This is a genomic window from Acrocarpospora pleiomorpha, from assembly GCF_009687885.1.
Lineage (GTDB): Bacteria > Actinomycetota > Actinomycetes > Streptosporangiales > Streptosporangiaceae > Acrocarpospora > Acrocarpospora pleiomorpha.
The window spans coordinates 80,213-137,883 of sequence record NZ_BLAF01000018.1 but is presented as its reverse complement, the minus strand read 5'-3'; the positions used below and the strand labels follow the sequence as shown (position 1 = coordinate 137,883).

50 protein-coding genes (2 of these 50 running past the window's edge) are annotated in these 57,671 nt (G+C 69.1%); 26 read left to right on the top strand and 24 right to left on the bottom strand.

Annotated features, from left to right (window positions below; all coding sequences use genetic code 11):
• The 5 genes in view from Aple_RS17995 to Aple_RS17975 are tightly spaced (at most 39 nt apart) and all read left to right on the top strand, a layout consistent with a single transcriptional unit that may run on beyond the window.
• Positions 1–775 carry the 3' portion of a carbohydrate ABC transporter permease gene (locus Aple_RS17995; protein WP_155345768.1) on the top strand. 65 nt of this gene lie to the left of the window's left edge, so 775 of the gene's 840 nt are visible here — the last part of the coding sequence; the start codon falls outside the window, past its left edge; its stop codon occupies positions 773–775.
• Between the two features lie 39 nt (positions 776–814).
• Positions 815–2,191 (top strand): glycoside hydrolase family 172 protein, encoded by a 1,377-nt coding sequence (locus Aple_RS17990; RefSeq protein WP_155345767.1) that lies wholly within the window; start codon positions 815–817, stop codon positions 2,189–2,191.
• A gap of 26 nt (positions 2,192–2,217) precedes the next feature.
• Positions 2,218–3,534, top strand: a complete 1,317-nt coding sequence (locus Aple_RS17985; protein WP_155345766.1) for a glycoside hydrolase family 32 protein — start codon at positions 2,218–2,220, stop codon at positions 3,532–3,534.
• A 35-nt stretch (positions 3,535–3,569) separates the two neighbouring features.
• Positions 3,570–6,071, top strand: a complete 2,502-nt coding sequence (locus Aple_RS17980) for a GH116 family glycosyl-hydrolase (protein ID WP_155345765.1) — start codon at positions 3,570–3,572, stop codon at positions 6,069–6,071.
• Entirely contained in the window at positions 6,064–6,996 is a 933-nt protein-coding gene (locus Aple_RS17975; protein WP_155345764.1) for a carbohydrate kinase family protein, read from the top strand. The genes Aple_RS17980 and Aple_RS17975 overlap by 8 nt, the downstream gene beginning before the upstream one ends.
• Positions 6,997–7,032: 36 nt before the next feature.
• On the opposite strand, the gene Aple_RS17970 is transcribed toward Aple_RS17975, so the two are convergent.
• The 16 genes from Aple_RS17970 to Aple_RS17895 all read right to left on the bottom strand — a co-directional run bounded on the left by Aple_RS17970 (position 7,033) and on the right by Aple_RS17895 (position 24,781).
• Positions 7,033–8,058 (bottom strand): LacI family DNA-binding transcriptional regulator, encoded by a 1,026-nt coding sequence (locus tag Aple_RS17970; RefSeq protein WP_155345763.1) that lies wholly within the window; start codon positions 8,056–8,058, stop codon positions 7,033–7,035.
• Between the two features lie 93 nt (positions 8,059–8,151).
• Positions 8,152–9,276, bottom strand: a complete 1,125-nt coding sequence (locus Aple_RS17965; protein ID WP_218038381.1) for a glycoside hydrolase family 172 protein — start codon at positions 9,274–9,276, stop codon at positions 8,152–8,154.
• A gap of 14 nt (positions 9,277–9,290) precedes the next feature.
• Positions 9,291–10,169, bottom strand: a complete 879-nt coding sequence (locus tag Aple_RS17960; protein ID WP_155345761.1) for a carbohydrate ABC transporter permease — start codon at positions 10,167–10,169, stop codon at positions 9,291–9,293.
• Positions 10,166–11,053: a carbohydrate ABC transporter permease gene (locus Aple_RS17955; protein ID WP_155345760.1), complete on the bottom strand. Its 888-nt coding sequence runs from the start codon at positions 11,051–11,053 to the stop codon at positions 10,166–10,168. The genes Aple_RS17960 and Aple_RS17955 overlap by 4 nt, the downstream gene beginning before the upstream one ends.
• Positions 11,054–11,099: 46 nt before the next feature.
• Positions 11,100–12,428: an ABC transporter substrate-binding protein gene (locus Aple_RS17950; protein ID WP_218038380.1), complete on the bottom strand. Its 1,329-nt coding sequence runs from the start codon at positions 12,426–12,428 to the stop codon at positions 11,100–11,102.
• On the bottom strand, positions 12,425–13,894 hold the full coding sequence (locus tag Aple_RS17945; RefSeq protein ID WP_155345759.1) for a glycoside hydrolase family 32 protein: 1,470 nt from the start codon (positions 13,892–13,894) through the stop codon (positions 12,425–12,427). The genes Aple_RS17950 and Aple_RS17945 overlap by 4 nt, the downstream gene beginning before the upstream one ends.
• A 119-nt stretch (positions 13,895–14,013) precedes the next feature.
• A complete protein-coding gene (locus Aple_RS17940; protein WP_155345758.1) occupies positions 14,014–14,901 on the bottom strand; it encodes a GAF domain-containing protein in 888 nt (295 codons plus the stop codon).
• A gap of 133 nt (positions 14,902–15,034) precedes the next feature.
• On the bottom strand, positions 15,035–16,021 hold the full coding sequence (locus tag Aple_RS17935) for an ABC transporter ATP-binding protein (protein WP_155345757.1): 987 nt from the start codon (positions 16,019–16,021) through the stop codon (positions 15,035–15,037).
• A complete protein-coding gene (locus Aple_RS17930; RefSeq protein ID WP_155345756.1) occupies positions 16,021–17,028 on the bottom strand; it encodes an ABC transporter ATP-binding protein in 1,008 nt (335 codons plus the stop codon). Before Aple_RS17930 ends, Aple_RS17935 begins: the two co-directional genes overlap by 1 nt.
• Complete coding sequence (locus Aple_RS17925; RefSeq protein ID WP_155345755.1) at positions 17,025–17,900, bottom strand: ABC transporter permease; 876 nt, start codon at positions 17,898–17,900, stop codon at positions 17,025–17,027. The genes Aple_RS17930 and Aple_RS17925 overlap by 4 nt, the downstream gene beginning before the upstream one ends.
• Entirely contained in the window at positions 17,897–18,976 is a 1,080-nt protein-coding gene (locus tag Aple_RS17920) for an ABC transporter permease (protein ID WP_246264554.1), read from the bottom strand. Before Aple_RS17920 ends, Aple_RS17925 begins: the two co-directional genes overlap by 4 nt.
• A complete protein-coding gene (locus tag Aple_RS54465) occupies positions 18,973–20,577 on the bottom strand; it encodes an ABC transporter substrate-binding protein (protein ID WP_155345753.1) in 1,605 nt (534 codons plus the stop codon). Before Aple_RS54465 ends, Aple_RS17920 begins: the two co-directional genes overlap by 4 nt.
• Before the next feature lie 62 nt (positions 20,578–20,639).
• Complete coding sequence (locus Aple_RS17910) at positions 20,640–21,611, bottom strand: membrane dipeptidase (protein ID WP_155345752.1); 972 nt, start codon at positions 21,609–21,611, stop codon at positions 20,640–20,642.
• Entirely contained in the window at positions 21,611–22,315 is a 705-nt protein-coding gene (locus Aple_RS17905) for a hypothetical protein (protein ID WP_155345751.1), read from the bottom strand. The genes Aple_RS17910 and Aple_RS17905 overlap by 1 nt, the downstream gene beginning before the upstream one ends.
• A complete protein-coding gene (locus tag Aple_RS17900) occupies positions 22,312–23,985 on the bottom strand; it encodes a hypothetical protein (protein ID WP_155345750.1) in 1,674 nt (557 codons plus the stop codon). Before Aple_RS17900 ends, Aple_RS17905 begins: the two co-directional genes overlap by 4 nt.
• Positions 23,986–24,034: 49 nt before the next feature.
• Positions 24,035–24,781, bottom strand: a complete 747-nt coding sequence (locus tag Aple_RS17895) for an IclR family transcriptional regulator (protein ID WP_155345749.1) — start codon at positions 24,779–24,781, stop codon at positions 24,035–24,037.
• Positions 24,782–25,113: 332 nt separating this feature from the next.
• Between Aple_RS17895 and Aple_RS17890 the strand changes: the two genes are divergently transcribed.
• The 5 genes from Aple_RS17890 to Aple_RS17870 all read left to right on the top strand — a co-directional run bounded on the left by Aple_RS17890 (position 25,114) and on the right by Aple_RS17870 (position 30,800).
• The gene (locus Aple_RS17890; RefSeq protein ID WP_155345748.1) at positions 25,114–27,312 is read left to right on the top strand and encodes a RiPP maturation radical SAM C-methyltransferase; all 2,199 of its coding nucleotides are present in this window, start codon (positions 25,114–25,116) and stop codon (positions 27,310–27,312) included.
• Between the two features lie 10 nt (positions 27,313–27,322).
• Entirely contained in the window at positions 27,323–27,646 is a 324-nt protein-coding gene (locus Aple_RS17885; RefSeq protein WP_155345747.1) for a hypothetical protein, read from the top strand.
• Between the two features lie 291 nt (positions 27,647–27,937).
• Positions 27,938–28,777 (top strand): phosphotransferase family protein, encoded by an 840-nt coding sequence (locus Aple_RS17880; RefSeq protein ID WP_170321534.1) that lies wholly within the window; start codon positions 27,938–27,940, stop codon positions 28,775–28,777.
• On the top strand, positions 28,771–29,649 hold the full coding sequence (locus Aple_RS17875) for a T3SS effector HopA1 family protein (protein WP_155345745.1): 879 nt from the start codon (positions 28,771–28,773) through the stop codon (positions 29,647–29,649). The genes Aple_RS17880 and Aple_RS17875 overlap by 7 nt, the downstream gene beginning before the upstream one ends.
• A 92-nt stretch (positions 29,650–29,741) precedes the next feature.
• Positions 29,742–30,800 carry a CapA family protein gene (locus Aple_RS17870; RefSeq protein WP_155345744.1) on the top strand — a complete coding sequence of 353 codons (1,059 nt, stop codon included), beginning with the start codon at positions 29,742–29,744 and terminating at the stop codon, positions 30,798–30,800.
• Here the strand turns inward: Aple_RS17870 and Aple_RS17865 are convergent.
• The 4 genes from Aple_RS17865 to Aple_RS17850 all read right to left on the bottom strand — a co-directional run bounded on the left by Aple_RS17865 (position 30,778) and on the right by Aple_RS17850 (position 35,272).
• The gene (locus Aple_RS17865) at positions 30,778–31,494 is read right to left on the bottom strand and encodes a GntR family transcriptional regulator (protein ID WP_155345743.1); all 717 of its coding nucleotides are present in this window, start codon (positions 31,492–31,494) and stop codon (positions 30,778–30,780) included. The two genes, Aple_RS17870 and Aple_RS17865, sit on opposite strands and share 23 nt — an antisense overlap.
• A 74-nt stretch (positions 31,495–31,568) precedes the next feature.
• Positions 31,569–32,594 carry an AbrB family transcriptional regulator gene (locus tag Aple_RS17860; RefSeq protein WP_155345742.1) on the bottom strand — a complete coding sequence of 342 codons (1,026 nt, stop codon included), beginning with the start codon at positions 32,592–32,594 and terminating at the stop codon, positions 31,569–31,571.
• A 129-nt stretch (positions 32,595–32,723) separates the two neighbouring features.
• Positions 32,724–34,115, bottom strand: a complete 1,392-nt coding sequence (locus Aple_RS17855; RefSeq protein ID WP_155345741.1) for an MmgE/PrpD family protein — start codon at positions 34,113–34,115, stop codon at positions 32,724–32,726.
• A gap of 41 nt (positions 34,116–34,156) precedes the next feature.
• Entirely contained in the window at positions 34,157–35,272 is a 1,116-nt protein-coding gene (locus tag Aple_RS17850; RefSeq protein WP_170321533.1) for a type 2 periplasmic-binding domain-containing protein, read from the bottom strand.
• Positions 35,273–35,619: 347 nt separating this feature from the next.
• Between Aple_RS17850 and Aple_RS17845 the strand changes: the two genes are divergently transcribed.
• The 3 genes from Aple_RS17845 to Aple_RS17835 are packed head-to-tail and all read left to right on the top strand — an operon-like array spanning position 35,620 to position 39,077.
• The gene (locus Aple_RS17845) at positions 35,620–37,200 is read left to right on the top strand and encodes a tripartite tricarboxylate transporter permease (protein ID WP_155345739.1); all 1,581 of its coding nucleotides are present in this window, start codon (positions 35,620–35,622) and stop codon (positions 37,198–37,200) included.
• Positions 37,193–37,702 (top strand): tripartite tricarboxylate transporter TctB family protein, encoded by a 510-nt coding sequence (locus Aple_RS17840; protein WP_155345738.1) that lies wholly within the window; start codon positions 37,193–37,195, stop codon positions 37,700–37,702. The genes Aple_RS17845 and Aple_RS17840 overlap by 8 nt, the downstream gene beginning before the upstream one ends.
• Positions 37,689–39,077: an MmgE/PrpD family protein gene (locus Aple_RS17835; protein ID WP_155345737.1), complete on the top strand. Its 1,389-nt coding sequence runs from the start codon at positions 37,689–37,691 to the stop codon at positions 39,075–39,077. Before Aple_RS17840 ends, Aple_RS17835 begins: the two co-directional genes overlap by 14 nt.
• A gap of 42 nt (positions 39,078–39,119) precedes the next feature.
• Here Aple_RS17835 and Aple_RS17830 read toward each other — a convergent pair whose 3' ends face one another.
• Together Aple_RS17830 and Aple_RS17825 are read right to left on the bottom strand one after the other, a co-directional pair.
• Positions 39,120–40,592: an aldehyde dehydrogenase gene (locus Aple_RS17830; protein WP_155345736.1), complete on the bottom strand. Its 1,473-nt coding sequence runs from the start codon at positions 40,590–40,592 to the stop codon at positions 39,120–39,122.
• A 116-nt stretch (positions 40,593–40,708) separates the two neighbouring features.
• Positions 40,709–41,659, bottom strand: a complete 951-nt coding sequence (locus Aple_RS17825; protein WP_155345735.1) for a LysR family transcriptional regulator — start codon at positions 41,657–41,659, stop codon at positions 40,709–40,711.
• A 119-nt stretch (positions 41,660–41,778) separates the two neighbouring features.
• Between Aple_RS17825 and Aple_RS17820 the strand changes: the two genes are divergently transcribed.
• The 8 genes from Aple_RS17820 to Aple_RS17785 all read left to right on the top strand — a co-directional run bounded on the left by Aple_RS17820 (position 41,779) and on the right by Aple_RS17785 (position 50,517).
• A complete protein-coding gene (locus tag Aple_RS17820) occupies positions 41,779–42,936 on the top strand; it encodes an acyl-CoA dehydrogenase family protein (RefSeq protein WP_155345734.1) in 1,158 nt (385 codons plus the stop codon).
• Positions 42,933–43,769: an HpcH/HpaI aldolase/citrate lyase family protein gene (locus Aple_RS17815; protein ID WP_155345733.1), complete on the top strand. Its 837-nt coding sequence runs from the start codon at positions 42,933–42,935 to the stop codon at positions 43,767–43,769. Before Aple_RS17820 ends, Aple_RS17815 begins: the two co-directional genes overlap by 4 nt.
• Entirely contained in the window at positions 43,753–44,916 is a 1,164-nt protein-coding gene (locus tag Aple_RS17810) for a CaiB/BaiF CoA transferase family protein (RefSeq protein ID WP_155345732.1), read from the top strand. The genes Aple_RS17815 and Aple_RS17810 overlap by 17 nt, the downstream gene beginning before the upstream one ends.
• A complete protein-coding gene (locus Aple_RS17805; RefSeq protein ID WP_155345731.1) occupies positions 44,913–45,761 on the top strand; it encodes an HTD2 family dehydratase in 849 nt (282 codons plus the stop codon). The genes Aple_RS17810 and Aple_RS17805 overlap by 4 nt, the downstream gene beginning before the upstream one ends.
• Positions 45,758–46,540, top strand: coding sequence for an electron transfer flavoprotein subunit beta/FixA family protein (locus Aple_RS17800; RefSeq protein ID WP_155345730.1), 783 nt, complete (start codon positions 45,758–45,760; stop codon positions 46,538–46,540). Before Aple_RS17805 ends, Aple_RS17800 begins: the two co-directional genes overlap by 4 nt.
• A gap of 17 nt (positions 46,541–46,557) precedes the next feature.
• Positions 46,558–47,517 carry an electron transfer flavoprotein subunit alpha/FixB family protein gene (locus Aple_RS17795; protein WP_155345729.1) on the top strand — a complete coding sequence of 320 codons (960 nt, stop codon included), beginning with the start codon at positions 46,558–46,560 and terminating at the stop codon, positions 47,515–47,517.
• Positions 47,518–47,617: 100 nt separating this feature from the next.
• Positions 47,618–49,084, top strand: a complete 1,467-nt coding sequence (tcuA, locus tag Aple_RS17790) for an FAD-dependent tricarballylate dehydrogenase TcuA (protein ID WP_155345728.1) — start codon at positions 47,618–47,620, stop codon at positions 49,082–49,084.
• On the top strand, positions 49,081–50,517 hold the full coding sequence (locus Aple_RS17785) for an MmgE/PrpD family protein (RefSeq protein WP_155345727.1): 1,437 nt from the start codon (positions 49,081–49,083) through the stop codon (positions 50,515–50,517). Before tcuA ends, Aple_RS17785 begins: the two co-directional genes overlap by 4 nt.
• Before the next feature lie 25 nt (positions 50,518–50,542).
• Here the strand turns inward: Aple_RS17785 and Aple_RS17780 are convergent, their stop codons facing one another.
• Positions 50,543–51,226: a GntR family transcriptional regulator gene (locus tag Aple_RS17780; RefSeq protein WP_170321532.1), complete on the bottom strand. Its 684-nt coding sequence runs from the start codon at positions 51,224–51,226 to the stop codon at positions 50,543–50,545.
• 131 nt (positions 51,227–51,357) lie between these two features.
• On the opposite strand from Aple_RS17780, the gene Aple_RS17775 reads away from it, so the two are divergent.
• Genes Aple_RS17775 through Aple_RS17755 form a run of 5 tightly spaced genes read left to right on the top strand, consistent with a single transcriptional unit; the run spans position 51,358 to position 56,146 of the window.
• Complete coding sequence (locus Aple_RS17775) at positions 51,358–52,131, top strand: enoyl-CoA hydratase/isomerase family protein (protein WP_155345725.1); 774 nt, start codon at positions 51,358–51,360, stop codon at positions 52,129–52,131.
• 54 nt (positions 52,132–52,185) lie between these two features.
• A complete protein-coding gene (locus tag Aple_RS17770) occupies positions 52,186–53,346 on the top strand; it encodes a thiolase C-terminal domain-containing protein (protein WP_155345724.1) in 1,161 nt (386 codons plus the stop codon).
• The gene (locus tag Aple_RS17765) at positions 53,343–53,765 is read left to right on the top strand and encodes a Zn-ribbon domain-containing OB-fold protein (RefSeq protein WP_155345723.1); all 423 of its coding nucleotides are present in this window, start codon (positions 53,343–53,345) and stop codon (positions 53,763–53,765) included. The genes Aple_RS17770 and Aple_RS17765 overlap by 4 nt, the downstream gene beginning before the upstream one ends.
• A gap of 3 nt (positions 53,766–53,768) precedes the next feature.
• Positions 53,769–54,944 carry a CaiB/BaiF CoA transferase family protein gene (locus Aple_RS17760; protein ID WP_155345722.1) on the top strand — a complete coding sequence of 392 codons (1,176 nt, stop codon included), beginning with the start codon at positions 53,769–53,771 and terminating at the stop codon, positions 54,942–54,944.
• Complete coding sequence (locus Aple_RS17755) at positions 54,941–56,146, top strand: CaiB/BaiF CoA transferase family protein (protein WP_155345721.1); 1,206 nt, start codon at positions 54,941–54,943, stop codon at positions 56,144–56,146. Before Aple_RS17760 ends, Aple_RS17755 begins: the two co-directional genes overlap by 4 nt.
• 3 nt (positions 56,147–56,149) lie before the next feature.
• On the opposite strand, the gene Aple_RS17750 is transcribed toward Aple_RS17755, so the two are convergent.
• Positions 56,150–57,671: the 3' portion of an alkaline phosphatase D family protein gene (locus tag Aple_RS17750; protein WP_155345720.1), read on the bottom strand. The gene runs 65 nt beyond the window's last position; only the last 1,522 of its 1,587 coding nucleotides appear in the window; its start codon lies beyond the right edge, outside the window — the gene reads right to left on this strand; its stop codon occupies positions 56,150–56,152.

The window sequence follows — 57,671 nt, the reverse complement described above, 5'->3', positions numbered from 1 at the left end:
GTTCGGCATGCTGGCGCCGTTCCTGTTCATGATCGTGACAGCGCTCAAGAGCGCTCAGCACGCCTACGACCTGCCGCCGAACTGGATTCCCCGGGAGTTTCGGTGGGAGAACTTCGCCGCGGCGGTCAACGGGCCGTTGCCGCTGCTCCGCAACATGTTCAACAGCTTCTTCATCGCCACGCTGACCACGCTCGGGATGCTCATCACCGCACCGATGGCTGGCTACGCGTTCGCCCATCTGAGATTCCCGGGTCGCAACAGCCTGTTCGTGCTGCTGCTGGCCTCGCTCATGGTGCCGGTGCAGGTGACGGTGATCCCGCTGTTTCTCATCATGCGTAACCTGCACCTGATCGACACGCCGTGGAGTCTCATCCTGCCCGGCATCACGGGCGCGCTCGGCGTGTTCATGATGCGCCAGTTCTTCCTCGTCATCCCCAAAGAGCTGTTCGAGGCGGCGACCGTCGACGGCGCCAACGCCTGGACCACCTACCGGCTGGTGGCGCTGCCGCTGGTCCGTAACGGCCTGAGCGCCCTGGGCATCGTCACGTTCCTGGCCAGCTGGAACGCGTACTTCGCCCCGTCGGTGTTCCTCAACAGCCAAGATTCGGCGACGCTGCCGCTGGCCCTGGTGCTCATGCGCGGACCGTTCAGCACTGGACAGCTCAATGTCATGATGGCCGCCACCACGCTGGCCGTCATCCCCGCGCTCATCGCTTACCTGTTCGCCCAGCGCTGGATCATCGCCGGTCTGACGTCCTCTGCCGTCAAGGGCTGACCGCAAACCCGACAACTGTGCCCGCACGCTCGACTTGGCATGCCCATCTTCACCTTCACGGAGGTCTACTCGACCATGAACGGTCCACTGTCATCGCTGACCAGCCTGCGCGACGCCCGCAGCGCCCGCGTCTCCAGCTGGGATCAACGCGGTCGCAACCAGGACAACTGGACGATCGGTCCTGGCGAAACCCGCGTGCTGGCCGACCTCGAAGGGCCGGGGCAGATCACCCACATCTGGACCACCCAGTTCTGCCGCCGTCAGTTCGGGCCCGGCCTGCTCGACCCGTACGACACCGACACCACCGCCCCCGTGCTGGAGATCCACAACGCGCTCGGGCTCAATTGGGAACAGCCGGACCCCGACTACTACCGCAAGGTCCTGCTGAAGATCACCTGGGACGACCAGCCCGGCCCGGCGGTGCTGGTGCCGCTTGGCGACTTCTTCGGCGTCGGTCACAGCATGCCCAACAGCTATGCCTCGGCCCTGTTCACCGTTTCGGCGAAACCCGAGGAATCGCTGATCTTCGGCGGCAGCGCGGCCCTGAACAGCTGGGCGCCGATGCCGTTCAACTCCCGCGCCCGCATTGAGATCGTCAACGAGAACGACCTGCCGCTGGTCATGTACTTCTACATCGACTACGAGCTGTTCCGGCAGCCGCTGCCTGAGGACACCGTCCACTTCCACGCGCGATGGACGCGCAGCAGCCCGAGCTCCGGCTGGGGACCGGACCTGCAGACCAACAGCCCGCAGACGAACGTGGCGCACCTGAGCGACGACGGCAACTTCGTGATCCTGGAGACCACCGGCACCGGCCACTACGTCGGCTGCAACCTGTCGGTACACCACCGCCAGGGCACCTGGTGGGGCGAAGGCGACGACATGATCCTCATCGACGACGACACCTGGCCGCCCAGCCTGCACGGCACCGGTACGGAGGACTATTTCAACCACGCCTGGGGGATGCAGAAGAACGCCTTCCCGTACCACGGGACGATCGTGCACGAGTCCGACGTCCCCGGATACTCGGTCACCTACCGCCAGCACGTCGTCGATCCGGTGCGATTCGCCTCCCGCATCAAGGTGTCCATCGAGCACGGCCACGCCAACCACCTGTCCGACGACTGGGCGGCCACCGCCTACTGGTACCAGACGCTGCCCTCACCGCCGGCCACCATCCTGCCGGTGGAACGCCGGCTGCCGGCTCGGCCTCCCGCCGCAGAACAACCATCGGCAGCCCCGCCACCACCAGATCTGGCCGCTGAGGTGACGCGGATGCGTGCGGAGTACGCGGCACGGCTTCAGGCGTACACCGACAAGCTCGACCAGCGCTCCCGCCGCCGCGCCGAGCGCTCCCGCGCCGAATCGGCGGCCAACACGGCGCACGCCGCGGACATCCGGCGGCGGTTCAGGTGACCGCGGAGGCGACATCGTCGCGGCCGGTGGCGGGGACCAGGCCGCGCCCGGCCATCCATTTCACCGCCGACGACGGCTGGATCAACGATCCGTACGGCGTCACCTGGGTCGACGGCGAGTACCACCTCTACTACCAGGCCATCCCCGGGCGTGTTACGTGGGGACCCAACTGCCACTGGGGCCACGCGACCTCCCCCGACCTGGTGCGCTGGACTCATCAGCCCTTGGCCCTGATCCCGCAGCAATTTGAGGTGGGCTGCTGGTCCGGCAGCGTCGTGCACGACGCCGAACCGCCGCTGCTGTTCTACACCCGGGTCGCCGGCGAGAACTGGGAGATCGGCCAGGTCGCCACCGCGGTCTTCGACCGGCACACGGGTACCTGGGGCACCAACCCCGCCGCCGTCATCGAGACACCCCCGGCCGAACTTGGTGTACGCGGTTTCCGCGACCCCAACGTGTTCCGCCACGGCGACGGCTGGAGCATGCTCATGGCCGCCGCGCTGCCGGACGGGTCAGCCGCCGTGCTCCAGTACCGGTCGCCGGACCTGCACCAGTGGGCCTTCGACGGGGTGCTGTGCTCCCGGCCCAACGACCCTGCCGACGAGGTGCCCACCGGGGCGTTGTGGGAATGCCCGCAACTGTTCCCGCTCGGCGACCGGTGGGTCCTGCTGGTCTCCGTCTGGGATCACGGCGACCTGCTGTACGTCGCGGCCGCGACCGGCGACTACGACGGCCACCGGTTCACCCCCGCCACTTGGCAACAGCTCACCCATGGTGCGTCGGCCTACGCGACGACGGCGTTCCTGGACCGCGACGGTCGCCGCTGCGTGCTGTCGTGGCTGCGGGAGGAACCCCGCGACAACGCGGCGCTGACCGTACGCGCCGGCGCGCACTCGGTGGTCAGCACCCTGCGTCTGCGCGCCGACGGCACCCTGGTCCTGGAGCCGCACCCTAACGTGGACGCCCTGCGCGGGCCGTTCCTGACCGGCAGCGAAGGGCAGTACCGGGTGGGCGCCCACGCCGCTGAGGTGACGGGCACACCGACCGTCGGCGAGTGGTGCCGGATCGCCGAGGAGGACAGCACTCGGGCGCGGCTGTCCTTCGAGCCCGACGGCGACGGGGACGCCGGCCTGCTGCGCATCGAGCGGCCCGGATTCCCCACCGACGTGCTGCCGATCGGCGACGCGCGGGCCGGGCTCCGGGTGCTGCTCGACGCCGACATCGTCGAAATCTTCGCTGCCGACAGCTACGGCGCCTACCGCATCGCCGCGGCCGGCGACCCGCCGGCCACCACCGTGTCGATCAGCGGCGACGCAGCCGCCGCCGTACGTCCACTGCGCTGAGCCCATAACCACAGGTAATTAAGGAGAAGTACCGCATGACCACGCCTCACGGCATCGACACCGCTCGGCAGATACAGGCCGCAACCGTGCGATCGTACCCGCGCGAGGCCGCGCAGGCGGCGTTCCTGCTCGGCGGCATCGGCACCGGCAACGTGTCGGTCGGCTCCCGCGGTGAACTGCGCGACTGGGAGATCTTCAACTGGCCCGGCAAGGGTAACCGGCTGCCGTTCTCGTTCTTCGCCCTGCGCGCTGAGACCACCGACGGGACCCGGATCGTGCGGGTGCTGGAGTCCCAGCTCAACGGCCCGCACGCCCTGTCGCATGGCTACTTCAACGGCGACCTGGCCGGGCTGCCCCGGTTCACCCACTCCACCCTGCGGGCGGAATACCCGTTCGTGCACGTCGACCTCACCGAGCCCGGTGTCCCGCTGCACGTGCGGCTGGAGGCGTTCACCCCGTTCGTGCCCGGCGACGCCGAGGCGTCCGGCATCCCCGCCGCCGTGCTGCGCTACCACGTCACCAACCTCGCCGCCACCGACATGAGCGTCTCGGTCGTCGGCTCGCTCGCCAACGCCGCCGGTTTCGTCGGCCACGACGTGTTCGGCAACCTCAAACTGGCCGGAGAGGTGACCAACACCCAACGCGACGGCGACCACGCCCGCGGCCTCTACTACACCACGGACCTGCCCGCCGGCCACGAACGCTTCGGTACCATGGGACTGGCCACCACCGAGGCCGACGTCACCTTCCGCCCGGCCTGGGTCAAGGGGGAGTGGACCGACAGCGCCCAGGACTTCTGGAACGACCTGAGCAGCGGCAAACGCATCGGCCCCATCGAGGAGGTCGAAGTCGCCGCGACCGGCTCGGCGCTCAACGACTACCTCGACTTCAGCTACCTGGAACTGCGCGAGAAGGTCGGCTCCATCGACGCGGCCAAGACCATCCCGGCCGGCACCACCGCCACCTTCGAATTCGTGCTCACCTGGCACTTCCCCAACCGGGCCAAGGGCTGGGTCGAGGTGGACGAGGACCTCGACCGGCACGCCGCCGGCGGGTACCCGCTGGTGCGCAACCACTATGCCACCCGCTACGACGACGCCTGGGCCGTCCTGGAAGACCTGCTCGCCAACCTGCCTGAGCTCGAACGCGACAGCCGCGCGTTCACCCGCGCCCTGTACGGCTCGTCGCTGCCCGCGCCCTTCCTGGAAGCGGCCGCGGCCAACATCACCGTACTGCGCAGCCTGACCTGCTTCTGGCTGGAAGACGGGAACTTCTACGGCTGGGAAGGCATCCGCGATGACGTCGGCTGCGGGCTGGGCAACGTCAACCACGTCTGGAACTACGCCCAGACCGTGGCGTTCCTGTTCCCCGAGCTCGAGAAGACCATGCGCGACATCGAGTTCGGCCTGGAGATCGGCGACGACGGTGACCTGCCGTTCCGATCCCGGCAAACCCTGGACGAGCCCCGCTGGGAGATGGTGCCCGCTGCCGACGGTCACCTCGGCGCCATCGTCCGGGTCTGCCGCGAATGGCGGCTCACCGGCGACCGCGAGTTCCTCACCCGGCTGTGGCCCGCGGTTGAGCGGGCGATGCGGTACGCGCTGTCCTACTGGGACACCGACGGCGACATCGTGCCGGACAGCCAGCAGAACAACACCTACGACATCGAGTTCTACGGCCCCAACGGCATGATGGGCAGCCTCATGGTCGCCGCCCTGCGCGCCTGCCAGGACATGGCCGACGGGCTCGGCCGCACCGCGACGGCCCAGGAGTTCGGCGCCCTCGCCGAGGCCTCCTCAGCCAACCTCGACCGGCTGTGCTTCAACGGCACCTTCTACCAGCAGCAGCTCATCGACCCCGATCAATACCGGTACCAGATCGGCCCCGGCATCCACTCCGACCAACTGCTCGGCCAGTTCCTCGCCCACGTCAGCGGGCTGGGCCACGTGCTGCCCGCCGACCACGTCCGCCAGGCCCTGGCCGCGATCCGCCACCACAACTTCAAACCCCGCATGGCCGACGTCGGCACCGTCCAGCGCGTGTATGCCCTCAACGACGAACCCGGCCTCGTCCTCTGCTCCTGGCCGGACGGCGGCCGGCCCCGCTTTCCTTTCGGCTACAGCGACGAAGTCTGGACCGGTGTGGAATACCAGGTCGCCGCCAGCCTCGTCTATGAGGGCATGGTCGATGACGCGGTCACTCTCGTCGACGCCGTCCGCTCCCGCCAGGACGGCTTTCGCCGTAACCCGTGGAGCGAGAACGAGGCCGGTCACCACTACACCCGCTCCCTGGCCAGCTGGGCGCTGATCAGCGGCATGCTGGGGTTTAACGCCGACCTCGGTCGAGGCACCGTCACATTCGACCCCAAGTTCGCCGAACAGGAGTTCCGCTGTTTCTGGTCGCATGGCCAGGGCTGGGGCACCTACCGGCACGAACGCGCGGCAGACGGCGCCCTGCACGCTGTCATCGAGGTCCTGCACGGAACGCTGGGCGCCGACACCGTCAACGCCCCGCTCCCGGTGACCGTCCGTGGATAACGCATCCACCGTCACGGTGCTGGGCGAGGCGGTCGTCGACCTGCTGCCCGCCAACGATCGCGGCGGCTTCCACGCCTACGCCGGTGGCAGCCCCCTCAACGTCGCGGTCGCACTCGCCCGCCTGGGCGAGCCCACCACGTTGCTCGCACGCATGTCCCGCTCACGATTCGGCCAGCTCCTTCGCGCGCACGCCGAGACCAACGGCGTCACGCTCGCCGGCCCGCTCGACCAGCCGGAACCGGCCTCCCTGGCGGTGGCGTCCCTCGACGGCGACGGCGTCGCCACGTACGACTTCTACCTGGACGGCACCGCGGACTGGCAGTGGAGCGCCCCCGAACTGACCCTGCCACCCGACACCACCGCCGTCCACGCCGGCTCCCTGACCTGCTACCGGCCGCCCGGCGCGGCCGCGGTGGCTGACTTCCTGACCCGCCTCCACCACGACGGAGACACCCTTGTCAGCTTCGATCCCAACATCCGTTCCAGCGTCATCACCGATCTCGACGAGGCCCGGGGCCAGACCACCCGGCTCCTGTCCACCGCGCACCTCGTCAAGGCCAGCAGCGAGGACCTCGAGACGCTCTATCCCGGCCGGGCAGTCGCAGACATCGCCCGCGAGTGGGCCACGCTCGGACCCAGCCTGATCGTGATCACACTCGGCGCCGACGGCGCGTACGCCGTCAGCGCCCACCATGAACTGCGGGTGCCGCCGCAGCCGATCACCGTCGTCGACACCGTCGGAGCCGGTGACGCGTTCACCGCAGGCCTCCTGTGGGCCCTGCGCGGCGGCGACCACGCCACACCAGCCGCTCTCCCGAGCCTTGGCCGCGACCACCTGGCCGCGGTCGTCGAACAGGCAAGCCACGTGGCCGGCATCACCTGCACCCGCCCAGGAGCCGACCCGCCCCGCCAGGATGAACTCTGACCCACGACGTGCCTGCTTGCATCCCCCGTGTCCAGGTCAGAGGGAATGGCGGGGGATGTAGGGGCAGTCCACGATTGTCCGGCCGGGCGCGGGGGCGGAGCCGTCGCCGCCGAGGAGCATGCGCACGCCGCGTGCGCCCAGCTCGTAGTGCGGCAGCGCGATGGTCGACAGCGGAGGCCGCAGGTGCCCCGCGATGACCTCCTGATTGTCGAACCCGACGATCGCGATGTCGCCGGGGATGCGCATCCCGCGCTCGTGCAGGGCGTCGTACATGCCCATCGCGACCCGGTCGTTGTAGCAGAACACGGCGGTTGGCGGCGTGGGCAGACCGAGCAGGAGCAGACCGGCCTCGTATCCGCCCTCCTGCTCCGGGCGTACGGTGAGCACGAGATCGGGATCCTCGGCCACCCCCGCGGCCGCCAGCGCCGCCCGGTACCCCCGCAGCCGTCCGGTGGTCGCGGGGGCGGACTCGGTGCTGTTGACGAAGGCGATCCTGCGGTGACCGCGATCGAGCAGCACCTGGGTCGCGGTGCGACCGCCCTGCACCTCGTCGGGCACGACCGCCGGTAGCGAGTCGTCCGCGGCGTAGCAGTTGACCAGCACGCAGGGCACCTCGCGGAGCGCCGCCGGGGGAGTCACCTCCCGGTGGTACCACGTGGAGTAGATGATGCCCGTCACCTGGTGTTCGAGCATCATCGTGATCGCGTCCTGCTCGGCCTCGCCGTTGGCCTCGGTGTTGGCCACCAGCAGGATGTGCCGGTTCTGCCAGGCCGCGTCCTGGGCGCCACGGATGATCTGACCGGCGAACGGTGTGGATGCGATGGCGTCGGCGACCAGTCCGATGAACGTGGAGGCCCCCTGCACCAGGTTCTTGGCCGCCCGGTTGGTGCGGTAGCCCAGTTCCTGGGCGGCGGACCACACCCGGGCACGGGTGGCCTCAGAGACCTTCGCGCTGGTCTTGGCGTTGATCACGAACGACACCGTGGCCAGCGAGACCCCCGCCAGGTCGGCGACGTCCTGCATGGTGGTCCGCCGCGGCCGGTTGCTGGGGTGCCGAGGCATGTCGCTGTCTTCCTCCCCTGCTCGTCCGGGCGCCGTGCCGACCGGCGCCCTCGTCTCCGCCAAGATCCACCGCGGGCCCGACGCCGCCGCCCGTCACCGCGGCCGTCGCCCGGCTCCGTCGGGCATAGGCGGAAACGGCGCGGTCGGCCCGATCTGGTACCAGTAGGCGACCGACGACACGTCGTCGGCGCGTTCGAACAACGCGGTGCCATCGTGCCCGATCTGCTGCACCGTGGCGCGCAGATCATCTTGAAAATACACCGGATCTGGCAAGTGCCATCGATACAGGCCATGGGTTGGCGTCATGCCCGTGGCGTACGGCGAGCGCCCGGAGGTGTCGGCGGTGGAGTAATGCGGATATCCGAAGAACGGGGCGCTGTAGGTCAGCACGCGAACATCGCCGTCGGTGGCCAGCCGATCCTGGAATGCCCAGGCGCCGCCGGCGTAGTCCTCGGTGCCCGTGCCGCAGATCGTCGGATGCTCGACGTCCCCGTCAAGGTAGAACTTGACCTCGCCCTCGCCCCACCAGTACCGCTCCAGCGCCGCGATCCCCAGGTACGTGCCCACATAGGCCCCGGGCCCCTGGACGCCGTCGAGGATGACGTGGTCGACCCCCGGCTGGGTGACCCGCGAGCGCCGCCACTGGGCGTGGAAGCGGCCGGTGTCCTCGTGCACCTCATCGCCCACGGTGTAGTCGATCTGGTAGAACAACGCCTCGATGTCCCCCGGATGTTCGCTGGTCAGCGTGATCAGCGCGGAGGAGCGGAACGGCATGGGGAAGTAGCAGTTCATTCCCCCGGTGGGAGCGACCACGATGGGGAGGGAGGTCACCTGGCTCCTGGTGGCGAAGCCGTTGCAGAAGAAGTCCCCGAGCGGCGCCTCGACCGAGGGGGTGTCCTGTCCATCCCAGTACGCGCGCAGGACCAGGTCGCGCAGGACGAACGGACCGGCCTCCGTGCGGTCGGTGACGGTCAGCCAGATGTGCCGGATCACCCCGGGGCCGTCTATCCGCGCCAGGTCTGCCGTCTCGCCGGAGCGCAGCGGGATGAAGGCCCGGCCCTTGCGCCCCGGGCCGAGGCGGGAGGCGGTGCGGCCGCCGGCTCCGGGCGCCCCCTCCGGGTTCTCCGCGCTGATCGACCGGCTCCGCAGCCGGCCGATGCGCGGCGGGCCGCCGAAGGCGGCACCAGGCACGTCGAACATGGTCAGTCCCTTTCTCATGATCGCGGTGCGGCTCACCCCTTGGTGGCGCCGCTTTCCAGGCCGTAGATGATCGCCTTGTTCAGCGCCAGGAAGACCAGCAGCAGCGGGGTGACCGTCACGCAGACGGCCGCGAAGGTCGCCGTCCAGTCGGTCGCCCCCATCGCACCGATGTAGTTCTGCAGCCCCAGCGGGATGGTCTTGAGGCTCTCGTCCAGGACGAAGGTGTTGGCGAAGATGAAGTCGTTCCAGATGAAGATGCCGTTGATGAAGAACACGGTGACGATGGTGTTGACCGACAGTGGCATGGTGACGCGCACGAATGCGCGGTACGGGCCGCATCCATCCAGCCCGGCCGCCTCATAGAGCTCCCGCGGGATGTAGGAGAAGAAGCTGGTGAACATGTAGACGGAGATGGGCAGCGCGAACCCGACCAAAGGCAGCACGATCGCGGGATAGGTGTCCAGCAGCCCGGCGGTGGAGTAGCCGATGAACAGCGGGACCAGCGCGACCTGGACCGGGACGATGATGCCGATCAGGAAACTGGCGAGCACCAGGCGGCTGAACCGGAAGCCGAGCACCTGGATGGCGTAGGCGGCCATCATGCCCAGCAGCACGATCAAGACGTTGGCCGACACCGTCACGATGAGGCTGTTGACGATGTTGCGCCCCAGGTCGCCCTGGGCGAACGCCCGGACGTAGTTGTCCACGGTGATCGCACCGGGCAGGGCGAAGGGGTTGCCGGAGGCGAACTCCTGCGCCGGACGAAGGCTGGTCAGGAAGATCCACAGCAGCGGATAGACCTGGACGATGAGGATCAGCGCGACCAGAACCGCGGACAGGCGGCGGGCCACGGTCGGCCGGCGATACCGCCGGTGGGACGACCTGTGCAGCGGCGCGGCGTGGGCGGTCATATCACGGCTCCGGCACGGCGGCGCAGCGACAGCAGGATCAGCCCCACGGCTACGACGCACTCGATGACGATGAACACCGCGATCGCACTGGCATAGCCGAAGTTGGTGCTGGTGAAAGCGGTCTTGTACATGTACGTGGTGAGCAGCTCCGTGGCCTGCCCGGGCCCTCCGTTGGTGAGCAGATAGGGAATGTCGAACCCGCGCAGGCTGTAGGTGGCCGCCATGATCGCCGTGGTGATCCACACAGGGCGGATGTAGGGGAAGCGGATGCGGCGGAAAATCTGCCACTCCGAGGCGCCGTCCATGCGCGCGGCCTCCTCGATCTCGCGTGGTATGGCGAGCATCGCCGCGTACAGAATGATCATGTAGAGGCCGGTGAACCGCCACGCCTCGGGAACCGATACCGCGGCCAGCGCGGTGCCGACGTTCGACAGCCAGGCGGTGGCGAGACCGTCGAGGCCGGCCGATACCAGCATTTGGTTGATCAGTCCTCGGGGTTCGACGGAGTAGATGCGCTGGAACAGGAAGGCGATGGCCACGGTGGACACCACGGCCGGCAGCAGGTAAAGCGTCTTGACCAGCTCGCGCCCCCGGCGCAGGTAGGTGAGCAGGTTGGCCAGCAAAAGCGCCAACCCGAGCTGGAAGAGGAGGTTGATGGCCAGGTAGACCAGCGAGTTCACCACCGCGCGCCAGAAGATGTCATCTCCGGCGAGCATGTGCGCGTAGTTGCCGAGCCCGGCGAAGCGCATGGAGGTGATGCCGTCCCAGTCGAAGAAGCTGAGCACCAGGGACGCCACGATCGGCGCGACGACCGCCACCAGATACAGCATCAGCGGTGGCAGAAGGAACACCAGGACCGCGGTGCGGGTGCGCGTGTGCAACATTGTCCTCTCCTGTCTCCGGGTGGCCGGGGCCACCCGGAGGGTCGGATCAGCCGAAGAAGCGCGGGGCGTTCCGCCGGATCGCCTCGTCCACGGTCGCGATGAATTGGTCAGGGGTGATCCCGCCCTGGGCGAGCAGCGTCAGCTCCTGCTGCAGGCGCGTGTTGGAGGTGGGGTCGAGCTGGGTGTCCCAGGGCATCGCGGTGCGCGTGCCGAGCGCGTCGATCTCCGCTGCGGCCTTGGTGAACAGCGGTGAGGCATCCGGAGGCGGGATGACCGGCACCTTCATCGGCGCGAAACGGTGCTTGGCGGCGTATCGGGCGGGATAGGCGTCGATCAGGTAGGTCAGGAAGTCCTTGACCAGCGGATCGAACGTCTTGGCGTTGACGGCCATGCCGATGCCGGAGACGACCACGTACTCGTTGTCGGAGGTGACGGCGCCCTGCGTGGTCGGCAACGTGAAGTAGTCGATGTTGTCGCGAACCTCGGGAGCGAGGGTGGAGTCGGTGAGGGCGGCCAGTTCCCAGGTGCCGATGTTGTACATCGCCGCCTTGCCGGTGGTGAACAGGTCGCGGGCGTCGGTGTAGCCCTGCGCGGAGAAGCCGTCGGGGAAGCACTTGGCCGCACCCAGGTCGTGGATCCATTGGGCGGCCTTCTGGCCGGGTCCACCGGTCAGCGGCTGCTTGCCTCGCTTGACCTGCTTGATGTAGTCAGGTCCGGCGAGCCGGAACGGGTGATAGGCCAGGTAACGTTCCAGCGGCCACTGGTCCTGCCCGTCCAGCGCGATGGGGATGATGCCCTTGGCTCGCAGCGGCGCGCAGAGCGCGACCATGTCTTCCAGACTCGCCGGCGGCTTCACCCCCGCCTTGTCGAACAGCGCCTTGTTGTACCAGAAGAACTCCATCTCGAACTCGAACGGCAGCAGGTAGAGCCCACCGTCGTCGAAGCGCTGGTAGTCCAGCGCGAGTGGCCGGTAGAGGTTCGTCTTGCCGAGAGTGTTGAGCAGTTTGCCGATGTCGACCATCTGGTTCTGCTCGCGCAGCTTCTGGGCGAATGGCGTGGCGTCGGTGTCGAAGAGCTCCGGCAGCTTCTTCGCCGCGGCGAGGGTCTCCAGCCGCTGGAGGTAGGACGGCCGGTCCGGCGTGGTGACGAGCTTGAGCTCGAAGCCCAGGTGCTTGGCGGCGTACTCCGCGGCGATCTCCTTGACGGTCGTGATGACGCCGCCGTCGGAGGGCCGGGCGAACAGCCATGTGATCGCGCGTGGGCTGATGTCGCCGGTTACGGCACCGGGGTCGGTGGTGCCGGATTGCGTGCCGCCGCATGCGGCCAGCAAAATGATCGCGGCGAGCGCGGCGGTCATCGTACGAGCTGATCTCACGGGGCATTCCTTTCTGTGGGGGATGTGGTGACCAGGAAGTCGGCAAAAACGGCTGCGCCCTCGCCGACGAACAGGCCGATGCCGCCGGTGGTCCGGTCGTACATGCGGGCGCTCATCGCGACGCGGCCGTCGAGGTAGGCGATGCAGGCGGGTCCGTCGACGATCACGTCAAGCCGGTGCGGGATCTCGGGGGCCAGGTCGCAGGGGCGTTCGAGTTCGACGGCATGGGGCACGTCCCCATCGATCTGCCATTGCAGCGGTCCCGGGTCACGGCGTGGCCAGCGATCGAAGACCAGGCGGTCCCGCTGCGGTTCCAGGCGGATGATGTAGCCGTCTTCGGCGTCGGCGCTCGCGCGCAGAATGAGCCCGCACTCCCGGGTGCCCGGCTCGAACGTGATGGTGACACTGGCCAGGTAGCGGCTGGGCAGGCCCGGGGCGACCACGCTCGCGTAGGAGCCGGTGGCCGACGTCCGCAGCCCACCCACCGGCTCCCAGGTCCCGGTTACGGGTGCGAAGTGGGTCTGGACCGGCGTGGAGAAGGTGGACCGGATCGTCTCGGGCATGCGCACGTCCAGCGTCCCGTCCGGTCGCTGCACGAGCTCGTGCACGGCAAGGTCGCCGCCCCACTCCCACGCGCCCGCGTCGGATTCGCCATCACGGGTGGGGATCCACCCGAAGGCGTACCTGCGCGTGCCGTCGCTCGCGGTCTTGGCCGCGTACAGTGCCCGGCCGTCGAGGGTGTCGTATTCGGGGACCAGCCAGGGCCCGCCAGGGTCGCGGCTCATGCGATAACGCGTGGTGTAGCGCTCGGAGAATTCCGAGTACACCAGGTACCACCACTCGCCGATCCGGAACAGATCTGGGCACTCATGGGTGATGTAGCGCGACGGAGCCCACAACGGCTCGATGATCGTCCAGTTGGCAAGATCGTCGGAGACGCAGCGAGCGGTCACTCCGCGCCGGCGGCTCGGGCCCTCCACCGTGCGTGCGGCCAGGAGCATCGAATAGCGGCCGTCCTCCTCCTGGTAGACGAATGGATCTCGCCAGTCCTCCCGCTCGTAGTGGTCCCGGGGCGCGTGAAAGGTGTGCTCGGGAACCTTCTTCCAATTCAGCAGGTCGTCGCTGACGGCGTGCATGACCGCCTGGAGGGGGCGACCGGTTTCCTCGTCCACGACAGCGGGGTTGTAGCCGGTGTAGAAGAGGTGGAAGGCACCTTCGGCAGCGAGCACGCTGCCGGTATAGGCGTGCAGGTCCTGGCTCTCCGCGTCGCCGTGGGGGAGCACCTCGCCGAGGTAGTCGTAGCCGACGAAGTCGGTGGTTCGCACCAGGTGCCACGAGGTGCCCGGGTGCTCCTGGTCGCGCCGATCGTGCAGGTAGAACAGCCAGAACGCCCCCTCGTGGAAATAGGGGATCACGTCGCCCACCCAGCCCTCCGGGGGGCGAAAGAAGATGTTCTGACCTGCCACGAAGGGGCCTCGCTCTCGCCGTTTAAGCGTTTAACCTATTGGGCGGAGACGCTACACCCTGATGTCATGGGGATGAAGACCCACCGAGCGGGTTACGAAATCTTTACCGAGTGCTGGCGTCAGGAGCCTGGCAACCAGACTCGTACGGCGATGCCGGCAGGCTCTGCGGACCCGGTCACCGGTTGCGCCATCAGCGCGGCGATGCGGCCATCGGAAAGGGCGACATCCCGCATCGCCGTCCGCCCCTCCGCGATCAGGTTCACGGCGGCGTCCTCCAAGGCGAGCTGATCACGGCGGCACAGGCCCCGGAGCGGGGATCCCGGCGTGGCATTCCCGGGTGTGGCCGACTGGAGAAACGTCGCCAGCAGCGCACGCTCGCGCTCGGTGGCCATCTCGATCAGTTGCTCCTCGACGGCGGCGGCCGAGCGCCGGGCCAGGGCCATCATCTCCGCGTTCGCCCACTCGTTCGGGCAGACGACGCAGACGACGCCGTTCAGGCGCCCGCTGAGCGGATCCCGTACCGGGGTGCCCACGGCGGTGAACCTGCGCAGCACCTCGGCGTAGTGCTCGCTGCCCGAGATCAGGAAGGTGCGCCGCTCCGCCAGCACCGAGCCGTGGGCATTGTTTCCCATGTCCGCCTCGGTGAAGCCGAAGCCGGGCGCGGCGCCAACCTCGTCCATCGCCCTGCGCATCGCCGGTTCGCCCACGTCGCGCAGGCACATCGCGCCGTTGGCATCGCCCAGGAGCATGCATACCGGGGTGTCCGCGATGGTGGTCCGCAGCCCTTCGAACACGGGCCGGGCCGCGCGCACCAGGCCACACTCGAAGTCCAGGTCCTCGAGCGGGGGCGCGTGGGCGATGCCGGGGCTGACCCCCGTCGCCTGGCACCGTTGCCACGAGTGCACGATCTGGACGCGTACGCCGTTCCCGGTGGGCTCCTCCCCATCCAGGAATCGCTCCACGATCTCCTCGGTGGCCCCTCTCCTTTCGTCCCAGATGTCCGACATCTGGCTTACCCCCGGACTTCGAGCGACATGTACTTCTGCCTAGAACACGGACAAATAGTATTAAAACTCTCACCAGTGGGCAAAAAGATACCCCTTTCTGGCGATATGGCGGCGCGGCCTACTACGGCCCCTCTCACGCCCGGATCGCGTTCGCACGGGCCTCGGGCGAGTGAACGGCCCAGCAGGCCACGGAACCGCCGCCGTCCACGTCGCCGTGTGAAGGGGCCTCCTCCCGGCAGGGGTCCATGGCGAGCGGGCAGCGGGGGTGGAAGCGACATCCCGACGGCGGACGCCCGGGGTCGGGGACCTCGCCGGCAAGAGCCATCGGCTTGCGTCCAGTACCGTCGGGGACGGGGACGGCGCGGAGCAGCGACTGCGTATAGGGATGGCGGGGGGCGTGCCACACCCGTTCCGTGGGGCCGTCCTCGACGATCTCGCCGAGGTACATGACCACGACCCGGTCGCAGAGGGCTCCCACGACGGCGAGGTCGTGGGAGATCAGCACGAGCGTGACGCCGTCTTCGCGGGCGATCTTCCTGAGCAGGGTGGCCACCTGCGCCTGGGCCGAGGCGTCCAGGGCGGAGACCGGCTCGTCGGCGACGATCAGGGACGGCTGGGTGGCAAGCGCCCGGGCGATGGCGATGCGCTGGCGCTGGCCTCCGGAGAACTCGTGGGGGTACCGATCCGCCGCGGCGGCGGGCAGGCCCACCCGCTCCAGCAGGTCGCCGATCGGCCGATGCCCGGGGGCGCCCTTGCCGGTCGCCCGGATGACGTCGGCGAGCTGCGCCGAGATCCTTCGCCGGGGGTTGAGCGAGGCGTACGGGTCCTGGAAGATCATTTGCAGTGGCAGTAGCCGGGCAGGCCGCCGCCGGCGGCGCAGCGGCTCGACCGGCCGGCCGGCGAAGAGGATCTCTCCCGAGGCCAGCGGGGCAAGCCCGGTCATGGCCCGCGCGAGGGTGGACTTGCCGCAGCCGCTCTCGCCGACGACGCCGACCATCTCGCCCTCGGCCACCTGGAACGAGACACCGGCCAGGGCCCGCACCGCCGGGCGGTCCGTGCGGGTGTACTCCACGACGGCGTCACGCACCTGGAGCAGCGGGGCCGCGGGGCTGATTGTCATTACGGCCTCCAGGGATCGACGTGGCAGGCGAGGCGGTGCCAGGCGGGGGGTTCGGCCAGGGGCAGCAGTTCGGGGCGGCTCTCCTGGCACGCCGGGGCGGCGTGAGCGCAGCGCGGGTGGAAGGCGCAGCCGGCGGGCAGGGAGCCGGGCGTGGGCGGCACGCCGGGGATCGGCACGAAGCCGCGGCCGTCCCGGCGGGTCTCCGTGGACAATCGCGGCAGGGCTTCCAGCAGGCCACGCGTGTAGGGGTGGCGAGCGCCGCCCAGCACCTGGGCGGCGGTGCCGCTCTCGACGATGCGGCCGCCGTAGAAGACGGCGATCTCGTCGGCGAGCGCGGAGATGACGCCGAGGTCGTGGGTGACCAGGAGGATGCTCATCCCCGTGTCGTGGCGCAGCTCGTCCAGCAGGTTGATGATGCCGGCCTGTACGGTCACGTCCAGGGCGGTGGTGGGCTCGTCGGCGATCAGCACCCGAGGCTCGGCGGCCAGCGCGACCGCGATCGCCACCCGCTGGCGCATGCCGCCGGAGAACTGGTGCGGGTACAGCCGCAGCGCGCCCTTCGGGTCGGGCAGCCTGACCAGGTCCAGCAGCTCTGCCGACCGTGTGGTCGCGGCCTTGCGGGACAGTCCCAGGTGGCGGCGCATGTGGTCGGTGAGCTGGCGGCCCATGGTGAGCATCGGATGCAGGCTGGAGGACGGGTCCTGGAACACCATGGCGATCTGGCCACCGCGCACCGCCGCCCAGCCGGGCTCGGACAGGGTGGTCAGCTCCCGGCCGTCCAGCCGGATCGAGCCGGTCACCGTGGCACCGGCCGGCGGCAGCCCGACGAGCGTCATGCCGGTCATGGTCTTGCCGCTTCCGCTCTCGCCCGCGATGCCGAGGATCCGGCCGGGCGCCACGGCGAGGCTCACGTCGTCCACCACGGTGGCCGGGCCGCTCGCCGTGCGCAGCTTCACCGACAGGCCGGTGACGGTCAGCAGGTCGTGGGCGGGTGATGGGGTCGTCATGCGTGTTCACCTGCCTGGCGCAGTTTGGGGTCCAGCCGGTCGCGCAGCGCGTCCCCGATGATGTTGAACGCGAGCACCACGGTCACGATGGCCAGGCCGGGGAAGACCGCCAGCCACCACTGGTCGAAGTACTGCAGCGACTCGGAGACCTGCGCGCCCCACTCCGGCTCCGGCGGGCGGGCGCCGAGCCCGAGGAACGACAGCCCGGACAGGAGCAGGATGGCCGCGCCGACGTCGAGCATGCCGAGCACCAGCACCGGGCCCGCCACGGACGGCAGCAGGTCCACGAACATGGACCGTACGGAGCCGACCCCGGCCAGCCGGTTGGCCAGCACGAACTCCGACTCGCGCAGGCCCAGCACGACGCTGCGCACGGTCCTGGCGTATGCGGGCCACCACACCAGCACACTGGCGAGGACCGCGTTGGTGAGCGAGGGCCCCAGGGAGGCCGCCACGGCCATGGCGAGGATGATCACGGGAAAGGCGAACACGACGTCGGCGACGCGCATCAGGACCTCGTCCACCCAGCCGCCGAAGAAGCCGGCGAGCAGTCCGACCACGGTACCGACCACGGCGGTGGCGGCGACGAGCACCAGGCCCAACGGCACCGACAGCCTGGCGCCGTACAGGACCCGGCTGAACACATCGCGTCCTGCGGCGTCGGTGCCGAACCAGTACTGCGCGGACGGACCGGACAGCGGCGCGGCGTCCTGGGCGAGGGGGTCGTGCGGCGCGAGCAGCGGAGCCGCGACGATCACCACCAGCCAGGCCAGCAGTACGGCAACGGCGACGAATTCTGCGGCGCGGCCGCGGATCGGCAGGCGGGGCCTTCGGGCGACGGCGGCGTCCGTATCGGTGAGAGTGCGGGTCATCGGAGCCGGATCCTCGGATCGAACAGGGCGTAGAGCAGGTCGGCGGCGAGATTGATCAACACGAAGATGAGCGCGATGACGATGCTCACGCCCATCACCGCGGACAGGTCGAGATTGGTGGAGCTGCGGTAGGCATACTGGCCGATGCCACCCCAGGAGAACTGTTGCTCCACGTAGACGGTGGCGGCGAGCAGGAACCCGAACGACAACGTGGTCGCGGTGACCAGCGGGCCGAACGCGAAACGGACGGCGTAGCCCCACAGCACGTCCCGCTCACGCAGCCCCTTGGCCCTGGCCGCCTTGACGAAGTCGGTGCCGAGTGCCTCCAGCACCGCGGTGCGGGTGAACCTGAGCACCATGCCGACGACCGAGACGGCCAGCACCGCCGATGGCAGCACCAGGTGGCTCACCGCGGAGCCGAAGGCATGCCAGTCGCCGGCGAGCAGGCTGTCGACGGTGAGGAAGCCGGTCACCTGAGGCGGCTTGACCAGCGCCGGGTCCAGTCGGCCGCTGCCGGGCAGCAGGCGCAGCCCGCGGAAGAACACCACCGACGCCACCAGCGCGATCCAGAAGATCGGCAGGCTGACCCCGGTCAGCGAGGCAAGCCGGGTGATCCGATCGAACCAGCCGCCGCGCCGCCGGGCGGCGGCCACCCCGCACAGCACGCCAACCAGCAGGGCCACCAGGGTGGCGCTCAGCACCAGCTCCAGGGTGGCGGGGGCGAACTGGAGCAGGTCCTGACTGACCGGCCGCAGGGTCTGCTGCGACTGGCCGAAATCGCCCCGCAGCAGGTTGCCCAGGTAGGTGAGGTACTGCAAGGGCAGGGGCCGGTCCAGGCCGTAGTGCTCCCGGAACCGCCGCACGGTCTCGGGGTCCGACAGCGCCCGCTGGCCCAGGTTGGCGGTCTCGGGGTTGGCCGGCACGACCGTGGTGAGCAGGAAGGCCACCAGCGTGACGCCGAGCAGGATGAGGGCCGAGGATCCCAGTCGGCGCCGCACGTACCGCGGGAATGGGCGGCGCCACCAGGCCGGCGCGAGCGCGCTGGCCTGGTCCTTCCGGTGTCCCACCACCGTCACGACTGCTTCTTCCCGACGGCGCCGAGATCGATGCCGGTGATGGGGTTGCGCGCCACGTCCGTCACCCGCGCGGACGACAACGTCACCGTGGTCGGCACGAGCAGCGGCAGGAACGGGCCGCCGTCGTTGAGGACGCGCTGCCATGCCTGGTAGGCGGCGGCGCGGGCGTCACCCTTGGCCGCCAGCGCCGACTCGGTCAGCTTCGCGGCCTCAGGCGCGTCCTTCTCACTCCAGTGGACACGCTTGGCCAGGAAGCCGCCGGGGCCGAAGGCGACCAGGTTGGCGGGGTCGGTGAAGTCGGGCGGGTAGGACCACAGCGCCAGCTCGGTCTGGCCGTCGACGTACCGCTGCAGCGACGTGGCGGTGGGCGCCGGGTTCAGCGTCACCTCGATGCCGATCTTCTTCAGGTCGCTCTGGATGCGCTGGGCGATGGTGGCGTAGTCCAGCCCGGCCAGGCGGTGGTAGTCGCTGGCGTAGTCCAGGGTGATCTTCGGCGCGGTGACGCCGGACCGGGCCACCAGCTCCTTGGCCAGCTCCGGGTCGTATTTCGGGGCCTCGGTGGGGGCGAGCGCGCCGACGAAGGTCTGGGGCACGAGGCCCGCCGCCTGCACGGTTCCGGGGCCGGCCACCTGGAGCAGGCCCTGGTAGTCGATGCCGGCCCGGATCGCGGCCAGGACCTCCGGATCGGCGGTGGCGGACGTCTTCGCCCGGCTCGCCGCGAGGTACAGCACCTCCGGCGCCTGGTCACTGGTGACGGTGAAGGCGCTCCGGTCCACGCCCTGCGCCTGCCGTCCCGACAGGTCCAGCGCGATCTGGCTCTCGCCGCCCTCGACGTTCAGCAACTGCTGCTGCGGTGCCGTCACGTTGCGGATCACCACGCGCTGCCAGGCCGGCTTGGTCCCCCAGTACTTCGGGTTGGCCGTGAGCGCGATCTGGGAGGTGTTGCTGTAGCCCTCCAGGACGTACGGCCCGCTGCCCGCGGACGCGGTGTTGAGATACCGCTCGGCGGTGTCGCTCTTGTCGGCGCCCTCGGCGTCGGTGGCCCCCTGCGCCTTGACCTGGTCGGCGTTGACCACGCCGAAGTTGGGCGCGGTGAGCAGGCTGGGCAGCTCGGGCACGGCCCGCTCGGCCTTGATCACGACGGTGTGGTCGTCCTGGGCGGTGACGGTCAGGCCGTCCATCAGGAACGCCGGGCTGGCCTTGACGTTCTTCAGCCGGTTGTAGGAGAAGACAACGTCGGCCGCGGTGACCGGGGAGCCGTCGGAGAACACCGCGTCCTCGCGTAGCCGGAAGGTGTAGGCGGTGGCGTCGTCGGATACCTCGTAGCTCTCGGCGAGGTTGGGCACCGGTGCCTTGAGGTCATTGCCCTTGAACTTCAGCAGCGTGTCGTACAGGGCCGATTCGGCGTAGAAGTCGGTCGGCTGGAACATCCGCGCCGGGTCGAGGCTCTTGGCGTTGAAGGCGGTGTCCACGACCAGGGTGTCGCCGCCGGGCGCGGCCGCGGGCTGCTGGTCGGCGCACGCGGCCAGACCACCGGCGAGGAGCAGGACGAGAGCGGAGGAGACGAGCCGGCGGTGGGCCGGGAAGTGGTGGGGTGACATGACTCTCCCAAGGGATCTGGGGGGTGGATCTGGGAAGTGGTCCCTCCCGGGGCACGGGCGGGTCAGCTCGCGAGGTCGATCACCTCCCGGTACAGCCGCAGCCAGTTGCCGCCGCAGATCGCCTCCGTCTCCTCGGCCGAGAAGCCGGCGGCGCGCAGCGCGCCGGGGATGGCGGCGAAGTCGGCGGAGGTGGTGAACCACTCGGGGTCCTCGACCATGCCGGGCCGATCGGGTGAGCCCGCGCCGTACTCGGGCCCGTGGGTCCACCGGCCGCGCCGCATCCAGTCCAGGTCGGTCGTGGTCATGAACCGGCCCAGGTCGCTGCCCACGCCGACGTGCCGTACCCCGATGCGCTCGGCGGTGCGGGCCACGAGCTCGCACCACTTGTCCAGGGTGCCGGCGTACGGCCCGGCGATGTTCGGGTACATCGACAGGCCGAGCACCCCGTCGTGCTCGGCGAGCGTGTCCAGCACCTTGGGCCGCTTGTTGCGCGCGTGGTCGAACAGCTCGCGCGGGTTGGCGTGGTTGATCGCCACGGGCCGCTGCGAGGCCAGGATGGCGTCGTGGGAGGTGCGGTCGCCGACGTGGGACAGGTCGACGACCATGCCCACCCGGTTCATCTCGGCGATCACGTTGCGGCCGAACCGGGTCAGGCCACTGTCCTCGGGCTCGTAGCAGCTGGAGCCGAGAGCGTTCTGGATGTTGTAGGTGAGCTGCATGACCCGCAGCCCCATGTCGTGGAAGAGCTCCACGAAGTCGATCCGGTCCTCGATGGGAGAGGAGTTCTGCGTGCCGAGCAGGACGGCGGTCCTGCCGCTCGCGTTCGCGGCCTCGATGTCCGCGGTGGTGCGGGCGATCGTCACCAGGTCGGCGTTCTCGCGCGCCAGGTGACGCCAGCGCCCGATCGCGGCCATGGTCTCGGAGGCGTTCTCCCACACGGCGATGGTGTTGGTGACGCAGCCAAGGCCGCCGGCGCGCAGTTCCTCGAACGCCTGCCGGTTGAAGTGCCCGCACTGCAGGCCGTCGATGCGCATCAGGTCCTCCCCGGTTCCGCGAAGTCGATGTCGTCGGTCAGATCCGGCTCGATGTCGCCGGTGTCGCTGACGGGCGTGGCGCCCGCGTGCTTGAGGGAGGTCACCGACTCCTCCGACAGCGCCCGCGCGGAGGAGCGGAACAGCCGCCACCACAGCTCGGAGGGCACGGTCATGCCCTCGATCACGGCCCGGGCCATGGGTGCCGAGCCGGTGACCGGCAGCAGCCGGCGCAGCCGCTCGTCGTCCGGACGCGGCGCGCTGCCGCGTTCGGTGGTGATCGTCGCGCTCCCGCCGCCGCAGGTGACCGTGAGCCTGACCCCGTGGGCCCCGGCCTGGGGTTCCATCGCGGCCAGCAGTTCGGGCGCTTCGACGTCCCGCGCCCGCACGGTGACCGGGGCGGGCGTGGCCAGCGCCAGATCGAGCAGGCCCGGCGCCACCACGTAGGAGGACTGGCCGGCGCAGTAGGCGACCAGCACCGTGCCCTTCGCGGCAGGGTCCCGCACCGTACGCAGGGCGCCGTGCAGCTCGCGGTCCCGCTCCGACAGCCCGGACTCCAGGACCTCCAGCGCGGGCAGCCCGGCGGCCTGCGCCAGGATCACGAAGTCGCGGACGGCCGGGACGGCGCCCGGCGCCAGACCGTCGGCCTGCAGGAGCCGCTCGACGACCAGGCGGGTCTCCCTGATGGACAGGGTGATGGTCGTCACCGGGCCTCCTTGGCACGGGCGGGCTCGCCCGCCGGCGGGATCGGCGGCCAGAACCAGATCTCGTCCTCGGGCGGCGCGGCCAGGTCCTCCCGGGTGGGCGCCCCCTGGAAGATCACTCCGCGCAGGTCGCGCAGCATGAAGTCCTTGGTACGGTCCAGCCCGTACAGGGCCGCGTTGCCCAGCCGGATCAGGTGCGCCGGGACGAACCCGGCGTGCCGGAGGTCGACGTGCGGGGTGTGGTAGCGCAAGCGGCTGAGCGTCTGGACCCGCTCGACCGTGCCGCGATGCTGCGGGGCGGCGGCCAGGAACCTGCCGACCGGCAGCGCCGGATCGGCCGCGGCGAGCGCGCCGTCGAGGGCGCGCACCGTCCCGGGGACGTCCACGGTCAGATCGACCGTGCCGGGCGGCACCTCCTCGGCGGGGCCGCACCGCGGCTCCTCGGCGCTGCGCGACTTGTACCAGACATTGCGTCGCCTGCCTGCGGAGTCCACATCCATCTCCAGCGCCCAGGCGTACTCCGTGGCCAGGAGCTCGCGCAGACGGCCGATCGGCATGGCGGGTTCGCGCCGGGTGGACTCGTTCACCACGAGCCGGGCGATCGACCCGTCGGCGTAGCCCGGGTCCAGCTCCAGCAGGATCGCGTGCAGCACCTCGCGGGCCTCGGCCGACAGGTCGCTCGCCGGATCGCCCACGGCCTCGGCAACGGTCGGCGGGGTGGTCGTCTCGCCCAGGCACAGGACGACCTTGTGCCGCAGGGTGGCCAGCTCGTCCGCGATGACGACGGCCGGGACGAAGGAGGTGTACTCGTTGGTGTCTTCCGCCAGGAACGTCACGGCCCGATCCAGCAGGCGGATCAGCAGCCGGACACGCTCGCCGCCCGGCTCCAGGACCAGGGACCAGGCGTGCGCCAGCGCCCGCTCGCGCAGCTCGATCCAGCGTCCGACGAGTTGCGGGTGGTTGCCCACCCACAGCACCAGGCCCAGGGCCGAGCTGTTACCCACGCCAAGGAAGCGCTTGATCCGGCGGCCCAGGGGCACGGCGTGCGGTGAGCGGAGCGCCGCCAGCCTTTCGGCGAGGTCGAAGCTGAACTCCCGCATCAGATAGGCCGAGAGCATCTGGGCGTGGTACGGCACTCGGAGCGGATGGTCCTCACCGTAGGCGAGGAAGGTGCGGGTGCCGAAGGTGCCGTTGCCGTCCAGGCCGACGTTGCGCATCAGGTACCCGACCCGGGCCAGTGCGGCGACGTCGGGCTGGCGCCCGGCGGCCAGCTCCGTCACCACGTGCTCGAAGATCCGCATGCTGCGGTTGGAGCGGCACCAGGTCAGCGTGTCGGGGGTGGCGCGGCCGTGGTAGAGCAGGGGCAGCTCCCTGCGCGTCCACTCGATCGTCCCCGCGTCGGCGGCGCCGTCGATCAGCGCGCCCATCATGTCCCACGACTGGTCGAAGATGCGCTGGGTGCGCTCCTGTGCCGATGGCGTGAAGGCGAAGGCGACGAAATCGAGCGTGCGCCCGCCGGCGTGGACGCGGTAGACCGCGTCCCCGGCGCCGTGTTCGTCCACGTCGAATACCAGCCGCTCGATCCGCCAGCCCTGATCGATCAGGATGTTGATCAGCGAGCGACTCGCCGAGAGCCGGTTGGGCTGCATCGCGGACAGGGCCTCGGCGGTCATGATCTCCTCTGGCGCCCGTGGCTGCGGGGACACGAGAGTGGGGGGCAATTCAGCGTCCTTCCTGGGAGGGCGGCGCGAACGACGTGCCGCTCACGATGGCGTTGACCCGGGCGGCGCACGCGAGCAGCGGCTCCACCGCCGCGTCCGGGGCGAAGCGCGACACCGGGCCGACGATGGACACGGCGGCGATCACATGGCCCGCCGGATCGAACACCGGGGCCGCGATCGCGACGGTCTCGTCCTGGAAGCCCGCGACCGAGTGGGCGTAGCCCGCTTCGCGGATCGCGGCCAGATCCTCGGCGGGTGGGAGCTCCACGCCGAGGCCGGCCAGCCGCTCCAGCACTAGCGGTGACTCGAAGGCGGTCAGCACGCGCCCGGACGCCGACTTCGACATCGGCATCCTGCTCTCCACGCGGGTGTCGACCCGCAGCGAGCGGTTGACGTCGATGCGGTGGATGATCCTGGCGGCGTCGCCGTCCAGGACCGCCAGCGACACGGGCTCGTGCAGCGCGGCGGCTAACTCCTCCATCGCGGCCGACGCCCGCTGGTCCAGCCCGGCCTGCCGGAGCGCCGCCGCCGACAGCCGGGCCACGCGCAGGCTCAGCCGGTAGGTGCCATCCTCGCTCTGCTCCACCCAGTTGCCGGCGGCGAGCGTGACGAGCTGCCGATGCACGTAACCTCGGCTGCCGCCGAGCCGCCGGGCGAGCTCGGAGACTCCCACACCGGTGTCGCAGTCGGCCAGCGCCGCGAGCACTTCGAGGGTTTTGAGCGATGAGGTGAGGATCTGCGTGGCCATGTCCGTCCTCTATAAGAAGACAATGTCGCTTATTTGGTGACATGACTGTGGCAGGGGGCATCGGGCGCGTCAATAGGCTGCGCGAACTGGAAAGAACGAGACGGGTCAGAGGTCGTCCCACGGCTCCAGCGGGGGAGCGGCGGCCGACGCCGTCGATCTGCTCGGCCTGCATGACGCCGCCTCGATACGCCACGCCTAAGCCGTCCAGGTACGGTCGGCCACTTACCTTTGCGCTTGTCTTCGGTATTGCCGTGGAGCTTGGTGGGAGCGAGCGGTAAATTCGTTTTCAGTCTCGCCGAAGGAACTGGGCGGTCCTTGGAGGCTGATGTGCGATGGGTTCGGAACCAGTACTTGAACAGGCCGCATCTCTGTTTCAGGCTGTCTATGGCGTTCTTGTTGAACGTCGCGGTGGCGTACACCAGAACGCCGAGTTCCGACGTGATCATATAGCCGATCAGTTTCGAACGTTCGCGTACGCGCTGCCCGACGATGAGTTGGAGCTCCTAATTCGGCAGCTCGCCAGTTCATTGCTTACTCGGGTAGACGCGTCGCTTGGTCCGCAAAGGCGCGTGACGTCGGAGCCTCGACCGGGTTGGCGAAGCCCGTCGTGCTCGGTCGGGCTCGTCTCCATGCCTTGGATGGCTCCGAACATGCCATCCATTCAGCTCGCGACAGTGGATTCCGCACTCCGCGCCGAAGCACTGTCATCTGATCGATATGAACTGTATGTTGACTTTGCGGGACGAATCGGAATAAATCTCTACAACCTGCTGAGCAACGCGGGTGGGTTCGTTGAGGAATGGATCTTCGCTCACCATTACTTCGGACCTGAGACGGGAAACGATCTATCCGGCTTCAAGACGGCTTGCCCGCGAATCGGGCTCGGGTCGCAAGATACTGAAATAGCGATTCTTGATGCGCTCTGCGTCGTAGCCGGTGATTTTCTCGAACAGGCGCTGGACGAAGTCGAGCGTGGTGGGCACGATGTGGTTGGGTTTTCTCTCACTATTTCGCAACTCGCGGCATCGATGGCGCTCGCACGGCTGATCAAGCTTCGCCGTCCGGAGACGCATGTGGTCTTCGGCGGCACGGCCTGCGCGGGTCCGATGGGCACCGCGATCCTGCGCGTCTGCCCATACGTTGACGCAGTCGTCCGTTGTGAGGCTGAGGGGATCTTTCCGCAGGTCGTACGGCATCTGCGGCGACACGAGAGCCTGCAGGACGTGCCGGGCGTCACCTGGCGACACGACGGCGTGGTCGAAGCCAACCCCGTCGGTCCGCTGCACCGGTTCGACGGCTCACGGCCCTCACTCGATTTCGATCCCTATTTCGCCCGCCTCCGGCATGCCGGCATTCGGGACACCATGCCGGTATGGCTGCCGTTCGAAGGGAGCCGAGGCTGCTGGTACGGCGAGAAGGTGCAGTGTAATTTCTGCGGACTCCACGAGATAATGTCATTCCGCACCCTGCCCTGGGAACACACCCTCGCGGAGCTGGAGCGCTGGGAGAAGCGTTACGGCGTGGCCAGATTCTTCGCGGTCGATCTGATCATGCCGCGTGACTTCAAGACCACCCTGCTTCCCGCGATCCGTGAGCGCGGCCATGATTGGACGATCTTCTACGAAGTGAAAGCCAATCTTAGACGAGCGGAACTCGAAGCCCTGGCCGCGTCCGGAGTCCGCTGGATCCAGCCGGGAATCGAGAGCCTGGAAGGCGGGGCTCTTCGCCGCATGCGCAAGGGCGTTACGCCGCTGCAGAACATCCAGCTGTTGAAGTGGTGCCATGAGCTCGATATCCGGGTGAGCTGGAACATAATCCTCGGGTTGCCGGGCGATGAACCGGCGGGATACGCCACGATCGTCGACCGTGCCCGGGCTCTCTTCCATCTCGAACCGGCCCAGGGCGCGAGCCCGTTCCAACTACACCGGTTCAGCCCTTATTTTATGCAGCCACATGACCACGGCATCCTTCCCATCGGCGCTCATCCACTTTATCGAGAGATCTTCCCGGTCAATCGGGCGGATCTCGATGACCTCGTTTATCTGCACGGATACACGATGTCCGACGCCGCGATCGGTCCGGACGATTACCGCGCCGTGAGCGATGCGATATCCGAATGGCAGGCGGCCTACGCCCGCGGCGCGCAGCTCGTCCTGGAGACGGAATCCAATGGCGCTGCCCAGATCCTCGATTCGCGTGGCGCGCGCGCCAAACGGATTCGACTCGACTCCGCGGAAACGGCCCTTTATCGATTCCTGGACTCGGCCAGGTCGGAGGCCACGCTGGCCAGACGTTTCGCCGAGGCATCCCCCGCGGCGGCCCGGCAATTGGCGGCGGCGGATGGAGTCGAGGGCGCCCTCGCCCGCTGGAAACGTCAACGGCTGGTCATCACGGACGCGGGAAGGGTGCTCGCGGTGGCGACCTGCCGGCCGGGGAAACCCAACGACACACCGGCTCCCTTGTCCTACCTCGCGGATGGGACCCCGGAGCCCGCGTTTAGCTCGGACACCATGCCAGTTCTCATCATCTAGGAGGCGATCAATGGCCACAGAAGCAACCGCGCGTAGTCTCGCCGGGAAACTTCAAGAGCTGCGGAGCACCCTGTCAGACGACGAGCAGGAAGCACTCGGCGACCTGCTCCAGACCGTGGTCGGCCAGATGGAGTCGTCGATCAAGACGGCACCGCGACGCGGGCAGCGGCTCATCGCGCCGCGGGGAAGCGACCGGGCCATCGCCGAGGTCAGGATGGCCAGCGACATGATGACCATCGAAGAGGACGACTTCGCGACACCGACGATAACGATCACCACCACGGTCACCGTGATGGCGAGTCACCCGGTGATCACCTGCACGCTCGCCGAGTAGCCGCCACCGGCAGTTTCCTGTCAGGCACGCGGAGGGCCCGCGAGGAGGCCGGTTCCGATTAATGAGACAAGCGTCCACCAGGCTCGCCGCGCTCCGAAGATCCTTCGTCGCGGCGGGCCTCGCACCAGGACGATGACCGGCTCGCGCCTCAGGTCATGGTTGACCGTCCGAGGTCTGACGGGCCCAGGGCTTCGAATCACCGAGCATCCTCAGTCCGGCCGGAACAGGCTCCATCTCCTCGAACAGGCTGATGCGACGGAACGGCTACTCGTCAAGCAGTCACTCGCGACGATGGGCCGAGAAACCTGGTTCTATCGGGAGGTCCTTCCGAGCATTTCCATAGCTCCGGCGTGCCTGCTGGTCGCTGAGGCGGAAGACGTCGTCGTCCTTGAGTACGTTGACGCCGTTCCCCTCCACCAAATCGCCCTGACCGAGCCGGAATCGACGCTGGCTCTCATGCCCGAACTCGCGACCGCACTCGCCCGTTTGCACCTGCGGAGCGGTCACGACGCCGCGGCGACGCCGCGGGCCATCCTGCCGTTGCCGCCGCTTGACCCTGTCGATCTCGACGTGCTGATGGTGGTCAGCGCCGCGACACTCGACATCATCGAACGGGTGCAGTCGCGGAATACGCTCACCGCCGCGGTCGAGAGCGCGCTTGCCGGCCCAGGTCCGCAGGGCCTTGTTCACGCCGATCTCAAGCTCGATAACATCCTGCGACCCCGCCCCGACGGAGGAATCGTCGTCGTCGACTGGGAACTCGGCGGCATGGGGCCCACAGGCTGGGATATCGGCTGTGTGGTCGGTGCGATGCTCGCGCTGTGGTGCTCTCACCTCGCTCTCGACAGTGCGACCGACCCCGCGGACTGGATCGACTCGGGCGCGGTCCCCTTTGAATCCGTTCAGCTGGCGGCGTGCTCGTTCATGGAGGCATACCTGAAGGAAATGAGGGGTGCCGCCGTCGCGGATTTCGGCCAGGTCACCACCTTTATCGCCGCCAACCTCGTTGCTCGCACGTTTTCCGAATCGACGCACGTGCGTCGCCTCTCAGCGCACCATCTGGTCAGGCTTCTCGTGGCCGAGGGCATCCTCCTCTCGCCGGACGAGCTGTTCGGAGACCTCCGGTGGTAGCCGACATCGCAAGGGCGGCGCGAGGTATGGCGGCGGTGGCCAAGGCCGCCGGTTCCGACATCGAGCGGGTCCAACTCGCCTACCTGGCGGTCTACGCCTGTGGTTATGTCGGTCGCGGGGATCTCAACCGATTCAAGACGCTCACCGCGGCGAGTTCCGACACCGTCTTTCTCGCCCGCCTGTCGGCGACCGTGACCGACCGGGTCGAAGTCAGCGGAATTCGCGTCCGGTCATGGGACGAGAACACGGTCTACGTTCAACACGGTCGGCTCCGGGCAGCCGTCGCGCGCCACCGAATTCGCGAGGAAGACCTGGCCGAAGGCCGCACGGTCACCGTCGAGGTGTCCGCGATTCTTCCCGGACGCCTGCCCGGGTTCGTTCTCCGCCAAGGCGGCCGCTGGCCCTGGGCCGAGCCGACAACGCGTTTGTATCTCAACATTCGTGCCACGCAGGCGGCGTGGGTGCTCGGCCCGCTCGCCGTCGCGCTGGACAGGGCAGGCATTCCGTACGAGACGAAGGTGCTGGCCCACCCGCGCGCCTACCTGAGACGCGACGCGGCGGTGATCTACGTGCCCACAAGCGAATTCGACCGCGCGGCCGATCTCGTCGCCGCGCGTGTCGCCGGAGACGGGATTCGCCTCGCGGACCCCGTGCCGACGCTCACGCGCCGCCTGGGTCCGGGGATCGGTTCCGCCGACGAACCCGACGACATCGGCCAGGGCCAGAGCCACGGCCAGTGGGTGAGCGGCCTCCTGACGGCCGCCGCCCGCAAGTGCGCGGACGCCGAGACCATCGCGGCCGCCGTCCGCCAGGCGATCCGCGCCGCAGGCCGGGACCCCGCCGCACCCTACCTCCGCGCCGGACGAGCGTGATCGTTACAGAGCGTAACAGCAGAAACTTCCACACCAGCCATAAATATCATATAGTCTATATAATACTTCAGCGCTGGTGAGAGGGCGGGTCGGTGGGAGTTCGGACGTCGGTGGTGGTGATCGGTGATCTCAACTTCATGAACGTGACCGATCCCGCGGGTCCGCTGCGGCGAGTGCGGGGTGAGCTTGAGAAGGCGGACGTCCGATTCGCCAACTTGGAGTGCTGCTTCGTCGCCCCGAGGGCGGGACGATCCGTCGATGGCGAAGGCTTCCACGCCGACCCCGCGGTGGCTGTTGCCCTGCGTGACGCGGGGATCGACGCCGTCGGCACGGCCAACAACGTGAACTATGGCACTGAGGCCATCACGTCGTCGATCCGCACCTTGGACGAGTGCGGGGTCGCGCATGCCGGTAGTGGTGTGGATGCCGCGGCCGCCTTCGCGCCGGTCGTGGTGACGGTTGCCGGGGGAGTACGGATCGGTTTCCTCCAGCGCACGGCCGTCTACTGGCCGACCGATCACGAGGCGGGACCGCGCAGTCCAGGAGTTGCGGCGTTCCGATGCCACACCGCCTACCGGGTTCCGATGCACAAGACGCATCCGGAGATTCCGCCGCTGAATCGGCCGGGAGTGCCGCCGGAGGTCATCACGTGGCCGGATCGCGATCATCTGGACCGCCTCAGGGCTGACGTGGCGGCGTTGCGGGACGCCTGCGACATCGTCGTGGTCTCGCTGCACTGGGGCCTGAAGCGCGACGTCCTCTCCTACATGAAGGACATCGCTCATGCCGTGATCGACGAGGGCGCGGATGTCGTCATGGGTCATGGGCCGCACTTCGCCCTCCCGGTGGAGCTCTACCACGGCAAGCCCATCTTCTACGGGTTGGGCAGCTTCTCGTTCCACACCGGCCACTACGGGCGCGAGCACGGCGACTGGGCCGGATTGCTCGGCAGAGTCGACCTGGACGGCCGCGACGTCATGGCCTGCACGCTGCGGCTGGTCCGGCACAACGACGTCAACGAGACCTACTTCTGCGACCCGGCCGACGAATCCGATGAGATCAATGAGATCGCCGTCCGTATGGAGCGGCTGGGCAGCCGGCTCGAGGTCGACGGTGACGTGCTCGTCGTCAAGCCTGCTTCCGTCGGGTGACCGGGGCCGATGGGCTCGGATTGTTCTTGTTGCGGACGAGGCGCTTCTGCCTGGCGCCCTCGATGTGGTCGGACATGCGCGAGCTCGCCAGGTCCGCGTCCCGGGCGTCGAGCGCGTCGAGGATGGCCCCGTGCTGATCGAGGCAATGCCGCACGAAAGCGGGGTCGTCCCAGAGGCTCTCCGAGGCGGGAATCGCCTTCTCCCACACCGGCCGCATGATCGTGTCAGCGATGTACGCCGACCCGACGCGCATGATCGCCAGGTGGAACTCGCGGTTGGTCTGTGAGAGCAGAGCGGCGTCGCCGGTATCCCCCAGGGCGGTCAACTTGTCGTGGAGACGGCGCAGAGCGGCGAAGTCGTCCTCGGTGCCGCGTTCCACGGCAAGGCGCGCACAGAGGCTTTCGACCGTGATCCTGAAGTGGTAGAGGTCCTGCAGGTCGTGTGGCGCCATGTCCGTGACGGTCGCGCCGCGGTGTGGTGAGTAGATGATGAGGCCATCGGCCTCAAGGCGCCGGAGAGCCTCTCGCACGGGAGTGGCGCTGACGCCGTAGCGCTCGCCGATCTCGATCTGACGGATCTGCGAACCAGGGGCGATGGTCCCGTCTCTCAACTCCTGACGTAGCCGCTGGAACACGTATTCGGACTTGCTGACCGGAGCCTGCGTCAGCGCCGATGGGTCTTGAGGGGCGCTCATCGGTGGTCCTTTCGTTCCGTACGGAAGGCCATGCTAATCGATAGCCTGTAGAATATACGTTTTTCGCGCGGGAATCACCGCAACAGCCACCGAGCGAGTAGAGGCGTCAGGAAGAGGACCAGGAGGAGACGCATCAACTGCACGGCGCTCACCAACGTGATATCCGCGCCGCTACTGGTCGCGGCGGCGAGGACGGCGGGAAAGCCGCCCGGCGTGGTCGCCAGGTAGGCGTCGAAATGGTCGACTCCGGTCACGGCCGCGAGTCCCAGGGCCAGGAGGACGCAGCTTCCGATGACGAGGGCGATCACGACGAAGACGGTCGGCATCATCGATCGGATCAGCCTCAGGGCATCCGGATTGAAGCGAAGGCCGACCTGAGTGCCGATCAGCACGAAACCGGCCAGTCTGATGGCCGGAGGCATGGCGACGTCGTGGAAGACGGGGACGGCCGCGACCGCGGCTCCGGCGAGGAGTCCACCCAGGACGGCCGGTGAGGGCAGGCGCAAGAGCCTGCCGCCCCCCAGGCCGACGCCGATGGCCAGCACCGAGCCGAGCAGGCTGAGGCCAGTCGTCGGATCCGCGGCGTTCACCGCCACGGCCGAACCCTCGCTCGAAAGCCAGGACACCATGAGCGGCAGCGTCAGGAGGATGATCAGGACGCGGGTGTACTGTACGACGACGACGACGCGGTCGTCGGCCCCGTAATCGCTCGCGATGGCGGTGACGCCGGACGCGCCGCCGGCCACGGACGCGAAGGTCGCGGTGGCGCGACTCACCCCATGCCGCCGCAGGAGCTGCCCGGCCCCGACACTCGAGGCGAGGGTGGCCACGCAGACGAGGACGACGGCGGGCCACCCCCAGCCGAGTTCGCCCAGCCGGTTCCAGTCGATCATCAGACCCGTCGTGACGCCGATGATCGCTTGACCGCATCGGAACATCGGCCGGGGCATGCGCACCACGCCGGGAGCGCGCAGCCCGACGACGACTCCTGCGATCAACCCGGCGAAGAGTGGGGCGGACGGCACTCCCGCCGCGGTCATCGCGAGGTTCCCGACGACGACCAATGCCACCAAGCCGCCCCACCACCGGACCGCCCTCATGACCGGCGCACTCCTTCACGTTGCTCAGACGGGGTCAACGGCAGCTCCACGAGGGGGGGCATGGACTGGTTCCGTAAAGGTCGTGGTCCCCGGCACTGCAGTGGCGCACTCCGCCGGCCGTGGAGGCGCTCATGCCGTGGCCGGCGCAGGTGCATTGGCGGCGCCGAGGTCGGTCGTCAGCGGACGGACGTCGGCGCCGGTCCAGGCGGCTGCCAGGGCCCGCTCGGCGAGATCCGCACCGATGACGGAGTGGGTGAGCGAGCGGAACTTGGCCGAAAGCCCGTCGTCGTCGATGGGGTTGTCAGGCTCGCCGAGCGGCTGACGGACACGCTGTTCGTGCGCCATGCCGTCGGCGGTCGTGACGGTGAGGACGGCCGGACGCTCTCGTGGGTAGGAGGCGTCGGCGTCGGCGTCGACCACGATCCGCACGATCCCTGCGAGTCGCAGGACCTCGTCGTCGACGAGTGCCTGGTCGCTGAACGTGTCCAGCGTGACCGTGCCATGGCGCAGGGCCGATGCGACCGTGAAGGGGATGCTCAGCTGCGCTTCGAGCAGCGACGTGACGTGCGGCTTGCCGAATCGGGTCGCCAGCTCGTAGGTCCCCAGGCGAACGGCGACGATGTCGTCGGGGTTCCGCAGGCCGAGCCGGTGCAGCTCGAGGGCGGCGTCGATCGCGCCGTGCAGGTGCCGGCAGCACGGGTAGGGCTTGATGTAGGTGCGGAGGCAGAGCCACTCGGAACCGAGCCCGCCGAGCAGGGCCTCGGGTCGCCAGACTCCACGCGCGATGGCCGAGAAGTAGCCCTGCGGGCCCTCCAGCACGGTGTCCGGACCCGGCAGGCCGTCCATCGCCATCTCGCCGCACAGGAGACCGTCGCGGGCCGCCTTGCCCGCGTGCATGCGCTTGATCTCGTTTCCGCTCGTGTGATACTCGCGTAAGCCGCCGGCGTGCGAGCCGGCCAGTCCCAGCGCGTCGCTGACCTGGGCGGCGCCGCCGCCCAGGAGGTTCACGGTTCCGGCGGCGGCGCCGAAGACCCCGGCGACGGCGGTGTTGTGGAATCCGGCGTCGAGCGTGGCCGGATGGCCGGCCCGGGCGATCCGGGTGGTCACCTCCACGGCGACGGCGATGGCTGTGGTGACCGCGTCCAGGCCGGCGCCGGTGGCCTCCGCCTCGGCGAGGACCGCGGGAATGATCGCCGCACCCGGGTGCACCGACCCGGCGGTGTAGCCGTCGTCGAACTCGAGCCCGTGCGCAGCGGTCCCGTTGACGAAGGCCGCGCCCGCCGCCGTGAGGGACGGCCCGCGGACGGCGGTCGCCTGGGTGCCGGGACTGGTACGGGCGAGGTGGTCACGCAGCCGTTCGGACAGGGGATTGGTGCTGCCCGCCACGGTCGCCGCCAGGTAGTCCACCAGCAGGCGGCGAGCGTGGTGGGCCACGCCGTCGGGCAGATCGCCGGGACGGACAGAACCGGCCCATTCGGCGACGAGTCGGGTGGCACCGGCCGGAGCCTCGGTGTTCTGCATCCGAAATCCTTCCCTTACGGTCGATCTATCCAGGTTGAGGCTCAGCCCTTGGAGAGGTCGGCGTCGTACTCCTTGGCCGCGTAGTTCTCGAGCCACGTGACGACGTCATCGGGCGGGTTGTTCAGCACCGCGTCGATGTCGCGCTTCAGTGTCTCGCCCGACTGGAATCCGTAGCCGCCCAGGCTCTTGGCGACGGTCTTCTGGAAGTCCGGGTCCTTCTGGATGTCGGTGAACGCCTGGACCATGGCGTCGATGGCGACCGGCGGAGCCTCGCCGTGGAGCCACACCTGCTTCTGCATGTTGTGGATCAGCTGCACGAGGAAGGTGAAGGACTTGAGCAACTCGGCGTCGGGCGGGGTGCCGTGGACGGTCTCGTACAACTCGGCGGCGTGCGGCAGGTCCGGGAAGGCGGGATCGCGAACGAGCTTGCCGTTCTCGACCAGACCGGTGGTGTACACGGGAATGGCCTCGCCCTTGTCGACGAGCGGCTGGATCGACTCGAGGTAGGCCGCGGTCGACTGGCCGTCGATGTTGACCTCTCCCTGGGAGAAGGCGATCTGGACCGCGCCGCGCGACTCGTAGCCGAAGACCTCTTTGACGTTGAGCCCCAGCAGATGCATGCTGAGCAGTCTCGAAATCTCGCCGCCACCGGGCGTGATGCCTCCGTAGACGAGTTGCGCGTCGGTCGCGAGAAGGTCTTCGGGCTTCTTGACCCCGATGTCCGGCGACACGTACTGCGTGTTCCCGGCCGGGATGCCCACGATCGGGGCGAAGTCCTTGAAACTGAACTGTACGGCGGGATCGCCGAAGAGGACGGAGGTATTGGTCGACGCCGACGTCATCAGCATCGTGAGACCGTCGGGGTTCGCCCGCGCGAACTGGTTGGCGCCCAGGATGCCGTTGCCGCCGTCGATGTTCTCGACCTGGATCTTCGGGTGACCGGGCAGATGCTCGGTGAGAAACGGCACGAGCTGGCGTGCGGTGGTGTCCGTGCCCCCGCCGGGCGCGAACGGAACGATCCAGCGGATGGTCCGGCCCGAGAAGAACTCTTCGGGGTTCTTGGCGTCGCTGACCTGGCCGGTGGACGGGCTGTTGCAGGCAGTGGCGATCGCGGCGATCACGGCGACGACGGCGCCGGCTCGCGTCCGTCGGCGCATCCTGCCGTGTCGTTCAGCATTCCGTCTGGCGAACATGAGTGGCCTCCAGATGTTGGCCGGCGTTCCAGCCGGGGGATCACGCGGTCGGCTGGTCCGAAAGTGTTGCGACCGCTCATGGCGGCTGACGGTAGTAGCGAATTCTATAGAATGCAAGGTATTGACGATCGGGCGTAACACTGCCGAATCATATGGGTTGCATTCTATAGAATCCTCTCCTAGTATCGCCGCACCGTGACGCGTGTCACGTCCACCACCACGAGAAGTGCCTGCATGGGCGGCACTGGGGAGGACGACGCCATGACCACTTCGGTGCGGTCTGGGCCGACCCTGGCGACGAGCGGATGCCGATGCTAGACGCAGCAGCGGAGGCCTTCGCCGTCATTTTCACGCTCGATCGGATGATGTGGATCCTGATCGGAGTCCTGCTGGGGCTGTTCCTCGGCATCATGCCCGGCATCGGCGGCGTCGTCGGGATGTCGCTGCTCCTGCCCTTCGTGTACGGGATGGACCCCTATTCCGGCGTAGCCTTGCTGATCGGCATCATCGCCGTCGGTCAGACGGGTGACACGTTCCCGGCGGTGCTGATCGGGGTCCCGGGCAGCTCCGGCGGCCAGGCCACCATCATGGACGGCTATCCGATGGCGCGGCGGGGCGAGGCCGGCCGCGCCCTGGGAGCCGCCTTCCTCGCCTCGATGATCGGCGGCATCCTCGGCGCCGTCTTCCTGTTCGCGGTCCTGCCCGTGGCCAGACCGCTGGTCCTGTCGTTCGGCTCGCCAGAGTTGTTCATGATGACGCTCTTCGGGCTCAGCCTGGTGGCCGTGCTGAGCAAGGGCGCGCCGGCGAAGGGCGTCCTGGTCGGTCTGGTCGGCATGCTGATCAGCACGGTCGGCCTCGCTCCGGCCAGTACGGACGCTCGTTTCGTCTTCGACTGGGTGTACCTCTACAACGGTGTGAGCCTCTCGCTCGTGGCCCTCGGCATCTTCGCGATTCCCGAACTGGTCGAGCTGTGCGTGGAGAACAAGAAGATCGCCAAGAGCAGTGAGAAGCTGTCGGGCGGGATCGTCATGGGCATGAAGGACACGATGCGGAACCTGCCGCTCGTCGTGCACGGCTCGTCCATCGGCTCCGTGCTCGGCACGATCCCGGGCATCGGCAGCCCGGTCATCAACTGGCTGAACTACGGGCTCGCGTCGAGCGCCGTACGCAAGAACAACCGATTCGGACGCGGCGACGTCCGGGGCGTCATCGCGCCCGAGGCAGGCAACAATGCCACCGAAGGCGGACAGCTCGTGCCGACCATGCTGTTCGGCATCCCGAGCAGCGCGACGACCGCCATCATGCTCGGCGGGTTCGTGCTCCTCGGCATCAACGCCGGGCCGTCGATGGCCGAGGAGGAGAACCTCCCGATCATGCTGGCCATGGTGTGGACGCTCGTGATCGCCAACATCATGGGCACCGCGCTGTGCATCGCGCTCGCCTCCCCGGTGTCGAAGATGACCCTCATTCCGGCACGGCGGGTGGCGCCCTTCCTGATCGCGATGGTGATGCTGGCGGCGTTCCAGACCAGCCTGCAATGGGGCGACTACATCGTCCTGCTCGTGTTCGGGACGCTGGCCTTCGTCATGAAACAGCTCAAGTGGCCGCGCATTCCCTTGCTCATCGGCTTCGTGCTGGGGCCGGCGGCGGAGGGCTACTTCACCGTCTCGATGAGCCGGTTCGGCACGGACTGGCTGACCAAACCGAGTGTGCTGATCCTGGCCGCCATCATCGTCGCCGCGCTTTCCCTGGCGCTGTGGCAGCAGCGGCGCATCAACCTCGTTCCCGAGATGGTGCAGGAGAAGATCGCCGCCCAGTCGTTCGTGGAATCCGGGACGGAGAAGGACCGCAACGTGAGCGAGGCCGTGGGAGGAAGTGAGCGTCATGAGTGAGGCCACGGAGAAGGTCGAGGAAAAGCTCGGCGTCAAGGTCCTGCGGATCGGCATGATCCTCCTGGTGATGGCGATCGGCGTCTTCGGGTGGGTCGAGGGGTCCACCTATACCGCCACGGGCGCGCGGTTCCCGCTGTTCCTCTCCGCGGGCATCGTCATCCTCGGGACCGGCGTCCTGGTCAAGGAGGTACGCACGATGCGCCGGGGCGGGGCACACTCAACCGCCGCGTACGACTACGAAGTCGACGGCCTCACGCCCATCGAGGTGCTGCGCAGGGGCGCGACGTGGCTGGCGCTGCTGATCGGATACGTGATCATGCTGTGGCTCGTGGGCTACATGGCCACGACGGTCACCTGGCTCATCCTGTCGCTGCGCATCGGTGCTCGGTTGCGCTGGCTGTCCGCGATCATCGCCGCCATCATCGCGACCGCACTGCTCGAGGTCGTCATCCAGCTGTTGAACGTCCCGCTGCCGATGGGCCTGTTCTATGTCGGAATCTGACAGCGGAACGCCGCTGGCCAAATCCTTCGCCGACTGGATCTGCGAGACGGACGAGGTTCCGGCGGACGTACGGGCGGCAGCCAAGCTGGCCATCCTCGACGCGCTGGGCGTGGCGATCGCCGCCCGGCGCGTCACCGACGACCGGCTGTTGTCCGTGGTGACCGATGGATTCGTGGAGGTACCGCCCACCGAGAGCACCGTGATCGGCCGGCCCTGGCGCACCAGCCCCGCGCGTTCGGCGTTCGTGAACGCCTTCCTGGCGCACGTGCTCGACTTCGACGACTCCAGCGGGGACCTTGCCGGCCACCCCACCGCGGTGGTCCTGCCTGCGGCGCTCGCGGTCGCGCAACGACACGGGGCTACCGGAGCGGACCTGCTGCGAGCGCACTGCCTCGGCTTCGAGGTCGCCTGTGCCATCGGCCGCCGGCTCAATCCAGGTCACTACGACAGCGGGTGGCACCCGACGGCCACGCTCGGGGCGTTCGGAGCGGCGGCGGCCGCCGCCCGCCTGACGCACGGCGACGATCGTGACGCGGTCGCCCGGACCATCGGCCTGACCACGGCGTTTGCCGCCGGGCTGAAATCGTCGTTCGGCACCCTCGCCAAGTCGCTTCAAGTCGGACGAGCCTGCGAGGCCGGTGTGCTGGCCGCGCAGCTCACCGGCGCCGGAGCGACCTCGAATCTGGCCGCCTTCGAGCACCGGCAGGGGTTCGTGCGGGTGTTCGACCGGATTGAGGCGAACAACATCGACGCCGTACTACCTGGCCGGTGGTCGCTCACGCACCCTGGCGTGATCATCAAACAGTACCCCTGCTGCGGGAGCACCCATTCGGCCATCGAGGCGGCGTACGAGCACGGCGTCGTCGATGCCGCGACCGTTGAGGAGGTCGTGATCGAGCTCCACCCTCGTCGCCGGGTCCACGTCGACCGGCCCTGGCCGGACGGCGGTCTCGCGGCGAAGTTCAGCGTGCAGTACACCGTGGCGCGCATGCTGCTGAGCGGTGCGGTGGCCCTCGACGACTTCGAGGACGCGCGGGTCCAGGAGCCGCGTCTGCGCACGCTCCTGGGCAAGATCCGGGTGGCGGACCTCGAGGGCGCGACCGACGAACGGTTCGAGGAGCGCTACGGCGCGGCCGTCACGGTACGGACGACCGAGGGTTCGCGGCGGACCTTCGTCCCCGTCTCGCTGGGGCGCCGGCCGGGCGAGATGCTCCCGGCGGATCGGATCATCGCCAAGTTCGAGCGCTGCACCGACGGCATCCTCACCCCGGACGGGTCGGCGGCCCTGATCGAGGCGGTCCTGGATCTGGAGAACCTCGAGTCGGCCGGCGATCTGTTCGCGATCTGCGCGGCAGCGGTGTCAGCTCACGCTTGAGCGGCAGGCGGGCGCCTCGTCTCGGCTACTCCTTGGTCCAGCTCAGCGCATGACGAAGGGGTTCCCGACCGCGGCGCCCGTGTTGATCCACACCGTTTTGTTCTCGAGGTATTCCTCGATGGCGCCGATGCCGTTCTCGCGGCCGATGCCGGAGTCGTCGAAGCCGCCGAATGGCGCGAGAAAGCTGACGGCGCGGTACGTGTTCACCCAGACCGTTCCCGAACGCACCCGATCGGCCATTCGGAAAGAGCGCCCGATGTCCTTGGTCCACACGCCCGCGCCCAGCCCGAATCGCACATCGTTCGCCAGCGCGATCGCCTCCTCCTCGTCGGCGAACGGCAGCACCGCGAGAACCGGTCCGAAGATCTCCTCCTGGGCGATGCGCATGCCGGTGGAGACCCCGGTGAAGATCGTCGGCTCGACGAACCAGCCTGTTCCGCAGGCCCCGATTGTCGGCTGCCCGCCACCGAGCACGAGCGTGGCGCCTTCACGACGTCCGATCTCGATGTAGTCCAGCACCTTGGCATGCTGCGCCGGCGTGGTGATCGGGCCGATGTCGGTCTCGTCGTTCATCGGGTCGCCGATGCGGGCGGTCCTGGCCACCTCCACGACTCGACTCACCACCTCGTCGTGGATCTCGCGTTGCACGAGGAGCCGGGAGCCGGCGATGCAGGTCTGGCCCGTGGCCGCGAAGATTCCGGACACGACGCCGTTGACGGCGGCGGTGAGGTCCGCGTCGGCGAACACGATGTTGGGGGACTTCCCGCCGAGTTCCAGGCCGACGTGCTTGAGGTTTCGCGCCGCCTGCCCGCCGATCTGGCGGCCCGTCGCGTCGGAGCCCGTGAAGCTCACCCGCCTCACCAGCGGATGCTCGATCAGCGCCGGGCCGATGTCCTGGCCGAAGCCGGTGACGACGTTGATCACACCTGGGGGGAGCCCGGCCTCGTGGAACAACCGGACCAGCTCCAGCGTCGACGCGGACGCGAACTCGGAGGGCTTGATGACGACCGTGCAGCCGGCGGCGAGCGCGGGAGCGAGCTTCCACGACAGCAGCATCAGCGGAGAGTTCCACGGCGTGATGATGGCCACCACGCCGACCGGCTCCTTACGCGTGTAGGTGAAGTAGCCCTTCTTGTCCATGGGGAGGACGGATCCCTCGACCTTGTCGCTGAGCCCGCCGTAGTAGTAGTACCACTCCGGCAGATAGCTGACCTGGCCGAACATCTCCCGGTACAGCTTGCCGTTGTCGCGCACCTCGAGCTCGGCGAGATGCCGGGCGTTCGCCGCGATCGTGTCCCCGAGCCGTCGCATCAGCGCCCCGCGGCCACTCGCGGTGAGTTCCGACCACGGTCCGGAGGTGAGAGCGCGGTGCGCCGCTTGGACGGCGTCGTCCACGTCCGCCACGCTCGCCCTGGCGATCTCGGCCCACGGCGCGCCCAGATACGGATTGTCACTGGCGAACCAGTCGACTCCAGGACGCTCGTCGCCATCGATGATCATTGAGAATCGGTGCATGGTCGTACCTCGCTGAACATGAGGTTGGGCACTGAACCATGCCATCATCAGCGCTGATGGACGCCGTTGAGAAATAGGAAATCGTGATGGAAGCATGCTGTCCGCGCATGTGCCGCTCAGGACTCGCGATCGTCCTCGGCGGAGTCGAGTAGTGCCGATGGCCAGTTGCCACGACGCACGGCCGAGCGGATCTGCCGGACGATCTCTCTGGTGACCACATCGACCGCGGCGGACCGTCGTGCCGTCCGGGGCGCGCCGAGAACGATCGAACGCGAGATCTCAGGATCGCGCAACGGAGCCGCGCTCACGAGCCCCCGGCCCACCTCATCGGCGATGCCCGCGGCCGGCAGGATGGTCCAGCCGCAGCCGGCGAGGACGAGCTTCTTCTGCAGCAGGATCGAGTTCGTCGCCGTGACGATCGTCAGGCGGACGTCACTCCGCGCCACGGCGCGGTCGATGAGGATCCGCAGGCCGTGGCCCGCGGTGGGGACGATCAGCGGCTGCGCCGCGGCCTGCTCGAACGGGATGGGGTGCCGCGGGTCGAGGCCGGCGGCGGGCGGCGCCACGGCCCACAACTTCTCCTGGATCAGCGGCCGGACATGCAGGGACGGGGTGTTCGTCAGGTTGTACAGGAGGCTGAGGTCGAGATCGCCGTCGTCGAGCCATTGCCGCAGATGCCCTGAGTACGCGGTGAGCACGCGCAGCTCGATCCCCGGATGCTCGCCGGTCACCGCCTTCACCAAGGGTTCGGCCAGGATGCCGAGCGTGCTCTCCAGCAGGCCGACGGTGACGATGCCCGTGACGTGGTTGGGCGTCGGCCGGATCTCCGCCTGAGCACGTTCCAGCTCGTCGAGAACGCGCCGAGCTCGCTCGGCCATGCTGCTCCCCGCCTCGGTGAGCCGCATGCCGTGCCGAGTCCGTTCGAACAGCGGAACGCCGAGCTCGTGCTCCAAGGCGTGGATCTGACGGGTGACCGCCGGCTGAACGAGATGCAGCAACTCGGCGGCTCTCGTCACGCTGCCCGCCTCGGCGACGGTCACCAGCGCCTTGAGCTGCTTGATCTCCATGCCCGGTCTCCTCGTCGCATCTCGCGGACGCATGCACCCATCAGGATTTGGCATTTTACGATCTGCCTCATCAGTCTTCATGATGCTTACGAGAATTCGAGCAGACGTGGAGAAGCTGGATGAGCGAACTCAGCGATGCGGAGCAGGACATCGTCGCCCTCGTCGGCACCTTCGTGGACCGCGAGGTCAAGCCCGTCGTCCAGGAGCTGGAGCATGCCGACACCTACCCGGAGAACCTCATCGAGCAGATGAAAAAGCTCGGGATCTTCGGGCTCGCCATCCCGGAGCCCTGGGGAGAGGCGAGCGTCTCCACCCCGTGCTATGCGGCTGTGACCGAGGAACTGGCACGCGGCTGGATGAGCCTGGCCGGAGCGATGGGCGGGCACACGGTTGTCGCGAAGCTCCTGCTGGCGTACGGCACGAGGGAACAGCAGGATCGCTACCTGCCGGCCATGGCCACGGGTGAAATCCGTGCGGCGATGGCCCTGACCGAGCCCGGCGGGGGCTCCGATCTGCAGGCGATGCGCACCGTGGCCCGGCGCGACGGCGACGCCTACGTGGTGAACGGCACGAAGACCTGGATCACGAACGCGCGCCGATCCCAGCTCATCGCCCTGCTGTGCAAAACGGATCCGACCGCTGATCCGCCCCACAGCGGGATGAGCATCCTGCTGGTCGAGAAGGGTCCGGGCTTCACGTTGTCCCGGGATCTGCCGAAGCTCGGCTACAAGGGTGTGGAGAGCTGCGAGATCGCGCTCGATGACCTTCGCGTGCCGCGCTCCGCGCTCCTGGGCGACCAGGAGGGCAAGGGCTTCGCGCAGATGATGCGCGGGCTGGAGATCGGCCGCATCCAGGTCGCCTCCCGCGCCCTGGGGGTGGGGCGGGCCGCGCTGGAGGACTCGATCCGGTACGCGCAGGAACGGCACAGCTTCGGCAAGCCGATCTGGCGGCACCAGTCCGTGGGCAACCTTCTCGCCGACATGGCGACCAAGCTGACCGCGGCCCGCCAGCTCGTGATGTTCGCGGCGCGTCGCTTCGACCGTGGCGACCGGGCCGACCTGGAAGCGGGGATGGCGAAGCTCTTCGCGTCGGAGGTGGCCATGGAGGTCGCCCTGAACGCCGTACGGGTGTACGGCGGGTACGGCTACTCGACCGAGTTCGACGTCGAGCGCTACTTCCGGGACGCGCCGCTGATGATCGTCGGCGAGGGGACCAACGAGATCCAGCGCACGGTCATCGCGCGACAGTTGGTCAATCGATTCCCGATCGCGACATGACCGCCGATACTGCGGTCACCTGGCTGTTCGTCCCCGGCAACCGTCCGGAACGGTTCGACAAAGCCGCGCGGAGCGGGGCAGACCGGGTGATCGTCGACCTGGAGGACGCGGTCACGCCCGCGGCCAAGGAGTCCGCCCGCCAGTCCGTCGTACGATGGCTGTCCGGCGGCAGGACCGCATGGGTGCGGATCAACGGTTCGGCGACCCCGTGGCACGACCACGACCTCGCCTGCCTGTCGGATCTGCCCGGACTCGCGGGCCTGGTCGTCCCGAAGGCCGAGGACCCCGCGGACCTCGACCGAATCCGGCAGGTCGTCGGCGGCTCGACGGCACTGGTCGCCCTGATCGAGACCGCTCGCGGCGTACGTGACGCCCACCGCATCGCCGAGTTTACGCCGGTCGCGCGGCTGGCGTTCGGGGCCATCGACTTCGCCCTCGACATCGATGCCGCGGAGACCGACCAGGCCCTGCTGCTGGCCAGGAGCACCCTCGTCGTCGCCTCCCGCGCGGCGGGCAAGCCCGCTCCTCTCGACGGGGTGACGCAGGAGCTAGGGGACCCCCGGGCGGCGGCCGGTGACGCAGCCCGGGCTCGGGCCCTGGGTTTCGGCGGCAAACTCTGCATCCACCCAGCACAGATCGCCGCCGTTCGATCCGCGTTCGAGCCATCCGCCGAGGAAGTCGAATGGGCTCGCCGGGTCCTAGAGCACGCGGAAGGACCGGGAGCGGGCGTCACACCGGACGGACAGTTCGTGGACAAGCCCGTGGTGGAACGAGCCCGGCGGATCGTAGGACGGATGGATACGGAAGGACGCGGGCATGCGTCAGCCACTTGACGGCATCACGGTCGTGGCCTTGGAACAGGCCGTGGCGGCACCGCTCGCCACCAGGCACCTCGCTGACCTCGGCGGGCGGGTGATCAAGATCGAGCGTCCCGGCGGGGGCGATTTCGCGCGGCAGTACGACCGCGCCGTCCGCGGCCAGTCCAGCTACTTCGTGTGGCTCAACCGGGGCAAGGAGAGCGTCGTACTCGATCTCAAGGCGCCCGACGACAGGGCGGTGGTCGACGCGCTCGTGGCACGTGCGGATGTCGTCGTGCAGAACCTGGCGCCGGGCGCCGCGGATCGCCTGGGCCTGGGGGCCGACGCGCTCCGCTCGCGCCGGCCAGAGCTGATCTACTGCTCGATCTCCGGGTACGGCACCGACGGCCCTTATCGGTCGAAGAAGGCTTACGACCTGCTGGTGCAGTGCGAGACCGGCGTGCTGATGACGACCGGGACGACGGAGGTGCCGTCGAAGGCCGGCATCTCGATCGCGGACATCGCCACGGGGATGTACGCCTACTCGGGCATCCTTGCCGCGCTCTTCGAGCGTGCGCGCACGGGGGTGGGCGCGAGCCTGCACGTGGCGATGATCGACGCGATGGGGGAGTGGATGGCGCAGCCGATGTATCTCTCCGCCTATGGCGGCGGCGGACCGCGGCGTACCGGCGCGCGGCATGCCTCGATCGCACCCTACGGACCGTACGTGGCCGGCGACGGCGAGCAGGTCTTCCTGGCCGTGCAGCACGACCGGGAGTGGCGAGCCCTGTGCACCGAGGTGCTGCGGCGGCCTGACCTGCGCGACGACGCGCGGTTCCGGCGCAACGTCGATCGGGTCGAGCACGACGCGGAGCTGACGGCGGTGCTCGAGGCGGCGTTCGTCCGGCTGCGCGCCGACGACCTCATCGACCTCCTCGATCGAGCCGGCATCGCCAACGCGCGACTCCGCGCGCCGGAGGAGCTCATGCGGCACCCGCAGCTGGACGCACGACACCGGTGGCGGTCCGTCGAGACGCCGGGTGGACCGGTGCAGGCCCTCCTGCCGCCGGTGACGGTGACCGGGACCGAGCCCGTCATGAGCGGGGTCCCCGCGCTCGGGCAGCACACGGAGGCCATCCGCGCCGAGTTCGCGGGCGACGCGAGCGGAGGTGCCACGTCGTGACCGGGGTGGTCGAACGTACCGAACACCTGGTGCCCGAGCCGGCGTACGCGCTGGGTGCGCTGCTCGGCGTCCCGGTTCCGGACATCACGGGTGACGACGGACTGCCGCTGCTCTGGCACTGGTTCTATCTGCTCGACCGCCCCGCACAGTCCGAGCTCGGCCCGGACGGTCATCCGGCCCAGAGCCTCGTACCCGAATCGATCACGGCCGGACGTCGCCGGATGTGGGCCGGCGGCCGGGTCCGACAGCTCGGTCCGCTGCGGTGCGGTGCGGACGCGACCAAGGTGTCGCAGGTCGCCTCCGTCCGATACAAGCAGGGGCGGACCGGCCCGCTGGCCTTCGTGACGGTCGACCATCGGATCCTGCAGGACGACCGGGTCGTCATCGCCGAGCAGCAGGACCTCGTCTACCGCGAGCCGACCGGCGCGGAACCGGCTCCCGCCGCGAACGGTGACCGCGAGCCACCCGCCGCCCAGCCGCCGACCGACGGCGAGTGGGCGATCGCCGTGTCGCCGAGCCTGCTGTTCCGGTTCTCCGCGCTCACCTACAACGCGCATCGCATCCACTACGACCGCGACTACGCCCGCGACGTCGAGGGTTATCCGGGCCTGGTGGTCCACGGGCCCTTGCAGGCCTTGGCCATGGCGGAGTACGCCCGGGCGCGCGGGACCACGCGTGGTCAGGTGTTCGAGTACCGGCTGCTGGCACCACTGATCGAGGATCAAGGACTGATCGTCCGCGCGACGCGCACGCCCGAGGGCATCACCACGCAGGTACGGGACGCCACCGGCCGCCGTACCGCATCGGGCCTGCTCAGCCACATCGACGTAGAGGAGTACGCATGAAGATCGTCACCCTGGTCAAGCACGTTCCGGACGCCGCCGCGGACCGGACGTTCGATGCCGACTACATCACTGATCGTGCCGGTGTCGAGGGCCTGCTGTCCGAGCTGGACGAGTACGCCGTCGAGGAGGCGCTGAAGGTCGCCGACGCCGGTGCCGGTGTCGAGGTGGTGGCCTTGACGATGGGTCCAGGCGGCGCCGACGCGGCGGTGCGGAAGGCGCTGCAGATGGGCGCGGACTCCGGCGTGCACGTCGTGGACGAGGCGCTGCACGGGTCGGACGCGCCGGCGACCGCCCAGGTGCTGGCCGCGGCGATCGCGAAGATCGGTGACGTCGACCTGGTCCTGACCGGTATGGCGTCGACCGACGGGGGGATGGGCGTGATCCCGGCGATGCTGGCCGAGCACCTCGGGCTGGCGCACGTGGGGTACGTCGGTGAGCTGACGGTATCCGGCGGCACCGTGACGTGCCGCCGCGACGGCGACGCCGCGAGCGAGACCATCGAGGCCGCGCTGCCCGCCGTCGTCGCCGTCACCGACCAGATCAACGAGCCGCGTTACCCGTCGTTCAAGGGGATCATGGCGGCGAAGAAGAAGCCGGTGCGGGCGTGGACGCTGGCCGACCTCGGGGTCGATGCGGCCAGGGTCGGGCTGGACGCCGCGTTCTCCGTGGTGCGTGCGGTCACCAGGCGGCCGGAGCGGTCGCAGGGGCAGATCGTCACCGACTCCGGTGACGGCGGCACGAAGCTCGCCGAGTTCCTTGCCGCGCGGAAGTTCATCTAGGAAAGGGAGAGGGACTGATGGCTGAAATCCTGGTCCTGGTCGACCATGTCGACGGTGCGGTGCGCAAGACCACGCTGGAGTTGCTGACGCTGGCGCGGCGCGCGGGCGAGCCGGCCGCAGTGTTCCTTGGGTCCGGTTATGACGCCGCCCGCGAGACCCTCGGCACGTACGGGGCGGCCAAGGTGTACGTGGTCGAGGCGCCCGAGTTCGAGCAGTACCTCGTGGTCCCCAAGGCCGAGGCGCTGGCCCAGATCGCGCGGTCGTCCGGCGCCGCCGGCGTGCTGCTGACGTCCACCCCCGAGGGCAAGGAGATCGCGGCCCGGCTGGCCGTGAAGCTCGGGTCGGGCATCATCACCGACGCGGTCGACGTCGCCGCCGACCTGACGACGACGCAGTCGGTGTTCGCCGGTGAGTACACCGTGACGGCGCAGGTCACCACGGGCGCGCCGGTCATCACGGTGAAGCCCAACGCCGTCACCCCGGAGGCCGCCGACGGCACCGACGGCACCGACGGCACCGAGGAGAAGGTCACCGTCGCGTTCTCCGACGCCGCCACGAAGGCCCGAATCGTGGACCGCAAGCCGCGCGCCGCGACCGGCCGGCCGGAGCTGACCGAGGCGTCCATCGTGGTGTCCGGCGGCCGCGGCACCGGCGGCGACTTCGCCCCCGTCGAGGCGCTGGCCGACGCCCTGGGCGCGGCCGTGGGCGCGTCGCGGGCCGCCGTCGACTCCGGCTGGTACCCGCACGCCTACCAGATCGGCCAGACCGGCAAGACGGTGTCGCCGCAGCTGTACCTGGCGGCCGGCATCTCCGGCGCCATCCAGCACCTGGCGGGCATGCAGACGTCGAAGACCATCGTCGTGGTGAACAAGGACCCCGAGGCGCCCGTCTTCGCGCTGGCCGACTTCGGCGTCGTCGGCGACCTCCGTACCGTCCTGCCGCAGGCGACCGCCGAGATCGGGAAGCGCACGGGCTGAGCTCCTCGTCCTGCGAGCGCTGGGGAGAGACCTCTGGCAGATTGTATAGAAAGTAGGATATAGTCTGCCGAGTTAGGATCTGTGAACGAGGAGGCCGCGGGTGAGCGAGAAGGTCGATGTCGTCGTCGTTGGAGGGGCTAGCGCCGGGTACGCCGCAGCCGTCGCCGCGGCGGAATCCGGGGCCGAGCGTGTCGTCGTCCTAGAGAAAGCGCGCAGGGACGACGTGGGCGGCAACTGCCGCTACTCGGCCATGGGGTTCCGCTTCGTCCACGATGGCGCCGATGACCTGCTCGGGCTCCTGAGTCCCGCACGGCGCGAGGAGCTCGCGGGACGGATCCGCGTGCGCCCGTACAGCCGAGACGAGTTCTTCGCCGACCTCAACCAGGTCACGAAGAACCTCATCGACCAGGAGTTGGCGCAGATCCTGGTGGACGACTCCCGGTCGGCCGTGGACTGGATGACCGAACTCGGCCATCAGTGGGTGATCTGGCCGAAGCCGGTTCGGGTCGACGGCTTCCTGGAGTACCCGGCGGGCACCGTGATCGGCCCCGCGGACGGCGGCCTCGGCCTCGTCGAGCGCTGGATCCAGATCGGCGGGCGGCTGGGTGTGGAGCTGCGCACCGAGTCCCGGGTCTCCGGTCTGCTGGGTAACTTCCACAGCGTTCAGGGGGTCGTCGTCGACGGTCCCGACGGCCGCTACGAGATCGAGGCGGGTGCCGTCATCCTCGCCAGCGGCGGGTTCCAGGCGAGCGCGGAGCGCCGGGCGCGGTACCTGCCGCCCGGCTCGGACCTGATGAAGGTGCGGGGCAGCCGCCACAACACCGGCGAGGTCCTGGACATGGCCGTGGCGCTGGGCGCCGCGACGTCGGGGCAATGGCAGGGCGGCCACGCCTCGCCGATCGACCTGAACGCGCCGGACGTCGAGGTCGACAACACGGTCAACCGGTACGCCTACCCCCACGGCATCACGGTGGATGTCAACGGCAAGCGGTTCTTCGACGAGTCCGAGCGGCACCGGACCTACACCTACGCCAAGACCGGGTGGGCCGTGATCAAGCAGCAGGGCGGCATCGCGTACCAGATCTTCGACCAGCAGGCCGTGGATCTGTTCCCGGAGGCCTATCGCGCCGCTGTTCCGGTCCAGGCCGACAGCATCGAGGCGCTGGCCGACAAGCTCGGCATCGACGCGGTGGCGCTGGCACGGACCGTCGAGGAGTACAACGGCGCCATCGACGACTCCGTGCCGTTCGATCCCACCAGGGAGGACGGCCGTGGCACCGTCGGCATCAGTCCGCGGCACACCAACTGGGCGCGGCCGATCGTCGAGGCGCCGTTCCTCGCCTTCGGCGTGACGGGCGGCATCACGTTCAGCTTCGGCGGCGTCCGTACCAACCGCGACGCCCAGGTGCTCAACACCAGCCTCGATCCGATCCGGGGTCTCTACGCCAACGGCGACATGGTCGGGCTCTTCCACCACAACTATCCATCGTCGAGTGGGATGACGCGCAACGCGGTGTTCGGGGGCCGGGCCGGCGTGTCCGCCGCCGACGCGGCCGGCCGGCGATGACGGCGTCCCCCGCGCACTCCGCCGGCCTCTCGAGCGAGCCTTCGCCTACCTCGGAGCTGTGCGCGTTCATCGCCACGACCACCTGGGACGATCTCCCCGAGGAGGTGCGGCGGCGCACCCGCCTCCTGCTCCTTGACGGCATCGCCTGCGGCCTGGTCGGCGCTCATCTGCCCTGGGCCACCAGAGCGGTGGAGGGCACTCGCCTCGTGGACCGCGGCGCCGGCGCCACCGTCTGGGGGTGGGGGACGCAGACGTCACCCCTGTCGGCGGCACTGCTGAACGGAACGTTCGTCCAGGGCTTCGAGCTGGACGACTTCCACGCCCACGGAGCGCTGCACTCCTCGTCGGTGGTGGCGACCGCGGCGCTGGCCGCGGCCGAGGCGGTCGGCGGTACGCCGTTCCCCGCGCTGCTGCGGGCCCTGGCCCTGGGATACGAGACAGGGCCGCGGGTCGGGATGACGATGGGCGGTGCGCGGCTCAGCGCGTTGGGCTGGCACACCGGTGCCGTGTTCGGAACGTTCGCGGCCGCCGCGGCGGCGGGCGCGGTCCTCGGACTCGACGCGCGGGCCCAGGAGAGCGCGTTCGGCAACGCCGGAACTCGCGCGAGCGGCTTCATGGCGGCGCAGTACAAGTCGATGGTCAAGCGCATGCATCACGGCATGGCCGCGCAGTCGGGCCTGCACGGCGCGGCGCTGGCGTCGGCCGGCTTCCTCGGCACCGAGCGCCTCATCGAGCACGAATACGGAGGGCTCGCCTCGACGATCCTGGGGAGTCGCGACGACGCCGATCTCGGCCGGCTCACCCGTGGCCTGGGATCCGAGTGGGTGATGATGGGGATCGGGATCAAGCGGCACGCCTGCCTCATCATGCTGCACTCGACCATCGACGCGCTGATCGAGCTGCGGGCGCGCGTACCCGCCCACCGCGTCGAGCACGTGCGCATCGGCGTCAGCGAGAGCGTCGCGCGGCGGTCCGCCTGGAAGCTGGAACCGCCCGGCTCGTCCTTGGGGGCGCAGATGAACCTGCGCTTCGGCGCGGCTGTCGCGCTGCTCGACGGCTCGGCCTACACCGGACAGTTCAGCCGCGAGTCGCTGTCCCGCCCGGAGGTCTGGGCGCTCATGGACCGGATCGACGTCTCGCACGACTCGGCCATCGACGACCTGGGACGCGACCGCCGCTTCGTCACCCGGATCGAGCTGCGCCTGGACGACGGCAGCGTCGTGGACCTGACCAGCACGCCGCCGCAGGACGTGCCGTTCGACGAGCAGCAGGTGCTGGACAAGTTCCGCGGGCTCTGCGAGCCGCTCGCCGAGAGTGAGCGCCTCCGTGCCATCGAATCGCTTGTCCTGCATGGCGGCGCGGACGCGGACGCGCGGGATCTGGCGGCGCTGCTGGCGCCGCCGGTGCGCCCGGCCATGCCGGATCTCTCCTGAGCGTCAGCGATACCAGGCGCGCTGGTCACGCGGCGCCGCGACTGCGGACCTGGCGCTCGTGACCAGCCGTCTGGACGTGGCTGAGCATGCAGGCGCTCGCGCCCTCGACGTCGCGTTCCTCGATCGCTCGCACGATCGCCTCGTGCTGTTCGATGGCCCGGCGCACGAAGTCGGGCCGGTCCCACAGGCTCTCGGAGGCGGGGATGACCCGTTCCCACAGTGGCCGCATCACCTGCTCGGCGATGTAGGCAGAACCAATTCGGATGACGGACAGGTGCAGCTCACGATTGCGGCGGGACAGCGCCGCGGCGTCCTCGGACGCGGCGGCGCCGATGAGCGCCTCGTGTTCCGCCCGCAACGCGGTCAGCTGGTCCTGGCTCGCCCGTTCCACCGCGAGGCGGATGGTGTAGCTCTCGACGTGGGCGCGGAACAGATACAGGTCACGCAGATCGTGGTGGGGCATCTCCGTGACGGTGGCGCCGCGGTGGGGGGAGTAGGCGATCAGACCGTCGGCTTCGAGCCGCCGCAGCGCCTCGCGAACCGGGGTCGCGCTCACGCCGTAGCGCGCACCGATCTCGGTCTGGATGATCTGCTGGCCGGGAGTCATCGTGCCTTCTCGCAGTTCCTGCCGCAGCCGGTGGAACACGTAGTCCGACTTGCTCACCGGCGGCGAGACGGAGTCATAGCGGTGGTCCGGGGGCGTGCTCACGGGCATCTCACCTGTCGTTATCGATCATGCTACGGTTTCGCGTTCTCTGCATCCGATAGGAAGCATAGTGCAGGTTGCGTTCTATAGAATATAAACTGTATCGTCTTCCCAACGGGAGAAAGGACGTCGACGTGACGCTGCGCTACTCCGTCGCTGATCACATCGCCGAGATCGTGATCGACCGGCCGGAGGCGATGAACTCCATCGACCCGGACACGCGTGCGCTGCTCAAGAAGGCCTACGCGGACGCGTCAGCCGACGCCGAGGTGCGCGTCGTGCTGTTCACCGGCACGGGAGATCGAGCGTTCTGCACCGGCGCCGACCTCAAACGGACCATGCCGACCGGGGTCAGCGCGGCGGTGGAGGAGTTCGGGACCGGTTCCGACCACCTTCTCGCGGGCTTCCCGCACGCCAAACCGACAATCTGCGCCGTCAACGGCTACGCGCTTGGTGGCGGGCTGGAGCTCGCGCTCGCGTGCGACATCCGGATCGCGTCGTCGACGGCGTCTTTCGGCCTGCCTGAAGTCCGCATCGGCAGCATCCCCGGCAGCTCCGGCACCCAGCTGCTGCCGCGCACGATCGGCAGGGGGCCGGCGATGCAGATGATCCTCACCGGCGACCGCGTCGACACCGACTTCGCGCTCCGCGTCGGGCTGGTGAACGAGGTCGTCGAGCCCGGCGACCTGATGACCCGCGCGCGAGCCGTGGCGGCCCGGATCGCCGCCAACGCCCCCCTGGCCGTCGCCGCGGCCAAGAGCCTCGTCGCCCAGGCTCCGGACCTTCCGCTCGTCGCGGGCCTGGCGCTGGAGCGCTACGCCTTCGGCCTGCTGCGCAACACCGAGGATCGCGTCGAGGGTCGCACGGCGTTCGCCGAGAAGCGGACGCCGAACTACCAGGGCCGCTAGTCCAGTCCCCGATCTGCCTGAACACCCCAACCCCTCTAAGGAGACATCTCCAGGATGACTCGGACACTGCGCGACCGAACCGCGATCGTCGGAGTCGGCGCCACGCCACAGGGCAAGCTACCCGGCTCCACCTCGCTCAGCCTGGCGGTCGACGCTTTCAGAGCGGCCATCGACGATGCCGGCCTGACCAAGGACCAGATCGACGGGCTGCTCACGTTCCCTGGCACCACCGCGCCGGAAGGCCCGTTGAACTACCTGCGGGTGGGTGAGGCGTTAGGGATCAATCCCGCCTACACCGGCAGCATGGTCATGGGTGGCGGCACCGCGGGCTGTCTGGTCCAGATGGCGGCGATGGCCATCGAGACCGGGCTGGCGACCACCGTCGCCTGCGTCTTCGGTGACGCCGCGAAGACCGGCGGGTCGCGGTTCGACCGGGCCTCGGGCTGGGGCGACAGCTGGAGCATCTACGGCATGTACGGCGCGGCGGCGAACTCGGCGGTCGCCGCCAGCCGGCACATGGCGCTCTACGGGACGACGAGCGAGCAGCTGGGCGCCGTGGCCGTCGCATGCCGCAAGCACGCTTCCCTCAACCCGAACGCGGTCATGCGCGATCCGATCACCATCGACGACCACCAGCGATCGCGCTGGGTGGTCGAGCCGCTGCACCTACTGGACTGCTGCCTCATCTCCGACGGCGGGGTGTGTGTCATCGTCACCTCCGCGGAGCGCGCCGCTGATCTGCGCAAGCCTCCGGTGTATCTGTCCGGGATGGGCCAGGCGCACACCTGCGAGACCATCGGCCGCGAGGACTGGTGGTACGTCCCGCACCAGAAGCAGGCTCTCGACAAGGCCTACGCCATGGCCGGTGTCGGACCGGCCGACATCGACGTCGCGCAGCTCTACGACAACTTCACCATCAGCGTCATCCTCTGGCTCGAACACGCCGGCTTCTGCGCCCGGGGCGAGGGCGGCGCCTTCGTCGAGAACGGCCGGATCGAGATCGGTGGCGAGCTCCCGGTGAACACGGCCGGCGGCAACCTCTCCGAGTCGTACATGGAGGGCTGGCTGCACATCGTCGAAGGCACCCGGCAGATCCGCGGCGAGTGCGGTCCGCGCCAGGTCGACGGTGCCGAAGTCGCGCTGGTCACCGGGCGCGGCATGACGCTCAACACCTCGAACGCGATGATCCTCACCCGCAATGGAGTCACCGCATGAGTTACGGCAAACCTCTTCCGGTCATCACTGACGAGAACGAACCCTTCTGGGCCGGGCTGCGGGAGCGGCGGCTGCTCGTGCAGTCCTGCGCCGGCTGCGGCCACGTGCGCTTCCCGATCAACCGCTACTGTCCTCGCTGCCTGAGCGACGAGGCCACATGGCAGGAGCTGAGCGGTCGCGGCACCGTGTTCTCCTACATCGTCTTCCATCAGGTCTACAACCAGGCGTTCGCCGCCGACGTGCCGTACAACGTGGCGCTGATCCAGCTCGACGAGGGGCCGCGGATGTTCTCGAACGTCGTCGGTGTGGACAACGCGGCGGTCAAGGTGGGCGATCCGGTGGTGGTGGACTTCGAGGACGTCACCGACGACGTCACGCTGCCGCGCTTCCGCCCGGTGCCGGTCGCGCCCGAGGGGTGACTCGTGCAGCGTCAGGAACCCTCCGGCCCGCTCCACGGACTCACCGTCCTCGAGATCAGCGGCGAGGCGGGTCACTACTGCGGCAAGTTGTTCGCCGACCTGGGGGCCGATGTCGTCCTGGTCGAGCCTCCGGGTGGCGACCCGCTTCGGCGCCGCCCGCCGCTGTACACGGCCGATGGCGTGCCGCCGGTCAGTATTCCGTTCAGCTACCTCAACACCGGCAAGCGGGCCCTCACGCTCGACCTCGACAACGCTTCGGGGCAGGCCGAGTTCCGGCGGCTCGCCCAGTCCGCGGATCTGGTCATCAGCACCGGCGTCGGCGATCTCATGGCCGGTCGCGGCCTGTCCTACGGCGAACTCGGTGCCGCGAATTCGCGCCTGGTCATGGTGTCGATCACGCCGTTCGGGCTCACAGGACCGCTCGCGAACTGCGTCGCACCCGACCTGGTCTGTCTGGCCATGGGCGGTCTGCTGGCGCTCGGTGGCTACGCCGACGGCGCCCCGATGCGCCCGCCGGAGTCGCAGGCCTACGCCGCGGGCGCGGCCTTCGGCGCGGTGGGAGCGATGATCGCTCTGCACCATGCCCAGCGCACCGGCGAGGGTCAGCTCGTCGACGTCTCGATCCAGCAGTGCGTCACCATGGGGCTGGAGAACTCCGTGCAGTTCTACGACCTCGAGGGCACGATCAGGCGACGCACCGGCGGCGAGCAGAAGGCCGCCGGTACCGGGCTGTTCCCCACCGCCGACGGGAGCGTCTTCATCCTGGCGGCGGGGATCGGGGGGCACCGGTTCTGGGGGAACCTGCTGCGCTGGCTGCGCGACGAGGGCGTCGCCGAGGCCGACCTCCTCGACGGGCCGCAGTGGGCCGAGCGAGGATTCCTGGCCGGTGACGAAGCGAAGCAGACCTTCGCCCGGGTGTTCGGCGGCTACGTGGCCGGCCTGGCCAAGCAGACCGTCTACGAGCTCTCGCAGAAATACCGCGTGCCATGCGCGCCGGTCAACACGTTGTCCGATGTCGTACGGAGCCCTCAGCTGGACCATCGCGGCTACTTCCGGGACATCGAGCTCGCGCCGGGGCACGCTTATCCGGCCCCCGGAGCTCCGTACCGGCTGTCGCGAACGCCGGTCGGTGACGAGCTCGTGCGTCCCGGCCGGCCGGGAACGGGGGATGACGCGTGAGCGGTCCGCTGGCGGACGTTCGGGTCATCGACTTCTGCTGGGTCGGCGCGGGATCGTTCGCGACGAAGATCCTCGCCGACCACGGCGCCGACGTCATCAAGATCGAGAGCCGGGCCAAGGTCGACGGACTCCGGCTCAGTCCCCCCTTCGCGGGCGGCGAGCCGGGGATCAATCGCAGCGGATACTTCGCCGATCGCAACTCGAGCAAGCGGAGTATGGCGCTCAACCTGCGGCATGCGGCGGGGCGGGAGATCGCGGCACGGCTGTGCGCGGACGCGGACGTGATCGCCAACAACTTCACTCCCGGCGTGATGGAACGGTTCGGCCTGGGGCCCGCCCGGATCGCCGCCATCAATCCGCGGGCCGTCTATCTCTCCATGTCGACGCACGGCTCCACCGGCCCGTACCGCGACCACATCGGCTACGGCTCGACGATCGCCGCCTTGGCCGGTCTGCACGGGCTGATCGGCGAGCGGGCCGAGCCGCCGACGGGAACCGGGACCAACTACGCCGACCACATCCCGAATCCCACGCACGCCGCGTTCGCGGTCCTGGCCGCACTGCGGCACCGCGAGCTCACGGGGGAGGGGCAGTTCATCGATCTGGCCCAGGTCGAGCCCACGGTGGCGATGATCGGCGCGGCTGTGCTCGAGGCCACGGCACTCGGGATCGACCCTGTCCGCAGCGGGAACTCGCACCCCGCTCACGCGCCGCATGGCGTGTACCGCTGCGTCGGCGACGACGCCTGGGTGGCCATCGCGGTCACGAGCGACGACCAGTGGGAGAGCCTGTGCCGGGTCCTGGACCTGGACCGGGTGCCGGAGTGGAGCCGGTCGGAGGCACGCTTGGCGGCCGCGGACGCGGTGGACCGCGCGGTCTCACAGGCGGTCGCGACGATCGACACGCTCGCTGTCGTCAGCGACCTGCGTGCGGCCGGTGTGCCCGCGGCGGCGGTCGCGGACGCGGCCGCCGTGCTGGCGGACGAGCAGCTGAACGCCCGCGGCCATTGGCAATACCTGGACCATCCCGAGATGGGCCGGACGGTGTACGCGTCGCCGCCGTTCCGCCTCTCCGCGACACCGGGCGCGCTCCGCGGGCCCGCGCCGATGCTGGGGGAGCACACCGACGAGATCTGCCGGGATCTGCTGGGCCTGACCGGAGAGGAGATCCAGCGCCTCACCGCGGAACAGGTGCTCTGGTAGGCCTCAGGCTCGCACCGCGCCCGGTTTGCGGTCCTCGATCACGAAGGAGGCGAAGGTCGTCGCGGCTACGTCCGGCCGGCTGACCGTTGGCACCATCCGCAGGTCGGTACGCCATTCGTCCGCGTTCAGCCGGCAGGTGACGTAGCCGCGGCGGTCGCCGTCGAAGAACTTGATGTGCGGGTTCCACTTGATCATCGGACCGTAGTACGGCCCGTACACCTCGCCGTCGCCGTTGGTGGTGATGGAGGTGCCGACGAACTCCGTCGCCACGACCGGCGAGTCGGGGTCGTCGAAGTCGCTCTTGATGTCGTTGACGAAGGTGGAGTGCCAGTCGCCGGCGACGAGTACGGGGTTGCGCACCCTGGCCGCGGTGAAGGTGTCGGTGATGGCCTTGCGGGAGGCTGGGAAGCCGTCCCACGCGTCGTGCCAGATGATGTCGCCGGTCGGGCCGTCGTGGTCCAGGCGTGCCATCATCACGCTCGTCGCGATGACGTTCCAGCGGGCCTTGGTATCGCGCAGCCCGTCGCGCAGCCACTTCTCCTGGGTGGCGCCGAGCATGGTCCCCTTCGTCGGGTCGTTGCCGGCGTCGCATGCCGGCGCCTCGCCCCAGCCGCAGGGCGGCGCCGTACGGTACTGCCGGGTGTCGAGCACGTCGAGTTGTGCCAGGCGACCCCAGGTGCGCCGGCGATAGAGCAGCAGCGATCCGTCCTGGCGCGGCAGCGAGCGGCGGCCCACGGGCTGGTGCTCGTACCAGGCCTTGTACGCCGCCGCGCGGGACGGGCTGATCGTGCCGTCGTAGTCCCCGACGTAGTCGTTCTGGACCTCGTGGTCGTCCCAGGTGACCAGCCACGGGAAGCGGGCGTGGGCGCGCTGCAGGTCCGGGTCGGACTTGTAGAGCGCGTACTGCATCCGCCAGCGGTCGAGGTCGGTGGGTCCTTCGAGCAGCACGTCCGGCATCGGGGTCTTGCGGGCGCCGCCGTCGGCCGGGATGCCGTACTCGTAGACGTAGTCGCCGAGGTGGATCACGAGATCGAGATCCTCCTCGGCCATGTTGCGGTAGGCCGAGTAGAAGCCGTGCGTCCAGTCCTGGCAGGAGGCGAACGCGAAGCTCAGCGAGCTCAGCGGGCCGTGCTCGCGCGGCGCCGTACGGGTCCGGCCCACCTCGGAGACGTCGCCGCGGTAGCGGAACCGGTAGTAGTACTCCCGGCCCGGCTCGAGCCCGGCGACCTCGACGTGCACCGAGTGCGCCAGCTCAGGCAGGGCCGACACCGTGCCCCGCCTGACGACCCTCCGCAGGCCCGCGTCGAGCGCGATCTGCCAGTCGACCGGCACCGGACGGCTCGGCATGCCGCCGTCGGGGCTGAAGAGCTCGGGGACGAGCCGGGTCCACAGCACCACGCCGTCCGGCGTCGGATCGCCCGAGGCGACGCCGAGCGTGAACGGGTATTCGCCGCCGCGGACGCGCGGGGCGGCGAGGGCGTTGCCCTCGAGCGGCACCTGGCTGAGCGCCGCAAGTCCGGTGATG

Coding starts and splice junctions, on each gene's coding strand:
- Aple_RS17990 (WP_155345767.1), top strand. CDS start 815: ATGCCCATCTTCACCTTCACGGAGGTCTACTCGACCATGAACGGTCCA.
- Aple_RS17980 (WP_155345765.1), top strand. CDS start 3,570: ATGACCACGCCTCACGGCATCGACACCGCTCGGCAGATACAGGCCGCA.
- Aple_RS17970 (WP_155345763.1), bottom strand. CDS start 8,058: ATGCCTCGGCACCCCAGCAACCGGCCGCGGCGGACCACCATGCAGGAC.
- Aple_RS17965 (WP_218038381.1), bottom strand. CDS start 9,276: ATGAGAAAGGGACTGACCATGTTCGACGTGCCTGGTGCCGCCTTCGGC.
- Aple_RS17960 (WP_155345761.1), bottom strand. CDS start 10,169: ATGACCGCCCACGCCGCGCCGCTGCACAGGTCGTCCCACCGGCGGTAT.
- Aple_RS17955 (WP_155345760.1), bottom strand. CDS start 11,053: ATGTTGCACACGCGCACCCGCACCGCGGTCCTGGTGTTCCTTCTGCCA.
- Aple_RS17940 (WP_155345758.1), bottom strand. CDS start 14,901: ATGTCGGACATCTGGGACGAAAGGAGAGGGGCCACCGAGGAGATCGTG.
- Aple_RS17935 (WP_155345757.1), bottom strand. CDS start 16,021: ATGACAATCAGCCCCGCGGCCCCGCTGCTCCAGGTGCGTGACGCCGTC.
- Aple_RS17930 (WP_155345756.1), bottom strand. CDS start 17,028: ATGACGACCCCATCACCCGCCCACGACCTGCTGACCGTCACCGGCCTG.
- Aple_RS17925 (WP_155345755.1), bottom strand. CDS start 17,900: ATGACCCGCACTCTCACCGATACGGACGCCGCCGTCGCCCGAAGGCCC.
- Aple_RS54465 (WP_155345753.1), bottom strand. CDS start 20,577: ATGTCACCCCACCACTTCCCGGCCCACCGCCGGCTCGTCTCCTCCGCT.
- Aple_RS17910 (WP_155345752.1), bottom strand. CDS start 21,611: ATGCGCATCGACGGCCTGCAGTGCGGGCACTTCAACCGGCAGGCGTTC.
- Aple_RS17900 (WP_155345750.1), bottom strand. CDS start 23,985: ATGACCGCCGAGGCCCTGTCCGCGATGCAGCCCAACCGGCTCTCGGCG.
- Aple_RS17895 (WP_155345749.1), bottom strand. CDS start 24,781: ATGGCCACGCAGATCCTCACCTCATCGCTCAAAACCCTCGAAGTGCTC.
- Aple_RS17890 (WP_155345748.1), top strand. CDS start 25,114: ATGGGTTCGGAACCAGTACTTGAACAGGCCGCATCTCTGTTTCAGGCT.
- Aple_RS17885 (WP_155345747.1), top strand. CDS start 27,323: ATGGCCACAGAAGCAACCGCGCGTAGTCTCGCCGGGAAACTTCAAGAG.
- Aple_RS17880 (WP_170321534.1), top strand. CDS start 27,938: ATGGGCCGAGAAACCTGGTTCTATCGGGAGGTCCTTCCGAGCATTTCC.
- Aple_RS17865 (WP_155345743.1), bottom strand. CDS start 31,494: ATGAGCGCCCCTCAAGACCCATCGGCGCTGACGCAGGCTCCGGTCAGC.
- Aple_RS17860 (WP_155345742.1), bottom strand. CDS start 32,594: ATGAGGGCGGTCCGGTGGTGGGGCGGCTTGGTGGCATTGGTCGTCGTC.
- Aple_RS17855 (WP_155345741.1), bottom strand. CDS start 34,115: ATGCAGAACACCGAGGCTCCGGCCGGTGCCACCCGACTCGTCGCCGAA.
- Aple_RS17850 (WP_170321533.1), bottom strand. CDS start 35,272: ATGCGCCGACGGACGCGAGCCGGCGCCGTCGTCGCCGTGATCGCCGCG.
- Aple_RS17845 (WP_155345739.1), top strand. CDS start 35,620: ATGCTAGACGCAGCAGCGGAGGCCTTCGCCGTCATTTTCACGCTCGAT.
- Aple_RS17840 (WP_155345738.1), top strand. CDS start 37,193: ATGAGTGAGGCCACGGAGAAGGTCGAGGAAAAGCTCGGCGTCAAGGTC.
- Aple_RS17835 (WP_155345737.1), top strand. CDS start 37,689: ATGTCGGAATCTGACAGCGGAACGCCGCTGGCCAAATCCTTCGCCGAC.
- Aple_RS17830 (WP_155345736.1), bottom strand. CDS start 40,592: ATGCACCGATTCTCAATGATCATCGATGGCGACGAGCGTCCTGGAGTC.
- Aple_RS17825 (WP_155345735.1), bottom strand. CDS start 41,659: ATGGAGATCAAGCAGCTCAAGGCGCTGGTGACCGTCGCCGAGGCGGGC.
- Aple_RS17820 (WP_155345734.1), top strand. CDS start 41,779: ATGAGCGAACTCAGCGATGCGGAGCAGGACATCGTCGCCCTCGTCGGC.
- Aple_RS17815 (WP_155345733.1), top strand. CDS start 42,933: ATGACCGCCGATACTGCGGTCACCTGGCTGTTCGTCCCCGGCAACCGT.
- Aple_RS17810 (WP_155345732.1), top strand. CDS start 43,753: ATGCGTCAGCCACTTGACGGCATCACGGTCGTGGCCTTGGAACAGGCC.
- Aple_RS17800 (WP_155345730.1), top strand. CDS start 45,758: ATGAAGATCGTCACCCTGGTCAAGCACGTTCCGGACGCCGCCGCGGAC.
- Aple_RS17795 (WP_155345729.1), top strand. CDS start 46,558: ATGGCTGAAATCCTGGTCCTGGTCGACCATGTCGACGGTGCGGTGCGC.
- Aple_RS17785 (WP_155345727.1), top strand. CDS start 49,081: ATGACGGCGTCCCCCGCGCACTCCGCCGGCCTCTCGAGCGAGCCTTCG.
- Aple_RS17770 (WP_155345724.1), top strand. CDS start 52,186: ATGACTCGGACACTGCGCGACCGAACCGCGATCGTCGGAGTCGGCGCC.
- Aple_RS17765 (WP_155345723.1), top strand. CDS start 53,343: ATGAGTTACGGCAAACCTCTTCCGGTCATCACTGACGAGAACGAACCC.